The 54,676-nt window shown below is 61.2% G+C and carries 60 protein-coding genes (1 of these 60 cut by a window edge); 34 read left to right on the top strand and 26 right to left on the bottom strand.

Going from position 1 to position 54,676, the window contains the following annotated elements; all coding sequences use genetic code 11:
• Positions 1-228 precede the first annotated feature (228 nt).
• Entirely contained in the window at positions 229-531 is a 303-nt protein-coding gene (locus BLO49_RS07705) for a type II toxin-antitoxin system RelB/DinJ family antitoxin (protein WP_090646644.1), read from the top strand.
• On the top strand, positions 528-818 hold the full coding sequence (locus BLO49_RS07700; RefSeq protein ID WP_090646641.1) for a type II toxin-antitoxin system RelE/ParE family toxin: 291 nt from the start codon (positions 528-530) through the stop codon (positions 816-818). Before BLO49_RS07705 ends, BLO49_RS07700 begins: the two co-directional genes overlap by 4 nt.
• Positions 819-838: 20 nt before the next feature.
• On the opposite strand, the gene BLO49_RS07695 is transcribed toward BLO49_RS07700, so the two are convergent.
• Positions 839-1,957 carry an acyltransferase family protein gene (locus tag BLO49_RS07695; protein ID WP_090646639.1) on the bottom strand — a complete coding sequence of 373 codons (1,119 nt, stop codon included), beginning with the start codon at positions 1,955-1,957 and terminating at the stop codon, positions 839-841.
• A gap of 117 nt (positions 1,958-2,074) precedes the next feature.
• Positions 2,075-2,974: an AraC family transcriptional regulator gene (locus BLO49_RS07690; protein ID WP_090646636.1), complete on the bottom strand. Its 900-nt coding sequence runs from the start codon at positions 2,972-2,974 to the stop codon at positions 2,075-2,077.
• A gap of 168 nt (positions 2,975-3,142) precedes the next feature.
• Between BLO49_RS07690 and BLO49_RS07685 the strand changes: the two genes are divergently transcribed.
• From BLO49_RS07685 to BLO49_RS07630, 12 genes are all read left to right on the top strand, one after another.
• Positions 3,143-3,580 carry an MDR/zinc-dependent alcohol dehydrogenase-like family protein gene (locus BLO49_RS07685; RefSeq protein ID WP_090646634.1) on the top strand — a complete coding sequence of 146 codons (438 nt, stop codon included), beginning with the start codon at positions 3,143-3,145 and terminating at the stop codon, positions 3,578-3,580.
• A complete protein-coding gene (locus BLO49_RS07680; RefSeq protein ID WP_170828255.1) occupies positions 3,580-3,879 on the top strand; it encodes a hypothetical protein in 300 nt (99 codons plus the stop codon). The genes BLO49_RS07685 and BLO49_RS07680 overlap by 1 nt, the downstream gene beginning before the upstream one ends.
• A 260-nt stretch (positions 3,880-4,139) precedes the next feature.
• A complete protein-coding gene (fliF, locus tag BLO49_RS07675) occupies positions 4,140-5,813 on the top strand; it encodes a flagellar basal-body MS-ring/collar protein FliF (RefSeq protein WP_090646627.1) in 1,674 nt (557 codons plus the stop codon).
• Between the two features lie 3 nt (positions 5,814-5,816).
• A complete protein-coding gene (fliG, locus tag BLO49_RS07670; RefSeq protein WP_090646625.1) occupies positions 5,817-6,848 on the top strand; it encodes a flagellar motor switch protein FliG in 1,032 nt (343 codons plus the stop codon).
• Positions 6,849-7,046: 198 nt separating this feature from the next.
• The gene (locus tag BLO49_RS07665) at positions 7,047-7,694 is read left to right on the top strand and encodes a FliH/SctL family protein (RefSeq protein WP_090646623.1); all 648 of its coding nucleotides are present in this window, start codon (positions 7,047-7,049) and stop codon (positions 7,692-7,694) included.
• A 35-nt stretch (positions 7,695-7,729) separates the two neighbouring features.
• Positions 7,730-8,059 carry a flagellar motor switch protein FliN gene (gene fliN / locus BLO49_RS07660; protein ID WP_090646621.1) on the top strand — a complete coding sequence of 110 codons (330 nt, stop codon included), beginning with the start codon at positions 7,730-7,732 and terminating at the stop codon, positions 8,057-8,059.
• Entirely contained in the window at positions 8,056-9,426 is a 1,371-nt protein-coding gene (gene flbD, locus BLO49_RS07655; RefSeq protein WP_090646618.1) for a sigma-54-dependent transcriptional regulator FlbD, read from the top strand. The genes fliN and flbD overlap by 4 nt, the downstream gene beginning before the upstream one ends.
• Positions 9,427-9,632: 206 nt before the next feature.
• Positions 9,633-10,127 carry a methylated-DNA--[protein]-cysteine S-methyltransferase gene (locus BLO49_RS07650; RefSeq protein ID WP_090646615.1) on the top strand — a complete coding sequence of 165 codons (495 nt, stop codon included), beginning with the start codon at positions 9,633-9,635 and terminating at the stop codon, positions 10,125-10,127.
• A gap of 84 nt (positions 10,128-10,211) precedes the next feature.
• Complete coding sequence (flhA, locus tag BLO49_RS07645; protein WP_090646612.1) at positions 10,212-12,299, top strand: flagellar biosynthesis protein FlhA; 2,088 nt, start codon at positions 10,212-10,214, stop codon at positions 12,297-12,299.
• Positions 12,300-12,359: 60 nt separating this feature from the next.
• On the top strand, positions 12,360-12,683 hold the full coding sequence (locus BLO49_RS07640) for a hypothetical protein (protein ID WP_090646610.1): 324 nt from the start codon (positions 12,360-12,362) through the stop codon (positions 12,681-12,683).
• Positions 12,684-12,828: 145 nt separating this feature from the next.
• Positions 12,829-13,302, top strand: coding sequence for a DUF4262 domain-containing protein (locus BLO49_RS07635; RefSeq protein ID WP_170828254.1), 474 nt, complete (start codon positions 12,829-12,831; stop codon positions 13,300-13,302).
• An 86-nt stretch (positions 13,303-13,388) separates the two neighbouring features.
• On the top strand, positions 13,389-13,901 hold the full coding sequence (locus BLO49_RS07630; protein ID WP_090646605.1) for a DUF4282 domain-containing protein: 513 nt from the start codon (positions 13,389-13,391) through the stop codon (positions 13,899-13,901).
• Positions 13,902-14,058: 157 nt separating this feature from the next.
• Here the strand turns inward: BLO49_RS07630 and BLO49_RS07625 are convergent, their stop codons facing one another.
• From BLO49_RS07625 to fliI, 3 genes are all read right to left on the bottom strand, one after another.
• Positions 14,059-15,120 carry an endo-1,4-beta-xylanase gene (locus BLO49_RS07625; RefSeq protein WP_245678933.1) on the bottom strand — a complete coding sequence of 354 codons (1,062 nt, stop codon included), beginning with the start codon at positions 15,118-15,120 and terminating at the stop codon, positions 14,059-14,061.
• 3 nt (positions 15,121-15,123) lie between these two features.
• Entirely contained in the window at positions 15,124-15,537 is a 414-nt protein-coding gene (locus tag BLO49_RS07620; RefSeq protein ID WP_090646602.1) for a flagellar export protein FliJ, read from the bottom strand.
• Between the two features lie 61 nt (positions 15,538-15,598).
• On the bottom strand, positions 15,599-16,930 hold the full coding sequence (gene fliI, locus BLO49_RS07615) for a flagellar protein export ATPase FliI (protein WP_090646600.1): 1,332 nt from the start codon (positions 16,928-16,930) through the stop codon (positions 15,599-15,601).
• A 105-nt stretch (positions 16,931-17,035) separates the two neighbouring features.
• On the opposite strand from fliI, the gene BLO49_RS07610 reads away from it, so the two are divergent.
• Positions 17,036-17,908 carry an alpha/beta fold hydrolase gene (locus tag BLO49_RS07610; protein ID WP_090646598.1) on the top strand — a complete coding sequence of 291 codons (873 nt, stop codon included), beginning with the start codon at positions 17,036-17,038 and terminating at the stop codon, positions 17,906-17,908.
• 261 nt (positions 17,909-18,169) lie between these two features.
• Here the strand turns inward: BLO49_RS07610 and BLO49_RS07605 are convergent, their stop codons facing one another.
• Positions 18,170-19,054: a CmcJ/NvfI family oxidoreductase gene (locus BLO49_RS07605; RefSeq protein WP_090646595.1), complete on the bottom strand. Its 885-nt coding sequence runs from the start codon at positions 19,052-19,054 to the stop codon at positions 18,170-18,172.
• Between the two features lie 108 nt (positions 19,055-19,162).
• Here BLO49_RS07605 and BLO49_RS07600 point away from each other — a divergent pair, with 108 nt between their 5' ends.
• From BLO49_RS07600 to BLO49_RS07590, 3 genes are read left to right on the top strand one after another with little or no spacing between them, the layout of a single operon-like run.
• A complete protein-coding gene (locus BLO49_RS07600; protein ID WP_090646593.1) occupies positions 19,163-21,121 on the top strand; it encodes a DUF2075 domain-containing protein in 1,959 nt (652 codons plus the stop codon).
• A 45-nt stretch (positions 21,122-21,166) separates the two neighbouring features.
• Entirely contained in the window at positions 21,167-21,409 is a 243-nt protein-coding gene (locus tag BLO49_RS07595) for a type II toxin-antitoxin system ParD family antitoxin (RefSeq protein ID WP_170828253.1), read from the top strand.
• Positions 21,396-21,677 (top strand): type II toxin-antitoxin system RelE/ParE family toxin, encoded by a 282-nt coding sequence (locus tag BLO49_RS07590; protein WP_090646587.1) that lies wholly within the window; start codon positions 21,396-21,398, stop codon positions 21,675-21,677. The genes BLO49_RS07595 and BLO49_RS07590 overlap by 14 nt, the downstream gene beginning before the upstream one ends.
• A gap of 11 nt (positions 21,678-21,688) precedes the next feature.
• Here the strand turns inward: BLO49_RS07590 and BLO49_RS07585 are convergent, their stop codons facing one another.
• Complete coding sequence (locus tag BLO49_RS07585) at positions 21,689-22,138, bottom strand: hypothetical protein (RefSeq protein WP_139159644.1); 450 nt, start codon at positions 22,136-22,138, stop codon at positions 21,689-21,691.
• 173 nt (positions 22,139-22,311) lie between these two features.
• Here BLO49_RS07585 and BLO49_RS07580 point away from each other — a divergent pair, with 173 nt between their 5' ends.
• The 7 genes from BLO49_RS07580 to BLO49_RS07550 all read left to right on the top strand — a co-directional run bounded on the left by BLO49_RS07580 (position 22,312) and on the right by BLO49_RS07550 (position 26,638).
• The gene (locus BLO49_RS07580; RefSeq protein WP_090646582.1) at positions 22,312-22,620 is read left to right on the top strand and encodes a hypothetical protein; all 309 of its coding nucleotides are present in this window, start codon (positions 22,312-22,314) and stop codon (positions 22,618-22,620) included.
• 358 nt (positions 22,621-22,978) lie between these two features.
• Positions 22,979-23,680 carry a response regulator transcription factor CtrA gene (gene ctrA / locus BLO49_RS07575; protein WP_090647334.1) on the top strand — a complete coding sequence of 234 codons (702 nt, stop codon included), beginning with the start codon at positions 22,979-22,981 and terminating at the stop codon, positions 23,678-23,680.
• Between the two features lie 157 nt (positions 23,681-23,837).
• Positions 23,838-24,059, top strand: a complete 222-nt coding sequence (gene vapB, locus BLO49_RS07570) for a type II toxin-antitoxin system VapB family antitoxin (RefSeq protein ID WP_090647331.1) — start codon at positions 23,838-23,840, stop codon at positions 24,057-24,059.
• Positions 24,059-24,469, top strand: coding sequence for a type II toxin-antitoxin system tRNA(fMet)-specific endonuclease VapC (vapC, locus tag BLO49_RS07565; protein WP_090646580.1), 411 nt, complete (start codon positions 24,059-24,061; stop codon positions 24,467-24,469). The genes vapB and vapC overlap by 1 nt, the downstream gene beginning before the upstream one ends.
• Positions 24,470-24,621: 152 nt before the next feature.
• Entirely contained in the window at positions 24,622-25,071 is a 450-nt protein-coding gene (locus BLO49_RS07560) for an arsenate-mycothiol transferase ArsC (protein ID WP_170828252.1), read from the top strand.
• A 365-nt stretch (positions 25,072-25,436) separates the two neighbouring features.
• A complete protein-coding gene (locus BLO49_RS07555; protein ID WP_090646577.1) occupies positions 25,437-25,799 on the top strand; it encodes an ArsR/SmtB family transcription factor in 363 nt (120 codons plus the stop codon).
• 194 nt (positions 25,800-25,993) lie between these two features.
• A complete protein-coding gene (locus BLO49_RS07550) occupies positions 25,994-26,638 on the top strand; it encodes a DUF4142 domain-containing protein (protein WP_170828251.1) in 645 nt (214 codons plus the stop codon).
• An 87-nt stretch (positions 26,639-26,725) separates the two neighbouring features.
• On the opposite strand, the gene BLO49_RS07545 is transcribed toward BLO49_RS07550, so the two are convergent.
• From BLO49_RS07545 to BLO49_RS07520, 6 genes are all read right to left on the bottom strand, one after another.
• On the bottom strand, positions 26,726-27,709 hold the full coding sequence (locus tag BLO49_RS07545) for an aldo/keto reductase (RefSeq protein ID WP_090646573.1): 984 nt from the start codon (positions 27,707-27,709) through the stop codon (positions 26,726-26,728).
• Between the two features lie 125 nt (positions 27,710-27,834).
• A complete protein-coding gene (locus tag BLO49_RS07540; protein WP_090646571.1) occupies positions 27,835-28,677 on the bottom strand; it encodes a CheR family methyltransferase in 843 nt (280 codons plus the stop codon).
• Complete coding sequence (locus tag BLO49_RS07535; RefSeq protein WP_090646568.1) at positions 28,677-29,867, bottom strand: protein-glutamate methylesterase/protein-glutamine glutaminase; 1,191 nt, start codon at positions 29,865-29,867, stop codon at positions 28,677-28,679. The genes BLO49_RS07540 and BLO49_RS07535 overlap by 1 nt, the downstream gene beginning before the upstream one ends.
• Positions 29,868-29,969: 102 nt before the next feature.
• Entirely contained in the window at positions 29,970-30,335 is a 366-nt protein-coding gene (locus tag BLO49_RS07530) for a response regulator (protein WP_090646565.1), read from the bottom strand.
• A gap of 30 nt (positions 30,336-30,365) precedes the next feature.
• Complete coding sequence (locus BLO49_RS07525) at positions 30,366-30,809, bottom strand: chemotaxis protein CheW (protein ID WP_090646563.1); 444 nt, start codon at positions 30,807-30,809, stop codon at positions 30,366-30,368.
• A complete protein-coding gene (locus BLO49_RS07520) occupies positions 30,806-33,325 on the bottom strand; it encodes a chemotaxis protein CheA (protein WP_090646561.1) in 2,520 nt (839 codons plus the stop codon). The genes BLO49_RS07525 and BLO49_RS07520 overlap by 4 nt, the downstream gene beginning before the upstream one ends.
• A gap of 205 nt (positions 33,326-33,530) precedes the next feature.
• Between BLO49_RS07520 and BLO49_RS07515 the strand changes: the two genes are divergently transcribed.
• The 3 genes from BLO49_RS07515 to BLO49_RS07505 all read left to right on the top strand — a co-directional run bounded on the left by BLO49_RS07515 (position 33,531) and on the right by BLO49_RS07505 (position 37,249).
• Positions 33,531-34,103, top strand: a complete 573-nt coding sequence (locus BLO49_RS07515; RefSeq protein WP_090646560.1) for a TetR/AcrR family transcriptional regulator — start codon at positions 33,531-33,533, stop codon at positions 34,101-34,103.
• On the top strand, positions 34,100-35,443 hold the full coding sequence (locus BLO49_RS07510) for a hypothetical protein (RefSeq protein ID WP_090646558.1): 1,344 nt from the start codon (positions 34,100-34,102) through the stop codon (positions 35,441-35,443). The genes BLO49_RS07515 and BLO49_RS07510 overlap by 4 nt, the downstream gene beginning before the upstream one ends.
• Positions 35,444-35,644: 201 nt before the next feature.
• Positions 35,645-37,249: a peptide chain release factor 3 gene (locus BLO49_RS07505; protein ID WP_090646556.1), complete on the top strand. Its 1,605-nt coding sequence runs from the start codon at positions 35,645-35,647 to the stop codon at positions 37,247-37,249.
• 161 nt (positions 37,250-37,410) lie between these two features.
• On the opposite strand, the gene BLO49_RS07500 is transcribed toward BLO49_RS07505, so the two are convergent.
• On the bottom strand, positions 37,411-37,836 hold the full coding sequence (locus tag BLO49_RS07500) for an MAPEG family protein (RefSeq protein WP_090646553.1): 426 nt from the start codon (positions 37,834-37,836) through the stop codon (positions 37,411-37,413).
• Between the two features lie 168 nt (positions 37,837-38,004).
• Here BLO49_RS07500 and BLO49_RS07495 point away from each other — a divergent pair, with 168 nt between their 5' ends.
• The 3 genes from BLO49_RS07495 to BLO49_RS07485 all read left to right on the top strand — a co-directional run bounded on the left by BLO49_RS07495 (position 38,005) and on the right by BLO49_RS07485 (position 40,822).
• The gene (locus BLO49_RS07495; protein ID WP_090646551.1) at positions 38,005-39,345 is read left to right on the top strand and encodes a hypothetical protein; all 1,341 of its coding nucleotides are present in this window, start codon (positions 38,005-38,007) and stop codon (positions 39,343-39,345) included.
• A 65-nt stretch (positions 39,346-39,410) separates the two neighbouring features.
• Entirely contained in the window at positions 39,411-39,707 is a 297-nt protein-coding gene (locus BLO49_RS07490) for a hypothetical protein (RefSeq protein WP_139159643.1), read from the top strand.
• Complete coding sequence (locus BLO49_RS07485; RefSeq protein WP_090646545.1) at positions 39,704-40,822, top strand: glycoside hydrolase family 130 protein; 1,119 nt, start codon at positions 39,704-39,706, stop codon at positions 40,820-40,822. The genes BLO49_RS07490 and BLO49_RS07485 overlap by 4 nt, the downstream gene beginning before the upstream one ends.
• Before the next feature lie 175 nt (positions 40,823-40,997).
• On the opposite strand, the gene BLO49_RS07480 is transcribed toward BLO49_RS07485, so the two are convergent.
• Positions 40,998-42,017, bottom strand: coding sequence for an SAM-dependent methyltransferase (locus tag BLO49_RS07480; protein ID WP_090646543.1), 1,020 nt, complete (start codon positions 42,015-42,017; stop codon positions 40,998-41,000).
• Positions 42,014-42,808 carry a DUF1295 domain-containing protein gene (locus BLO49_RS07475; RefSeq protein ID WP_090646540.1) on the bottom strand — a complete coding sequence of 265 codons (795 nt, stop codon included), beginning with the start codon at positions 42,806-42,808 and terminating at the stop codon, positions 42,014-42,016. The genes BLO49_RS07480 and BLO49_RS07475 overlap by 4 nt, the downstream gene beginning before the upstream one ends.
• 135 nt (positions 42,809-42,943) lie before the next feature.
• On the opposite strand from BLO49_RS07475, the gene BLO49_RS07470 reads away from it, so the two are divergent.
• Positions 42,944-43,318, top strand: coding sequence for a DUF2147 domain-containing protein (locus BLO49_RS07470; RefSeq protein WP_090646537.1), 375 nt, complete (start codon positions 42,944-42,946; stop codon positions 43,316-43,318).
• On the opposite strand, the gene BLO49_RS07465 is transcribed toward BLO49_RS07470, so the two are convergent.
• The 7 genes from BLO49_RS07465 to BLO49_RS07435 form a co-directional block, all read right to left on the bottom strand.
• Positions 43,315-43,971 carry a glutathione S-transferase family protein gene (locus BLO49_RS07465; protein WP_090646535.1) on the bottom strand — a complete coding sequence of 219 codons (657 nt, stop codon included), beginning with the start codon at positions 43,969-43,971 and terminating at the stop codon, positions 43,315-43,317. The two genes, BLO49_RS07470 and BLO49_RS07465, sit on opposite strands and share 4 nt — an antisense overlap.
• A 50-nt stretch (positions 43,972-44,021) precedes the next feature.
• Positions 44,022-44,204 carry a type II toxin-antitoxin system antitoxin gene (locus BLO49_RS07460; RefSeq protein WP_090646532.1) on the bottom strand — a complete coding sequence of 61 codons (183 nt, stop codon included), beginning with the start codon at positions 44,202-44,204 and terminating at the stop codon, positions 44,022-44,024.
• A 97-nt stretch (positions 44,205-44,301) separates the two neighbouring features.
• Positions 44,302-45,171 (bottom strand): SPFH domain-containing protein, encoded by an 870-nt coding sequence (locus BLO49_RS07455; RefSeq protein ID WP_090646529.1) that lies wholly within the window; start codon positions 45,169-45,171, stop codon positions 44,302-44,304.
• Between the two features lie 12 nt (positions 45,172-45,183).
• Positions 45,184-45,381 carry a hypothetical protein gene (locus BLO49_RS07450; RefSeq protein WP_139159642.1) on the bottom strand — a complete coding sequence of 66 codons (198 nt, stop codon included), beginning with the start codon at positions 45,379-45,381 and terminating at the stop codon, positions 45,184-45,186.
• A gap of 71 nt (positions 45,382-45,452) precedes the next feature.
• Positions 45,453-47,459, bottom strand: a complete 2,007-nt coding sequence (locus tag BLO49_RS07445) for an alpha/beta hydrolase family protein (protein WP_090646524.1) — start codon at positions 47,457-47,459, stop codon at positions 45,453-45,455.
• A 140-nt stretch (positions 47,460-47,599) separates the two neighbouring features.
• Positions 47,600-48,748, bottom strand: a complete 1,149-nt coding sequence (locus BLO49_RS07440; protein ID WP_090647328.1) for an FAD-dependent oxidoreductase — start codon at positions 48,746-48,748, stop codon at positions 47,600-47,602.
• Positions 48,749-49,046: 298 nt separating this feature from the next.
• A complete protein-coding gene (locus BLO49_RS07435; protein WP_090646522.1) occupies positions 49,047-49,583 on the bottom strand; it encodes a hypothetical protein in 537 nt (178 codons plus the stop codon).
• Between the two features lie 343 nt (positions 49,584-49,926).
• Between BLO49_RS07435 and BLO49_RS18390 the strand changes: the two genes are divergently transcribed.
• Together BLO49_RS18390 and BLO49_RS07430 are read left to right on the top strand one after the other, a co-directional pair.
• A complete protein-coding gene (locus BLO49_RS18390; protein WP_170828250.1) occupies positions 49,927-50,097 on the top strand; it encodes a hypothetical protein in 171 nt (56 codons plus the stop codon).
• Positions 50,097-50,330 carry a hypothetical protein gene (locus BLO49_RS07430; RefSeq protein ID WP_090646519.1) on the top strand — a complete coding sequence of 78 codons (234 nt, stop codon included), beginning with the start codon at positions 50,097-50,099 and terminating at the stop codon, positions 50,328-50,330. The genes BLO49_RS18390 and BLO49_RS07430 overlap by 1 nt, the downstream gene beginning before the upstream one ends.
• 378 nt (positions 50,331-50,708) lie before the next feature.
• Here the strand turns inward: BLO49_RS07430 and BLO49_RS07425 are convergent, their stop codons facing one another.
• From BLO49_RS07425 to BLO49_RS07415, 3 genes are all read right to left on the bottom strand, one after another.
• Entirely contained in the window at positions 50,709-51,806 is a 1,098-nt protein-coding gene (locus BLO49_RS07425) for a DUF2336 domain-containing protein (protein WP_090646517.1), read from the bottom strand.
• 67 nt (positions 51,807-51,873) lie between these two features.
• Entirely contained in the window at positions 51,874-52,869 is a 996-nt protein-coding gene (locus tag BLO49_RS07420; RefSeq protein WP_139159641.1) for a hypothetical protein, read from the bottom strand.
• 233 nt (positions 52,870-53,102) lie between these two features.
• Positions 53,103-54,676: the 3' portion of an ABC-F family ATP-binding cassette domain-containing protein gene (locus tag BLO49_RS07415; RefSeq protein WP_090647325.1), read on the bottom strand. 268 nt of this gene lie beyond the right edge of the window; 1,574 of the gene's 1,842 nt are visible here — the last part of the coding sequence; its start codon lies beyond the right edge, outside the window — the gene reads right to left on this strand; its stop codon occupies positions 53,103-53,105.

The following is a 54,676-nucleotide window of genomic DNA, read 5'->3' as shown; positions in this document are numbered from 1 at the left end:
GCGTTTTCGCGGGGCTTTGTCCGGTGTCTGCTGTTAAACCGCCAGCACGACAGGACCGCCCCGCATACGGGTCGGTGTCATTGTCGGTTTTGTGGTGGTCATCATGGACATGGCGGGGCTTATAGAGGGAAAGATCGGGCGCGTAAAGGTGACTTTTGCCTCATAAGAATGACTGGCTATTGTAATGCGATTGCAATACAATAGAAGCCGTTGCAAAGGCAGGATCACATGGCTTCCGTACCCGTACAAACCCGCGTCGAGGCGTCCGTAAAAGAGCGAGCCGGCATTGTTCTCGGTAACATGGGCCTGACGGTTTCCGATGCAATCCGTATCCTGTTGACACGCATCGCCAATGAAGGTGCCTTGCCGGCCGGACTGACAGTGGATGCGGTGGCTCATGATCTGTGGTTTCGCACCAAGGTGCAGGAAGCGCTGGATGACCCCCGTCCCGCCATATCTGACGAAGACGTCAAGTCGCATTTTGCTGCTCGTCGCGCAAAAGCCCTCAGCAAAGCCGAAGGCCAGGCGTGAAGCTTGAATGGTCTGTCTTCGCCCTGGCCGACCGTAACGGTATTTTTGACTTCATAGAAGCCGATAGCCCGCGCTCCGCAATAAAGGTGGATAGCGCCATAGAAGCTCAGGCGGAGCGGCTGGTTGATTTCCCGGAAAGCGGCCGTCCGGGACGCATAACGGGAACCAGAGAAGTTGTCGTGGCACAATTGCCCTATGTGATCGCCTATCGTGTCACATCTGATCAAGTGCGCATATTGCGCGTCCTTCACGGTGCGCAGCAATGGCCGGATAGTTTGCCGCAATAGGGTTTAAGCGGGCGCCTTGTCTAACCTTTTACCCTTCGTATCAGCGGTTTCAGCCAGTTGCGGACCGGTTCATCGAAGAATTTCACCGCCAGCCAGGCGAAGGTCACAACGAGCACAAAGGCCGCCGCGCCGGCGATATGCGCGGTTTGCAGGTCCGGCTTGGTGAAGGTGACAAAGTTCATATAGATCAGCAGGAACGGGTAGTGCAGGATATAGATCGGGTAGGAGATGCGCCCGGCGAACTTGCACAGCGCCATTTCCAGCGCGGGGATCTGCGAATGGGCGCCGCAGAGGATCAGCAGCGGAAAAACCACGATCACCATCGAGACTTCGTAGAGGCCGTTGGCGTGTTGGCCTAAAACGGGCAAGTCCTTCGGCATCAGCGGTGTGGCGAAGACGGCCACCAGCACGATCGTCGCGGCGATCCAGCCGAGACGGATTTTCGGGAAACGGTCGCGGACGCGATAGAGCCACAGGCCCATCATGAAGGAAAAGGCCATGCGCGCCGTGCCCTGCCACAGGGTCTCCCAGTAGGAGCCGAGATCGAGCGTATTCTTGTCCCAGGCGCACCAGGCCAGCAGCGCACCGGCCAGAACGACAAGCAGGCCCAGTGTTTTCGTGCCCAGGCGGCGCAGCACCAGGGCATAGGCCAGGTTGCCGATATATTCCTGCAAGAGCGACCAGGCGGGGCTGTTCAGGCTGTGGGTATCGGTCCAGCGGTTGGGCAGGGGCGGGTGCGGCAGCAGGAGGCAGATCAGGGCGAAATAGCTGAATACCGTGCCGAGCGGAATGGCCTTCTGGTTGGTGGCGAAGGGATCGAAAATAAAGCTCAACAGGCCGAGCACCGCCCCCAGCAGAACCAGCGGATGCAGGCGCACCAGCCGGATCAGGATGAACTGACGCGTTGTCATGGTCTTCCAGCGGTCATCATAGGCGAAGGCAATGACGAAGCCGGACAACACAAAGAAGAAATCAACGGCGAGGGCGGCATGGTGGAGCAACTGACCGGTATCGGCCCAGGAAACGGTCATGCCCATGATATGAAACAGCACGACCAGAACGGCGGCGCTGCCGCGCAGACCATCGAGTACCTCAAAGTGCGCTTTACCGGTGACGGTGGTATCGGGCGTGGTGGTCATCTGTCCTCACTGTATAGGCGCCTTTTGTGGTCTGGATTTGCAAATCCGCCGCAGGCTTTCCCTCTCGATAACGGGTTTTGGGAGCGCTATCAACAGGCAGGAACTTGGAAAGGCTGGTTAGGCCCGCACGCGCAGGGTTTCGATATCGCGCGCCGGCGGGCAGCCATATAGCCGGCTGTATTCGCGGCTGAACTGCGACGGGCTCAGGTAACCGACGCGGTGGCCCGCTGTGCCGGCATCGCAGGCCTCCACCAGCATCAGCCGCCGGGCCTCATGCAGGCGCAACTGCTTCTGGTATTGCACCGGCGTTAGGGCGGTCACCGCCTTGAAATGGTGGTGCAGCGAGGAAACGCTCATGCCGCAGTCGCCGGCCAGGTCTTCGATGCGCAGGGGCCGGGCATAGTGTTCGCGCAGCCAGGCCACCGCGCGGGCGATCCGGTTGCCCGGCGTATCGGCGCGGGCGATATTGAGCAGGCGCGGGCCATCCGGGCCGGTCAGCAGGCGGTAGAGGATTTCCTGCTCGATCAGCGGCGCCATGGCGGGGATATCGGCCGGCGTATCGAGCAGGCGCAGCAGGCGCAAAACGGCATCGAGCAGTTCCGGGGGCGCCTGATTGACCCCGACACCGCGCACCGGGGCGGTGGTGAAGGCCGGATGCGGAACCGGAAGCCGGGCGATAACCTCGCGCAGTCGATCGCCATTGATCAGCATTCCCATGCCGAGTTGCGGCACCTCCGGGCTGGCTTCAGTGACGCAGGAAATCACCGGCAGGTCGAGCGAGATCACAATGCACGAACCCACGCCGTAATGGTGGGTCTCCGACCCGACCGTGACGCTCTTGGCCCCCTGCGCCACTAGGGCGAAACAGGCGTGCTGCCCCTTGTGGAAGGGTTCGGTGGGGGCGGAACGGCGGCCGATGAACAGACCATCGATCGGTGTGCCGATATCGCCATCTTCCGTGGCGTAACGGGCAATGAGCGCGGCAAGCTCACGATAGGGCGTAAAGGGCAGGCTCATAAGGAAACCGTATATTATGTGGGAAGCCGATCATAGCAGAGCCGCGTCCGCAGGAAATGGCTGATCCACGTCTTTTGCAGGATTGTGCATAAGGCTTGCAGGATCGCTATACCGCCGGATGCGCTGACCAGTGCATGTTGGGTTATCAGCAAACATCGGAAATACGACATGGCTTCCATAACCGCCTGCGGCGCGGCCACCCGCCCTCACGTCTTCCATTCCCTCCTGCGCCATCGCCAGGCCGGCGTCGGCAAGTGCGTCGCCATATATGGCACCGATGGCCTGGCCCATATGGCCATCCGAATTGCCCGCGCTACCGGCGCCGAGGTCAGTGCGCTGGCGCCGGTCATATCCGCCACCGACCGGTTGTGGATGGGCGCCGATCATAACTTCGCCACCAATGATCCGATGACGCACCGCGCGCTCGAAGGCGCGTTCGACCTGATCGTCTGCACGGAAGCCGACGCCGATATCAAGGCCTGCCTAGGCCTGCTCAAATTCGACGGCGCTCTCCTGATGCTGGAGGCGCAGGCATCGCCCGACCTGATCCGGAACGCATTGACCTTCTGCGGCCTGTCGGACGTGATGCATGTGGAACGCCTGTGATGAGCGAAGCGGTCGAGATCACCAGTTTCCGGCTGGCCCGCGGCACCTGCGCCGAATTCATCGCCGCCAATGCCGATGTCGATGCCTGGCTCAGGCGGCAGCCCGGCTTCCATTCGCGGCGCATCTGCGAACGCAGCGACGGCCTGATCGTCGACATGCTGATCTGGGCGTCCGTGGCGGATGGCGAGGCGGCCGCCGGCGGCGTGATGATGGAACTGGCCGACTCACCCGTCCATGCCCTGATCGACCAGGCGACGGTTTTGTGGAGTGTTTCGCCAGTCCGGCATACGGTGGCTTAAGACCGCTTCGCCAATAACGTGAATTTGAACGGCTGCCACTCGCCCCCTGCCTGTGCCCGTGTTAAAAAGTTAATTCCGTTTTGAAAAGCAAAGCGCCTTGCGGAATAAGCCTTTTCGCGCATAGGGCTGATTAAATTCATAAAATTCCCATCAAAAATTAATGCCTAATTAACCCCGCACTGGGAAATTATTGCCTGGTTCGGTGGTCGGTGCGTCGGGAACGCGTTTGTCCGCCTGTTTGGTAATGGGGCGTCTGGCGCGTGGACTCATTTTTCGCTGGTTTACAGAAGTTCGGTATCGGCCGGCTGACGGCCATTCTGGGCGCCGCCGCCGGCGTGGCCGCGGTGCTCGCCGCCATCGTCCTGCATGTCAGCGCCCAGCCGCAGTCCCTGCTCTATTCCAATCTCGACCTCAAGGAAGCCGGCGAAATCACCCAGAATCTCGACCAGGCCGGGATCAAATACACCGCCAAGGGTGACGGTTCGGCCATCATGGTCGACCGCGACAAGGTGGCCACGGCGCGCATGATGCTGGCCTCGAAGGGCCTGCCCACCGCCGCGTCGGTCGGTTATGAAATCTTCGACAATGCCCCCACGCTCGGCCAGACCGAGTTTGTGCAGAACCTCGATAACCAGCGCGCCCTCGAAGGCGAGCTGTCGCGCACCATCAATACGCTGAAGGGCGTTTCCTCGACGCGCGTTCACCTGGTCATGCCCAAGCGCGAACTGTTCAGCGAGACGCAGGAACAGGCCAAGGCGACGGTCGTGCTGGGCCTCTCCGGCGGCAATCCCAATGCCGAACAGGTCGGCGCCATCCGCAATCTTGTCGCTTCCGCCGTGCCCAACCTGAAGCCGTCCGACGTCACCATTGTCGATGACCGCAACCACCTGCTGGCGGCGGGCGGCGACGACTCGGCCAACGGCCTGGGCGCCGCGCACCGTGACGAGGTGGAAGACAAGCTGCGCAAGCGCATCACCGATATCGTCGAAGGCGTGGTCGGTCCGGGCGCGGCGCGCGTCACCGTCACCGCCGATCTCGACCAGACCGCCACCACTCAGGAAAAGGTCGATTACAACCCCGATGGCCAGGTCGTCCGCTCGACCGCCACGACCGAGTCGAAGGACAGCACGACTGACCCGAACAGCAACGGCGCGGTGACGGCCTCGGCCAATATCCCCGGCGGTGCGCAGCAGCCCGGCGCCTCCACCGCCACCCAACAGAGCGGCAGCACGACCGAAACCACCAATTACGAAATCTCGACCACCAAGACGACGTCCGTTACCGCCCCAGGAGAAATCAAGAAGCTGGCCGTCGCCGTCGTGGTGGATGGCATTCTGACTCCTTCCAAGGATGGCAAGGCGCCGCCGGCCTATGCTGCGCGCTCGCCGGAAGACATGCAGAAGATCGATACCCTGGTGAAGGCCGCCATCGGCTATGACCAGACACGCGGCGATCAGGTTCAGGTGGCCAATATCCGCTTCAGCCACGGCGATGTCGACGTCAATGGCGGCACCGGCGGCAAGGCGTCGATGTTCGATTTCGACAAGAACGACATCATGCGCGCCCTGGAAGTGGCCGTGCTGTTTGTTGTCGCCCTCTTGACCCTGTTCCTGGTGGCGCGCCCGCTGCTCAAATACATCACTACGGCGCCGACCAACTATCTGGTGGCGGGCCCGGATGGGCAACTGCCGGCCGGCATGGCGTTGGCCGGCGGCGGCGGTGCCGTGCCGGGCGTATCGGGGCCGGCCGACAGCGGCTTCCCGCAGATCGGTGGCGGTGGCATGGTGCCTTCGGTGAATGAGGCATCGGGCATCGATATCGCGCGTATCGAAGGCCAGGTGCGGGCCTCCTCGGTCAAGAAGGTGTCGGAATTCGTCGATCGTCATCCGGAAGAATCGGTGTCGATCCTGCGTTCCTGGCTGCACGAGGGATAAGGGATGGCTCTCGGCGCACGCAAGAATATCATTGACGACCCCAGGAAGCTTTCCGGCGTGGAAAAGGCGGCCGTGGTGCTGCTGGCGCTCGGCGAAGAGCATGTCTCGCTGTGGCAGTCGCTCGATGAGGAAGAGATCAAGGAAATCTCGCAGGCCATGTCGTCGCTCGGCACTGTGACGTCGAATGTGGTCGAGGATCTGCTGGTCGAATTCGTCTCCGGCATGAGCAATTCGGGCACCATTATGGGCTCGTATGAGCAGACCCAGCGCCTGCTGACCAACTTCCTGCCGCCCGACAAGGTCGAGGCGCTGATGGAGGAAATTCGCGGCCCCGCCGGCCGGACCATGTGGGACAAGCTCGGCAACGTCAATGAGGCGGTGCTGGCCAATTACCTGAAGAACGAATATCCGCAGACCGTGGCCGTCGTCCTCTCCAAAATCAAGGCCGATCATGCCGCGCGCGTGCTGTCTTCCCTGCCGGAAGATTTCGCGCTCGAATGCGTGCAGCGGATGCTGCGCATGGAGCCGGTGCAGCGCGAAATCCTCGACAAGATCGAGCAGACCCTGCGCATCGAATTCATGTCCAACCTGGCGCGCACGTCAAAGCGCGACTCGCACGAACTGATGGCCGAAATCTTCAACAATTTCGACCGCCAGACCGAAAGCCGTTTCGTGGCCGCCTTGGAAGAACGCAACCGCGAATCCGCCGAGCGCATCCGCGCCCTGATGTTCGTCTTCGAAGACCTGTCGAAGCTCGATCCGGGCGGTGTGCAGACCCTGCTGCGCGCGGTGGAAAAGGACCAACTGGCCCTGGCGCTCAAGGGATCGTCGGACAGTTTGCGCGACATGTTCATGTCCAACATGTCCGAACGCGCCGCCAAGATCATGCGCGACGACATGGAATCGATGGGGCCGGTGCGGCTCAAGGATGTCGACGCCGCGCAGATGGCCATGGTGCAGGTCGCCAAGGATCTCGCCGCCAAGGGCGAAATCATGCTGGCCGGTCAGGGAGGCGATGATGAGCTTATTTATTAAGTTTGTTGCTTCAAGATTTAAGCAAGAAACCCCACCACCATTCGCTTCGCTCACGGTCCCCCTCCCCAGCAAGCTGGGGAGGTATAAGAAGGGCGTAAACGCTTATACCTCCCCGACTTGTCGGGGAGGGGGACCGCGCCATTCTTCATGGCGTGGTGGTGGGGTGTCTTACTTCTTCTTACTGACGGGAGCCGTCGCATGACCCAGCCCGTTCACAAGCGTTTCGAGTTTGGCACCGTCTTCGGCGATGGCGGCCGCATCGTTTCCGCGCCGCCACCGCGCGAGAAGAAATTCTATACGCCCGAAGAGGTCGAGGACATCCGCAAATCGGCCCAGGCCGCCGGTGAAAACTCGGCCCTGGCCCGCGCGCAGATGGCGCAGTCCGCTGCCCTGCAATCGCTCGCTGACGCTGCGCAGCAAGGGCTTGGCGGCCTGACCGACGCTATCCACGCTCACAAGGAAGCCGCCGTCCGGCTGGCGCTCGTCTGCGCGCAGAAGATCGCCGCCGAGGCGCTGGAGCGTTTCCCCGAAGCGCCCCTGACCGCCGCACTCGATGCGCTGAGCCAGGAGATTGAGCCGGCGACGCGCCTGGTACTCTTCGCCAGCAATCCGAGCGACGAACTGAAATCCGCCGCCGAGGAAGCCGCCATGCTGGCCGGCTTTACCGGCACCGTGCAGTTCCGCGACAACCCGAGCCTGCCGAAAGGCGGCTTCGAGGTAGTGTGGAGCGACGGCCGTGCCGAATATAACCCGCAATCCGTGTTCGAGGCGCTCGAACATGCCCTGAACGAAGCCCTCGAAGCCGAGGTCTATCATAATTCACGCGGTCATCACGATGACCGCTAGGCACCAAAACCGCACCCATGAGTAAGGAGTAAGTCATGGCCGATCTGGGTCTGGAAGATTTTGAAGATACCGGCATCCCCGGACCGGGGCCGGAGGACGAGGGCGACAAGTCGGCCGCCGACCTGGCGCCGGTCTTCGATGTGCCGGTCAATATCTCGGCCGTGCTGGGCAAGAGCTATATGTCCGTCTCCCAGCTTCTGCGGCTGGGGCAGGGCAGCGTGCTGGAACTCGATCGCAAGGTCGGGGAAGCCATTGATATTTATGTAAATAACCGCCTGGTCGCCCGTGGCGAAGTGGTGGTGGTCGATGATCGTCTGGGCGTGACCATGACGGAAATCATCAAGAGCGAGGATTCGGGTCAATGAGACTGTTAGTTGTAGGCAAGCTGAGCGGCCAGCTCTCCGTCGCGGTCAAGATGGCCATGGAAACCGGCGCCAAGGTGGCCCATGTCGAAACCCCGACGCAAGCCACCGCCGCCCTGCTGAAAGGCCAGGGCGCGGACCTTTTGATGGTCGATTACGAACTCGACATCAAGTCGCTGATCGAGGCGAACGAGCGCGAGCACATCTTCGTCACGGTCGTGGCCTGCGGCGTCAATCCGGACCCGCGCAAGGCGGCCTTCGCCATCAGCCAGGGCGCGAAGGAATTCATCCCCCTGCCGCCCGATGCCGAACTGATCGCGGCGGTGCTGGCCGCCGTGTCGGACGATTCGCGCCCGCTGGTGACCGTCGATCCCTCCATGCAGGCCGTGCTGAAACTGGCCGACCAGGTGGCGGCCTCCGACGCCTCCATCCTGATCACCGGCGAAAGCGGCGTCGGCAAGGAAGTGATGGCGCGCTACCTGCACGAAAAGAGCAAGCGCGCCCAGCGGCCGTTCATCTCGGTCAACTGCGCGGCCATTCCCGATAATCTGCTGGAATCGGAACTGTTCGGTCACGAAAAGGGCGCCTTCACCGGGGCGATGGCCCGCCGTATCGGCAAGTTCGAGGAGGCCGATGGCGGCACGCTGCTGCTGGACGAAATCTCCGAAATGGACGCGCGTTTGCAGGCCAAGCTGCTGCGCGCGCTTCAGGAGCGCGTCATTGATCGCGTCGGCGGCGCCAAGCCGGTGCCGGTCAATATCCGCGTGCTGGCCACTTCCAACCGCAACCTCGCTCAGGCTGTGAAAGAGGGCACCTTCCGCGAAGACCTGCTGTATCGTCTCAATGTCATCAACCTGGCCCTGCCGCCGCTGCGTGAGCGCCCGGCCGATATCCTGGCGCTGTCGGAACACTTTGCCAAGAAGTATTCCGAAGCCAACGCCATTGCGCTGAAGCCAATCTCGCTGGAGGCCAAGCGCCGCCTTCAGGCCCATCCGTGGCCGGGCAATGTGCGTGAGCTGGAAAACGCCATGCACCGCGCCGTGCTGCTCTCCACGGGTGCGGAAATCGACGCCGAAGCGATCCGCCTGCCGGATGGCCAGCCGCTTAACCCGGTAGCCCCGATCGGCATGGACTATGTCAACCGCGCCGCCGAGGCCGCGCAAAGCGCCGCGCGTTCGTTCGTCGGCTCGACGGTGGCCGAGGTCGAGCAGAAGCTGATCCTCGATACCCTGTCGCACTGCCTGGGCAATCGGACCCATGCCGCCAACATCCTCGGCATTTCGATCCGCACCCTGCGCAACAAGCTGAACGAATATACGGCGGCGGGCCTCAGCGTCCCGGCCCCGCAGAGTGGCTCCAGCGCGGCTTAAAAACTTCTCCTCCCCTGTAGCGCAGCGTACGGGGGGAGGTGGCGGGCTAAGTCCCGCCGGAGGGGGCAATCCGCCGCCGCTAGTTTTGCCCCCTCCGTCAGCGATACCGGCTCTGCGAGCCTTGCGCTGCCACCTCCCCCGCTTCGCCAAGAGGCTCGCAAGGGAGGATAAAGAGCTTCCGCCTCAATGGCAGGAATGAATGAACCATGTCCCATGTTTTTAAATGGATGGACACGCCGGTCGGGCGGTTGAAACTGGTGGCCAGCGGCAAGGGATTGACGGCGGTCCTGTGGCCAAATGATAATCCCAGGCGCGTGCCGCTGGGCGACCTGACAGAAGACGCGTCGAACCCGCTTCTACTGCAGGCCCAAGCCGAACTGGCCGAATATTTCGCCGGCAAACGCCGCGCCTTCAATGTTCCGCTCGATTTCAACGGCACCAGTTTTCAGCAATCCGTCTGGCAGGCCCTGCTGACCATTCCCTTCGGTGAAACGCGCAGCTACGGCCAGATCGCCGCACAGCTTGGAAAGCCCTCCGCCAGTCGAGCCGTGGGTGCGGCAAACGGCAAAAATCCCATCTCGATCATCGCGCCCTGCCACCGCATGATCGGCACCAATGGCAAGCTGACCGGCTTTGCCGACGGGCTGGAAACCAAGGCGCATCTGCTGGCACTGGAAGGGCATGAAACGGGACTCTTTTAACGCAAATTAACCATTCGTTCACCACGGATCGGGTAATTTTTGCCTAGTCCGCATGCCGGGCGTTTTGTACCCCCGGAGACCCGTTTGGCCAACGCTGCGACCATTCCCTTCAAGCCTTCCGAAATCGGCGGCTGGCTGAAGCGCGGCGAGGTCATCATGGCCGTCGGCGTGATCTCGATCATCGTGATCCTGATCGTGCCCATGCCGAGCTTCGTGCTCGATATCCTGCTGTCACTCTCCATCACCTCGGCCATCCTGATCCTGATGACCGGCCTCTTCATCAAGAAGCCGCTGGAATTCAGCTCGTTCCCCACCGTGTTGCTGGTGACGACGCTGTTCCGCCTGGCGCTCAACATCACCTCCATGCGTATCATCCTGACCCACGGCCAGGATGGTTCGGAAGCGGCCGGCGCGGTCATCCATGCCTTCGGCATGTTGATGACCCAGGGCAATTTCATCATCGGGGCGATCCTCTTCGCCATCCTGGTGCTGGTCAATTTCGTCGTCATTACCAAGGGTTCCGGCCGTATCGCCGAAGTGGCGGCGCGCTTCACCCTCGATTCGATGCCCGGCAAGCAGATGGCCATCGATGCCGACCTCTCCTCCGGCCTGATCGATCAGGAAGAGGCCAAGATCCGCCGTAAGGAGGTCGAGCAGGAATCGGGCTTCTTCGGCGCCATGGACGGTGCCTCGAAGTTCGTGCGCGGCGACGCCGTGGCCGGCATTGTTATCACCGTGGTCAATATCGTCGGTGGCATCCTGATCGGCATTTTCCAGCACCAGATGGATGCCGGCGAGGCCGCGAAAACCTACATGCTGCTGACCATCGGCGACGGCCTGGTGACGCAGATTCCCGCCCTGATCATCTCGATTGCCGCCGGCTTCCTGGTGTCGAAGGCCGGCGTCGATGGCTCGGCCGACAAGGCCATCGTACTGCAACTGGCGCGCAATCCCGTGGCGCTCGGCGTCGTCTCGGCGGCCTCCGGCGTCATGGGGCTGATCCCCGGAATGCCGATCGTGTTCTTCGGCGCCATTGCACTGGCCACAGGCGCCCTGGCCTGGCGCATCGGCCGTCAGCCGCCAAAGCCGACGCAGGCGGAAATCGACGCCATCAATGCCGCCAACATGCCGCCTGAGGAAGAACCGATCTCGGCGGCACTGGCCATTGATGATGTCAAGATCGAGCTGGGCCTGGGCCTGCTCGGTCTGATCAACGATCTGGACGGCCGTAAACTGACCGACCAGATCAAGGCCCTGCGCCGGACCCTGGCGCAGGAATACGGCTTCATCATGCCGTCGGTGCGCATCCTCGATAATATGCGCCTGCCGTCTCAGGGCTATTGCGTGCGCATCAAGGAGATGGAAGCCGGTTCCGGCGAGGTCCGCATCGGTTCGCTGATGGCCATGGACCCGACCGGCCGTCAGGTCGAACTACCCGGCGAGCACATGAAGGAGCCGGCCTTTGGCCTGCCCGCCACCTGGATCGATAACGCCCTGCGCGAGGAAGCCACCTTCCTGGGCTACACCATTGTCGATCCGGCCACCGTCATCACCACCCACCTGACGGAAATCCTCAAGGACAACATGTCCGACCTGCTCAGCTATTCGGAACTCTCCAAGCTGCTGCGCGATCTGCCTTCGGATGAAAAGAAGCTGGTCGATGACCTGATCCCGCAGGTCATTTCCACCGCCACCCTGCAACGCGTGCTCCAGGCCCTGCTCAAGGAACGCGTATCGATCCGCGACCTGCCGGCCATCCTCGAAGCGCTCGGCGAGGCGGCTTCGCACACCAAGTCGATCACCCAGATGGTCGAACATGTCCGCTCTCGGTTGGCGCGGCAACTTTGCTGGGCCAATCGATCGGATGATGGTTCTTTGCCGATCGTCACCCTGTCGCCGGACTGGGAAAACGCCTTTGCCTCGTCGCTGGTGGGGCAGGGCGAGGACCGGCAACTGACCATGGCGCCCTCGCATTTGCAGGACTTCATCCGCGGCGTGCGCGATACCTTCGAGCGCGTGTCGATGAATGGCGAGGTGGCGGTACTGCTGACCTCGCCCACCATCCGGCCGTTCGTGCGCTCGATCATCGAACGCTTCCGGGCCAATACGGTGGTCATGAGCCAGAACGAAATCCATCCGAAGGTGAAGCTCAAGACGGTCGGTCAGGTGTAAGTACCTCACGCAAAAACACCTGCGCTTTGCTTGGTGTATTTTGCGTGGTAAGAAAGCGCCATGACAGAACCGGAAATTGCATCCAGCCAGATCGAAGCCGCTTACACTTATCGGCTTACCGTACGGTTTATGCATTCAGATCGTGACCTCTCGGAAGTCCCTGATGTGTTAGGTCTCTTGGCACACAAGCTCTGGAGAAAAGGCGATGAGCATTTTAATCCAAAGGGTGAGTGGAGGGGGCAACGAAAAAAATCTGCCTGCATTATCCAGTTTGTCGAGGATCACGAAAAATATTTGCCTCAAGGAATAAAAGCGGCGATTACGCTCTTACAGCCTCATCGCCAATACATTCATCAGCTTATAGATCAAGGTGTTGAAGCTTAGTTGGCTGTGGGCTGGTTTGCCAGAGAATGGAACTCTAGTGAATGGCTTGACTGGCAGTTGATGAGAGACATTGCGGATCTCAAATTGTCGCTGGATTTGGATATTTATGGTCCTGAAGCAAACGACACCGACATTGAAGCCACCGATGCCCAACGCCTTCGACCGTCACGAACCTAACCTGCCGCCTGGTGCGCGCGATGTGCTGGCCACCATCCGTCTGCACGGCTGGTCCTATGCGCCGGATAGCCACCACGCCTATACGACCGGTTTCGGCTGGAGCTTGAAGGCGCCGGAAATCGTGGTGTGCGCCCAGGCGTCCCATGTGGCGCGCGACCTGCTGGCGGAAGCCTACCGGCAACTGAAAGCGGGCGTAAAGCTGCGGCCCGGCAAGCCCTATGACGGCTTTTTCGAGGATTGCCCGGTCTTTTTCCAGCCCATAGAGCGGCGATGGTACGACCGCTATCTCGGCTGGAGCGTCTGGTTCTGGGGCGATTACACGTTCAAGGCCCTGCAGATGGTGGTGCCGGATTCCAGGGGGCTGCTGCCCTGGCAGCCGGGATTCGATCCGGCGGAAATGCAGCCCGATCTTTCGGGGCGCAAATGGGCGGCGCGCGGTTAACCAATCACAAGTCTTGACAATTTCGCCGTAAACGACGTTAACAGGACGACGGAAGGCAAATTCGTCTTTGCGGGGAATTCGGCATAATGCAGCGTACCATCAGACAGGTTTTCGGCACCACGCGCCCCAGAGATATCTGGCTCAACCTGTTCACGTTTGACCAGCTCCTGACGCGGCCGATCATCCATATCGTCTACTGGTGCGGACTGGGCCTTTTGTTTATCGGCGCGCTCGGCTGGGCGGGCATCATGGTCGGCACCGGCATCAAGGACGCCTCGATCATGGGCTGGCTGCTGTCGTTCGGCCTGCTGGTCGTGGGTTTTCTGGGCTTCATGATCGCCGTGCTGGCCTGGCGGTCGGTGTGCGAACTCTATATGGCGGTGATGAATATCGCCGAAGACCTGCGTTACCTGCGCCAGTTTCAGGAAAAGCTGACGCCCCAGAGCTTCGCGCCGGTTACGCCGCAAGCCGTGACGCCGCCACCTGTAGCGGCGCCAGATACGGCGGCTGTGGCCGAACCGGCCCCGCCAAGTGGCTCAAAGGATAATATCCTCGAAGATCCGTTCTTCCGCCCGCGCTTCGAGCGCAAGGATTTGTGATTTAATCCTCCCCTCTTGGGGGGGAGGTGTCGCCGCGTAGTCGGCGACGGAGGGGGAAATCCGGCCGTGGCGTATGGGGCTTTACCCCTCCGTCAGCGACACCGGCCCTAAAGGGCCTCGCGCTGCCACCTCCCCTCCAAGAGGGGAGGACCATTTCTTACTTCATCGCACTCACAAATGCCTGGGCCAGGGGTTTCGGCCGGCCGAGACCATCGAACAGCACCGGCTCATCGGGCAGCAATCCCTTGCCGCCCTGCGCCGTATTCAGCCAGGAATCGGAATCGCGCAGCGCCCACATCGTCAGGCCATAGCGCTGGCGGTCCGGCACATCATGATAGGCTTCCAGCAGTTCGCTCAGTACCCGCACCTGATGGATGCGCGGCGCGGCGAGATTGACCGGATGGGGCTCGCGTAAGGATATATCGACCTCGGACACATGCACCTTTAGCCCCAGAGAGGCGATGTCTTTGATCGCCGCCTTGATCAGGCCGGGCTCGATGCCGGAATCGATATGGGTTTGGGTGCCGATGCCGGAGAGGGGCGCGCCGTCTTTCAGCAGCTTTTCGCATAGCTTGAGGAAGGTTGTGCGCTTTTTCGGCGTCAGTTCGAGATTGTAATCATTGAGGAAGAGGGTAGCCGAAGGATCGGCCTGATGCGCCGCTTCCAGCGCCAGGCCGATATAGTCATCGCCCAGCACCTCACGCCACAGGCAGGGGCGTAAGGATCGACCGTCGTTCCATATGGGCTCGTTGACCACATCCCAGCCCCTGATGAAGCCGGTGAAGTGATTGATCACATCCTGAATATAACGCGTATAGGCCAGCAGAAAGGCGTCGGGTTTCGTCTTCAGTTTCTGGAAATATTCGCCATCCTGTGCGTACCAGATCAGGGCGTGGCCATGCAGCCCCATGCCATTGCGGCGGGCAAAACGCACCAGCGCGTCGGCGCGATCGAATTGCAGGCTGCCATCCGGCCGCAGCAGATATTCCATCTTCATTTCCCACTCCGGCGTCAGGCGGGAGAAATGCGTGGCGGCCAGTCGGGTCCAGGCGGTATCGGACAGCTTGCGGAAGCTGGCGGAAACGCCGAGCGGATAGGGCGTGACGGATTTGAGCGGCGGGATGGCGCCATAGGTTTGCGCCGCCGCCGGCAGGATGCGGCTGAGGGCAAGCGTGGATGCGCCGGCGGCCAGTCCACTCAGAAGGCCGCGCCGGTTCACAGATTAAGCCTGGCGGCTCATGCGCAGTGACACTTCATCAAGCATGGCGTTTTCGGCGCGCTTGTCATTCGCGACGCGCTTGAGGTGGGTGATTTCGGCGACGTGCTCGAACTTCTTCAGGTCTTCAAACGCCAGGCCCAGCGAATCGCGCACGCCGTCTTCTTCCTGGGTGATCAGGTCGAGTTCGGTCGCGGCGGCATCGCGGCGGAATTGGAAGCCGCGCTTATAGGCGGTCAGGCTGTGGGCCAGCATGGGGTCTTCGGCGGCGCGCACGCATTCCAGCTCGAACTCGGCATCGAGCGTGGCCAGCTTCATTTCGGCGTGTGTGCGGCGGGTGACCACCTCGGCCAGTCGTTTTTGCAGGGTTTCGACCTCAAAGGTGGACAAACGAATTAATGATTTGGCCCATTTGGTCATGATATTCCCCTTGTACTGACTGGCTTTACCGGCAGCGTGGCTTCCGGTGTCGGGTCAAAACTTAACCCTTGCTAAGAATGTCGGCCAAAAGGGTAAAGGACTCGTCAAGAGGGGTGTAATCATCCTTATCCTGACGCAGAAATTGTTCGATGTCCGGATTAAGGACAATGGCGCGGTCGACATCGGGATCAGCACCGGACCGATAGGCGCCGATGCGAATCAATTCTTCCATGTTTGAATAGGCCGACATCACCTTGCGTGCCTGCCGCACCACCTCGCGTTCGGGGATCGACTGGCATTCCGGCATGGTCCGGCTGATCGATTTCAGCACGTCAATGGCGGGGAAACGGCCGCGCTCGGCAATGGTCCGGCTCATGACGATGTGGCCATCGAGAATACCGCGCACGGCGTCGGCGATCGGCTCGTTATGGTCGTCGCCATCGACCAGCACGGTGAAAAGCCCGGTGATCGGACCGGTCTGGGTGCCATCGTCGAGCATCGGGCCGGGGCCGGCGCGTTCCAGCAGCTTGGGCAGCTCGGCGAAGCAGGTGGGCGTGTAGCCCTTGGTTGTCGGCGGCTCGCCGGTGGCCAGGCCGATCTCGCGCTGGGCCATGGCAAAGCGCGTGACCGAATCCATCAGGCACAGCACTTCCAGTCCCTGATCGCGCAGGAACTCAGACAGAGCGAGCGTCATATAGGCGGCCTGGCGGCGTTTCAGCGCCGGCTCGTCCGAGGTGGCGACCACGACGATGGCGCGCTTCAGGCCTTCTGGCCCCAGGGTTTCTTCAATGAATTCGCGCACTTCCCGGCCGCGTTCGCCGATGAGGCCGACCACGACGGCATCGCAGGTGGCCTCGCGCGCCAGCATGGAGAGCAGGACCGATTTGCCCACGCCGGAGCCGGCAAACACACCGAGGCGCTGGCCACGGCAGCAGGTGGTGAAGACATCCATGGCGCGGACGCCGAGGTTGAGCCGTTCGCCGACCCGCGCGCGTTTGTGCGCCGCCGGTGGGGCGGCCTTGAGCAGATAACCTTCCGGGCCCTGTGGCAGGGGGCCGTGCTCATCGATGGCATTGCCGAAACTGTCGACGATGCGGCCGAGCCAGGCGGTGGTCGGGTAGACCTTGGCGCCTTCGGAGGAGATGCGGATTTCGGCGCCGGGGGTGACGCCTTCGACCGGTCCGAACGGCATCATCAGAGCACGGTCCTCGCGGAAACCGACGACCTCGACCGGCAAGGGGGGGGCGTGGCGGCGGATGATCTCGCAGCGGGCACCGACCTGCATGTAGGAAAGGCCGCCGCGTGCCTCGATCAGCAGGCCGTTGACCACCGCCACACGCCCGTAAACGCGCAGGGGATCGATATTCTTCACCACTTCGACCAGATCTTGCATGGCGGCGATTATGGTAAATCAGAGCTTAAGAAAGGTTAACGGGTGGGAGAGAAAGCAAGAAGCCCCATCACCATCTTCACTGCGTTCGATGGTCCCCCTCCCCAAATGCTGCGCGTTCAGGGAGGTATAATTCCTCCTATATATCTCCCCATCTCTGATGGGGAGGGGGACCGCACGACGCGCGAAGCGCTAGATGCGGTGGTGGGGTATCTTGCTTTCTTGCCCGGCGCTCCGCATGATCAGTGGATGACACCCATCCTGCTTGTTCCCGGCCTGTTATGTACGGCGGAAATCTTTGCGCCGCAGATCGCCGCGCTCGAACCCTATGGCCCGGTCACCGTCGCTGATACGCTTGAGGGCGAGACCATCCCTGAAATTGCCGCCAATATCCTGGCCCATGCGTCACCGCGCTTTGCCCTGGCCGGCATTTCGATGGGCGGCTATATCTGTTTCGAAATCCTGCGGCAGGCGCCTGAACGGGTGATCAAACTGGCCCTCATCGATACCACGGCGCGCCCCGATACGCCGGAGCAAACCACCCAGCGCCGGGCGCTCATCGCCCTCAGCCGCAAGGCCAGTTTCAGGACCATTCTGACCCAGATGTTCACCAGCCTGGTGCATCCGTCGCATCGACGCAATGCGCATTTGCGCGACATCCAGACCCGCATGGGGCTGGCGGTCGGGATTGATGGCATGGCGCGCCAGCAGGCGGCCATCATCGCGCGCCCGGACTCCCGCCCTGACCTGCCGAATATCGCCGTCCCGACTCTCGTTCTGGTCGGTGACAAAGACCCGCTGACACCCCCCGATCGCGCCGAAGAAATGGCCGCCGCCATACCGGAGGCGCGACTGGTGATCGTGCCGGACTGTGGTCACATATCGACGCTCGAACAGTCGGAAGTGGTCAATCGCGCCCTGATCGAGTGGCTTAGGGAGGATCGACATTCAGTTGTCAATTCTACACCTATTTTAAGGTAGTAAGGCAAATGGTCAGTTTATCCGCAGATTACGCAGATTACGCAGATTTTTTCAGGGCCTAACCTGTGCCGTCCCGTGCCTGAAAATCGATTGTTTTCGGCGCAAAGCGCTAAGCTTTTACAGGTCACAACCTGTGCTCGAAAGCTAGGGGTTTGCGCACTGAAAAAATCTACGTAATCGGCGTAATCTGTGGTTCCCCTTTTCTTAACTATGGCCGCCCGGTTAGATGCACTGATACCAAATCCTGAATGTCGATCCATCCTAGTCCCGCAGGATAAACACACCCACACGGTGTTCGCAGCTTTGCCGTTCCGGGGCATCGGCTGGCGTATCCGGATGAGTAAAAGCGGTGTGGAAGACGGTCTTAAATCCGGCCTCCGGCGCGTCTTTCATATATTCGAAAATCTTGAACACCAGAACTTCGCCGGTCGTCATTTCCGGATAGTAATGCCAGCGGTGTTCGGGATTATAGCGCAGCGAAAGCTGGTTGGTATTCTTGCCGCTCGGTGCGAAATCAACCAGGGCGGCGGGCACCAGATCGGCCGGCGCCACCGACGCCGGATGGCAGATGGCCAGCGGCATGTGTTGCAAGGGCTGGTCCATATAGACGGTGCGCCAGAAATTGAGCACCATGTAGCCGGCGACATCCGGCTGATCGTAGCGTGCCCGCCAGCTTTCCGCATATTCCGGGGTCGAGAAGGCTTCGAGGCTTTCCATATAATCATCCGGCGTCAGGCCGTGATCCTGATGCACGCCTTGCGCATATGGATTGCTGCCAGGGCCGCGCCGCACCAGATAAGGCCCCTGGCGGATTTCCAGTTTGCAGCCGGGCAGCAGACGATCACGGATCAGGACTTCGATCTCCGGCATGTAGATGCGCAGGATATCGTTCTTGTCGCGGTCCTGTAAGGCGCCGGATTCCCAGTCCGCCACCTGTGAAACATGATCAACCAGCACGAAGCCATTGGCGGCGAGGTATTCATGCGCTTCGCCGGTTTGCATGGCGCGGGCGTCGCTGATGGATATGGGCGGCGCGGCCTCCCACGGGATGGGGCCATCGGCCGGTCCATTGACGTGGATCAGCAGCGGGCCATCCGTCACCAGATCGCGGCGGATAAAGCCATTGAGTGTCGCTGTTGTTTCCATCGCCTGCCCCTGTTGTTGTTAGAATAAGAATATGGCCCGCGCGCTGCCCTTGGCAAGAGCGCTTGACCGCACAGGTTGCACCTGGTCTAACCGAGGCGAGGGGAAACAATGCGCGCCTATTATACCGCAGACCGGGCGAAATTCTTCAGCGACAGCGAAGAACATATTGTTGGGGCACTGGCGCTTCGACACAGTTTCGACCTGGAAGAGAACCAGAAGCGCGCCTGGCAGCAACAGATACTGATCATGCGCAACGCGCTGAACGCAATCGCTGCCTTCACCATCTATTTTGAGTTCGCCATTCCGCGCATGGGCAAGCGCGCCGATGTCGTCGTGGTCATTGGTGACTGTGTCTTCGTCATTGAATTCAAGGTCGGCAGCGACGTGTTTTCGCCTCAGGCGATTGAGCAGGTGGAAGACTACGCGCTCGATCTCAAGAACTTCCACGCCGGGAGTCATGACCTGTCGATCGTGCCTGTTCTGGTGCCGACAAAGGCCAGTACGGCGCAGCCTGTGCAACTGGAACTGTCAATCGGTCAGGTAGCTCGTCCGGTTCTGGCCAGTGTTATCGATCTGGCCGACATTATCCGGATGGCCAGCGCGCAGCATCTTCATAACGATCTGAATGTCGATGAATGGGCCGCCAGCGGTTATCGGCCGACACCAACGATTATTCAGGCGGCGCAGGCGCTTTATGCCAGCCATAATGTCGAGGACATCACGCGGCGGGATGCCGATGCCGTCAACCTGGGCCGGACAGAAGCCGCGATATCTCAAGTGATTGCGGAAACCAGGGCCAATCAGCGCAAGGCCATTTGCTTTATCACCGGTGTGCCCGGCGCCGGCAAGACCCTGGCCGGCCTCGATATCGCCACCCGGCGCAGTGAGGACAGGACTGAGCACACGACCTACCTGACCGGCAACGGGCCGCTTATCGCCGTCTTGCAGACGGCTCTGGCGCGGGATCAGGCGGCACGCGAAAAAGTGTCCGTCAAGTTTGCTGAAAGCAAGGTGAGGGCCTTCATCCAGAATATCCATGAATTTCGGGATGAGTATGCGACGCGAAGCGCATTGCCACCGTCTGATCATGTGGTGGTGTTTGACGAAGCTCAGCGCGCCTGGACGAAGGCGCAGGCGTCGAAATTCATGCAGATCAAGCGCGGCATTGCTGATTTCGACATGTCGGAACCGGAGTTCCTGCTGAGCGTGATGGACCGCCATCCCGATTGGTGCGTGGTGGTTTGCCTGATCGGCGGCGGTCAGGAGATCAATATCGGCGAGGCGGGCCTGTCCGAATGGATGGCGGCCATTCGTGATCATTTTTCGCACTGGCAGGTCCACGCCTCGGCGCAGATTGTCCAGCCGGATTACGATCTGAAGCATGACGCGCGGGCCTTTATCGCCAGCGAGCAGGTGCATCTGCATGATGATCTGCATCTAGGCGTTTCGATGCGCTCCTTCCGCGCCGAGACCCTGTCTGACTTTATCTCCCATCTGTTGAATGGCGATGCAGCGGCGGCGCGGGCGGCGCATGACCGGCTGGGCAACTACCCCATCCTCCTGACGCGTGACCTGAATGCCGCCAGGGCCTGGCTGCGCGAAACGGCGCGCGGTTCGGAACGTTATGGCCTGGTGGCATCATCCGGCGCGATGCGTCTGCGGCCGGAAGGCATCCATATCAAGGCGGCGATCGATCCTGCCAACTGGTTCCTCAATGAGCGCAGCGATGTGCGCTCGTCCTTCTATCTCGAAGAGGTAGCCAGCGAGTTTGATGTGCAGGGCCTGGAACTGGACTTCACCGGCGTCTGCTGGGATGCCGACTGGCGCTATGTCGATGGGCAGTGGCAGGCATGGAATTTCAAGGGCACGAAATGGCAGAAGGTCAATGACGGTTTCCGCCGGCTGTATCTGAAAAATGCCTACCGCGTGCTGTTGACCCGTGCGCGCCAGGGCATGGTGATCTTCGTGCCGCAGGGCGATGATGCCGATCCGACGCGTCCCAAATGTTTCTACGACGAAACCTTTGCGTTTCTGGAAAGCTGCGGGTTGAAGCCGTCAATGATATGATCTAATATTATTTAATCGTATCCAGATGAGGCCGCTATGCCTGCCATGAGTATTTCTCTGTCCGACAAGATGCGCGGGTTTATCAAGTCCCGTGTTGAGGGGGGCGACTACCATAATGAAAGCGAATATATCCGCGATCTGGTGCGCCGTGATCAGGAACGCCTGAAAAATGAAGAGGGTTTGATCGCCGAGCTGGATGCGGCCATGGCCAGCGGCATAAGTGATCAAAAAATTCCGGATATTATGCGAGAGGTAAAAGCGCGCCTGAAGGCCGATGGCCGCCTATAAGCTTTCTGTAGACGCCAGAAACAGACTGGCGGAAATCTACGAATACACCTTGCTGAATTTTGGCGAGCGTCAGGCTGATGCCTATTATCTGGCGCTGCATGAGACTTTTGAGCGTCTCGCCCATTCGCCTCTAATGGGGCGGACGTTTCGCGCCTATCGCCGTCATGATCACGGGCAATATGCGATCTTCTATACGCCTGCGGATGGTGAAATTGTTATCGCGCAAATTTTTCATCACAGTGAAAACATCGACGCCAGGCTCCGCTGATTTTTCTAGGCTCAGTACTGCGTATCGCAGCCGATCACGGGTGGATGGATCTGCGCGTCCTTAATGGTGCCGGCATAGTTGTGGCAGTAGAGCAGTTCATCCGGAAAGCCCGCCTTGGTCGCCGTGCGGATCGTGATGAGCACATAGGGGGCGCCGTCCATGATCTGCGGAAATGCCGACGTATCGATGCCGTCGCCCGTCATGTGAATGCGGCGGGCCCGGGCGTCAAAGGCGCCTTTGTCGTAGCCGACGTCCAGCCGGTTCAGCTTGTCGGCCTTATCCCGGTATTCCGGTTTCGCCATGCCGTAATAATAGGCATCGACCGTGAAATGCCGGTCTGACGCCTTCAGTTTGGCTTCGGCCGCGGGCGTCAGTTGCAGGGTGAGGTCATAGGCATAGGGGCCAGGTTTCGCGGGTTTGGTCGGTTGGCACTGGCACAGGCTGAAAAGTAGCGGCAGCAAGACTGCCTTCTGAAATGTCTTTGAAAATCCTTCTGACATGGCATCCCCCCCTGCGCTGCATTTTCCTTTTCATAGCATATGCTACCGCCGCCGGCTCCCGAATAGTTGATCGGACGGCGTAACGCGGTTGTGTTACATTATGGGGAAGGGCGGGGACCAACAGGAGTGCTCCTATGTTCTTTATGAAAGATGCGGCGCAGCAGGCGCTCGATATCAATATCGGTCGCGTGCTTGAAATGTTTCGGTCCGGCGTTTTGGACCGCAATCAGGCGTGCGAGGCCCTGACGCGCTTTTTCGAAGGCGCCTCCCACCATGACGCCGCCGATCTCAATGCTCACCTGATGCGCATTGTCGAGCGGGTGGATATCGGCACCCTGGAGCCCAAGGAAGCCCGCCACAAACTGGTGAAGGCGGCGCTGGCCTCGGAAAAGAACGACCTGCGCTATGTCGATATCCTCCACCATATGGTCGAGGAAGCGTAATCAGGTTTTCATAAGGGGCGGATTTTATCGCGCGCTTGAAGTGTGGGCGCGGATGTCTTTTTGCGTCATTCAGGGCCTTCGTCTGTTTCGGCTTCATGTCGAAACAGACGAAGGCCTGTGTGATTCAAATGACTCACCCGGAGAAAATGCCGGTAAAAATCCTGTGCATAAAGAGAATCGTTGACTCCCGACTCTTGCCCCCGATTCGCAAATCACCTTACCCCTTGAATCTGAGTTTTCTAACCCGAGTTGTTAAGCTTAACGAATCTTAAGGGATTTCCTGTTTAGCATGAAGGTTAACGGGTATTCGCATGTCGCGGATGCCGCTTTCGTTACCCACGAGCCGGGAGGGGCTTATATGCGCGTACTACTTATTGAAGACGACAGCGCGACCGCTCAGAGCATCGAACTGATGCTCAAGTCGGAAGGCTTTAACGTCTATACCACCGACCTCGGCGAAGAGGGCATCGACCTCGGCAAGATCTATGATTACGATCTGATCCTGCTCGATCTCAGCCTGCCGGACATGTCCGGCCTAGAAGTGCTGCGCCAGTTGCGCGTCGGCAAGATCAACACGCCGATCATGATCCTTTCCGGCACTTCGGAAATCGACACCAAGGTTAAGACCCTGGGTTCCGGCGCCGACGACTACATGACCAAGCCGTTCCACAAGGACGAACTGATCGCCCGCATTCACGCCGTTGTCCGTCGTTCCAAGGGCCACGCCCAGTCGGTCATCCGCACCGGTGACATCGTGGTCAACCTGGATGCCAAGACCGTTGAAGTGTCCGGCAACCGCGTCCACCTGACCGGCAAGGAATACGAAATGCTTGAGCTGCTGTCGCTCCGTAAGGGCACGACGCTCACCAAGGAAATGTTCCTCAACCACCTTTATGGCGGCATGGACGAGCCCGAACTGAAGATCATCGACGTGTTCATCTGCAAGCTGCGCAAGAAGCTGGCCGTGGCCGCCGATGGCAACCACTATATCGAAACCGTCTGGGGCCGTGGCTATGTGCTGCGCGATCCGCACGAGCAAGGCTCGATCGTCGCCGCCTAAGCGACTTAGCCTTACGATTATCGAAAAGCCTGCCGACCTCTCTCGGCAGGCTTTTTTGTTGCCGTTAAAGTCGCTGCAGACGACATCAACGGCAAGCGTATATCCCATTGACATATCCCAACGGAGCGTTATTATGTGGGGCTATATGGAGGCGTGTATGTCCAGGACGACCTTGTTCCAATCAAACCGCTCACAAGCTGTTCGTTTGTCTAAGGACGTGGCTTTTCCCGAAGGCGTGAAGGAAGTGATCATTGTCAGGGAAGGGAAGCAACGTATTATTGTGCCGTCCAATAGTGTCTGGGACGATTTTTTCGCAGCGCCTGGCATTGACCTTGGAAAGCGCAGCCAACCGGATGCTCAGGTCCGTGAGGACTTTTAATGCTCCGCTATATGCTGGATACAAATCTCTGTATCCGCGTCCTGAGGGACCGGCCGCAGAGTCTTCGTGAGCGTTTCAATGCCGAAGCGGATGGGTTGTGTATTTCAACCGTCATACTGACTGAATTGCTGTACGGTGCTGAAAAATCTGACCGTCCCGCCTTGAACCGGACGAACGTCGAGCAGTTTGCAGCCCGGCTGGAGGTCTTGCCATTCGGACCTGAAGCGGCTGCTCACGCGGCGGATATCCGGGCAGACCTGGAGCGTAAGGGGACGCCGATCGGCGGTTACGATGTGCTTATCGCCGGCCATGCGCGCAGCCGGGGTCTCATCGTGGTCACTGGAAATCTGAGAGAATTTTCACGGGTCGGGGGCCTTCGTTGTGAGGATTGGCTCTCTCCAGTTCCATAAACCTGTTGTTCAATTATCCGAAGTGGCCGGTCCGTCCTTATTGTCAATTCATTCACCCATTTCGTAAATTCCGGAATAAACAATTGGTGATAACGTTGTTCTTATAAGGGGAGCCGCCGGCACTGGCCGCTCCGATACAGGAGAACAGGCGGATGACGACAGGTTTGCGTACCTTCAATGTGCTGTTTCTGTGTGCCGATAATTCGGTGCGGTCCATACTGGCTGAGGCGCTGCTAAACCGATTGGGCGCCGGCCGTTTCCAGGCGTTTTCCGCCGGATATGGTGTGGCCGAGGCCGTCAGTCCCCACGCCCTGGCGCTGCTGGAAAAGATCAATTACAATTCCGACCGTGTCCATGCCAAGCAGATGGCTGCGGTCATGGACGCTGCCGATCCGGGTTTCGATTTCATCATCCGTCTGTCACCGGATCGTCGCGGCAGCGCGCTCGAATGCCGCAATTTTCAGGAAATCCGGTCATTGTCGATTGGCATATGCCTGATCCCGCCGATATTTCCGGCGCGGCCGCCACGGCCTGTGCGGATATCTTCAATCTCCTGGCGGCGCGCATTGATGTCCTGGCCAATCTGTCCGAAGCCTGCCTGACCGGTCCACAAATCCAGGCACGGCTTGATCGCATGGGCGAGGACGGTGTGCGGCTGGCGGCTTAATGCCGCGAGGTGCCTCGCAAAGGCTTGGGCGGGCCTTCCCTAGCCAGGGCAAGATGTCTGGGAGATATCCCTTTTCTGCCCAACTTCCGGCGCGCCATCTGCCCGGCGGACGGTGCGTCGTCTTTAGCCCGTTCACACATGCGCACGAAAGCGTGTGAAGACAGCCGGGATATTGTGAGGGAAGAATGGGAAACTCGCCTTTAAGTTTCCATAGTTTTATAATAGCAGAAAACTTCGCTCATAATTTACCCGCGCAAATGCAGCTTTTGCTGCGCGCGATCCGTTTCCAAAGGCCTCCCCATGATCAGCGAAGACGCGGTGGTAAATCTCTTTGCTCTGGCGCATCCCGGCCGTCTGAACGTCTTCCGCACCATTGTGAAAGCGGGGCCGGAGGGCATGGCGGCGGGCAAGATCGCGGCCGCCAACACCATACCGGCCAATACTGCCTCGACCCACCTCAGCATCCTGACCGGCGCCGGGCTGCTCACCGCCTATCGGGACGGCCGTTCAATTATTTACCGCGCCAACTTCACCCATTATGCCGAGCTGATGAGCTTTCTTCTGGATGAAGTGACGGAAAACAATGCCGAGGCCGGCACGGCGCTGCGGGCCTGGTTCAAGGATCATCCCGCCGCCGAACTCTCCGCGCGCACCGAGGCGTAGCGGCTTTTTGCCACGATCTGGCCCTGATTGCCGTGCGCTTGCCGCCTGCGCCTATGGCTTTTTTATTTTCTGGGCGGCGATGGGGTACGGCCTCTTATTTAAACAGCCCCATTTCCACCAAGGCGTGTCTTTACTTTCACAGTTCTCAGCCGGCACCCGCTCAACAGGTGCAGATCGTTAAAATGAGGACTGTTATGAAAAACATATTTAAGGTTTCCGGTATTCTGGCCGCGTTTATGGCGGCCACCGCCCTCGGGGCCTCGGCCCAGACTACGGGTCAGGCCACGACCCCGGATGCACAGCCCACCGTGCCGCCAGTGACGGCACCCGTCACGACGCCGGCCATTGATCCGGCTGCCCCTGCTGCTGTGCCCGCCACGGCGCCGGCTGTTGCCGCCGATGCCAATGCGGCCAAGGATTTCATGAAGGAAGCCTTCATGGCCAATGAGTTCAGCATTGCCGCCAGCCAATTGGCTGCCACGCAGGGCGAAAGCGCCGATGTCAAGGCCGCCGCTCAGGCCGTGCTCGATAACAGTTTGAAGACCCGCACCGCGATGGTCACCGCCATCCAGGGTTCGACCTCGGACATGCACTTCGACCAGAACTTTACCGACGACTACAATATGAAGCTCGGTGAACTGAAGGCCGCCAAGGGCGCCGATTTCGACACCAAATATGTCGCCGCCATGGGAGACGTAACGGACAAGGCAGAGGGTGTGTTCAAGTCCTACGCCGCCGCCGGCACCGATGAATCGGTGAAGACCTTCGCCGCCAATACCCTGCCGACCCTCGCCGCCAATGGCGACAAGCTGGATTCGGTAGGCCAGGGCGGTAACTAACGTTTCTGCGTCAGCGGGTCAGGTCTTTGACCTGATCGCGGGCGAAAAAATCCCCCAGGACCGTCCTGGGGGATTTTTTATTTGTCTTTACCTGTTCAGCATCGCCATGCCGGCATCGGTATAGCGGGCGCCGGCAAAGCCGGTTTCGGCGATGACGGATTCGATATCGCTGAGGTCGTTGGCGCTTAAGGTAATCTCCGCCGCGGCGATATTTTCCTTCAGGCGGTCGAGATGACGCGTGCCGGGAATAGGCACGATCCACGGCTTCTGCGCCAGCAGCCAGGCCAGAGCCAGTTGCGCCGGCGTGACGCCCTTTGCCTTGGCGAGATCAGTGAGGGCGTCGACGGCGCGGGTGTTCTGCGCCTTGGCGTCGCCTGTAAAGCGCGGGCTGGTGTTGCGGTAGTCGGTGGGGTCAAGCGCGGCGTCTTTCAGAGCGCCGGTCAGGAAGCCGCGGCCGAGCGGCGAATAGGGCACGAAGCCGATGCCGAGTTCCTCTAGCGTCGGCAAGACCTGGGTTTCCGGATCGCGGGTCCACAGCGAATATTCGCTTTGCAGGGCGGTGACCGGCTGCACGGCATGGGCCTTGCGGATGGTATCGGCCGAGGCTTCGGACAGGCCGAAATGCTTCACCTTGCCGGCGCGGATCAGGTCGCCCACCGTGCCGGCCACGTCCTCGATCGGCACGTCCGGATCGACGCGGTGCTGATAGAGCAGATCGATTTCATCCACCTGCAGGCGCTTCAGCGAGGCATCGACGACCTCGCGGATATGATCCGGCCGCGAATTGACGCCGGTCAGGCTGCCGGGTTGCTGGCCCATGGCGAAGCCAAACTTGGTGGCGATGACCACCTTATCGCGCACGGGTTTCAGCGCTTCGCCGACCAATTCTTCATTGACGAAGGGGCCATAGACTTCCGCGGTATCGAAAAAGGTGACGCCGAGATCGACGGCATCGCGCAACAGTTTCAGGCAGGCGTCGCGGTCGGACGGGCCATAGGCCCAGCTGATGCCCATGCAGCCGAGGCCAAGGGCGGACACTTCCAGACCCTGGCCGAGTTTACGTAATTTCATTGGGGAGGCTCCTCTCACAGAAAGCCTCGCATATGTGGGTATTAGACTTAGTGGCGCAAAGGGCTCACGCAGAATGTTACCATATGATATGAAAACCCTTACGGGTGCAGGGACGCGTCTCTGCCTTAAGCGATCTTGCGCAGAGGTGCGCTTTGCGCGGCGGCGTTCTTCACATAAAGCCCGCGCATACCCGGCATCGGCTTGAAGGCATCGGTGATGCCCAGCACGGTTTCGGCGGCGCCGAGGAACAGGCAGCCGTCATCGGCCAGCAGGGTTGCCATCTGTTCGAGCACGCGCTTCTTGGTCTCCAGGTCGAAATAGATCAGCACGTTGCGGCAGTAGATGACGTCCTGGCGGCCGACCATGCGCAGGTCATCGAGCAGGTTCATTTTCTTGAAGCGGATCGACGAACGCAGCTTCGGCGAGATGCGCCACATCTCGTCGACCTTCTCGAAATGCTTGACCATCATGGTGATCGGCAGGCCGCGCTGGACCTCGAACTGGGTGTAAAGCCCGGCCTGGGCCTTTTCGAGGCAGCGCTCGGAGATATCGGTGGCCAGGATATCAAGGTTGAGGCGCGGATACTGCGCGCGGGCCTCGTCCATCAGCATGGCCAGCGAATACGGCTCTTGGCCGGTAGAGCAGGCGGCGCACCACACCTTGATGTCGCCGCTGAGGCGCGTCTTGGCCAGGGCCGGCAGGATATCGCTCTTGAACTGGTCGAACGGCAGCTTGTCGCGGAAGAAGAAGGTCTCGTTGGTCGTCATCGCATCTGTGACGGCGGCCATCAGCTTCTCGTCACGCTTGGTACGCAGGGCGGTGAGCAGGGCCGAGACATTGGCGAAGCCTTCGCGGCGCGCCACAGGCGACAGGCGGCTTTCGATCAGGTAGGTCTTGTCCGATCCCAGGATCAGGCCGGAGCGGGTTTTAAGCGTGGCGGCGAGATGTTCGATATCTTCAGGTGTCATTAGTTTGGACGCTCCCCGCGCGCAAAAGCTTTACAGGCCGCACTGAGCCCTTCGATCGGTTTGATGATTTCAGCGAGGCCGGCTTCGGCCACGGCGCCGGGCATCCCCCAGACGACGCTGGTGGCTTCATCCTGCACCATGACGGAGCCGTTAACATCGACCAGCGCCTTTGCGCCATCGCGGCCATCGTGGCCCATGCCGGTCAGCACCACGCCGAGCGCATGATTGCCATAGACATCGGCAGCGGTCTTGAACAGGGGATCAACCGCCGGGCGGCACCAGTTGACCTGCGGCCCCTGGTCCAGCTTGATCTGCTTGACGATCGGGTCGTTCTTGATGGTCATGTGCCAGTCGCCGGGGGCGATATAGATATTGCGGCTCTCGATCAGCATCCCGTCCTTCGCCTCCTGCACCTTTTGCGGCAGGGCCTTGTCGAGGTGTTCGGCGAGAATGGCGGTGAAGGTGGCCGGCATGTGCTGCACGATCAGCACGGGAATCTTCCAGTCAGGGCCGAGGCCGAGCAGGAAGGCGCGCAGGGCCGGCGGGCCGCCGGTCGAGGCGCCGACCACGAGGCAGTCTATGCGCTTGGGGCCTGTGCTGCGCGGCCGCACGATCGGTGCTACCGGGGTGATGACCGGCTTCGGCGCGGCCAGAGGCGCCGGGCGCGGCGCCTGAGACGATATCAGAGCCGAGGAACGCTCCAGCGTGGCAGGCTTTTCCGGCGCGGGCGCCGGCGCTGGCGCCGGCCAGGAGCGCGTGCGGCCACACAGGGCGCGAATCTTGGTCAGCAATTCGGTGCGGAAGCCGTCGGCGCCACCGATGCGGGTCGAGTCGGGCTTCGGAATATAGTCGGCGGCACCCAGTTCGAGCGCGCGCAAGGTGACATTGGCGCCGCGTGTCGTCAGGGTCGAGGCCATCAGCACCTTGAGGCCCGGCTTGGCGGCCAGCAGCTTGGGCAGGGCTTCGAGACCGCCCATGTTCGGCATTTCGATATCGAGGATCAGCACGTCCGGCTGGATTTCCTTGACCTTTTCCACGCCCTTGGCGCCATCAATGGCCAGGCCCGCCAGGACCATGTCCGGCTCATGTTCCAGCCAGCGCGAGATGAGCCCCCGCACGACCGCCGAGTCATCGACGATCATGATTTTCAGGGGCCGCAAGGACGCAGCGGTATGGGGATTTAAAGACATGAATGGAGCCGGAAAAAATGAATACGCGAATACTTTTTTATTGGGCGTTTACTCCCTGAAAGCGCCCGCCTTGGGGCGCTTCCAGAGCCGTCAAAAGAGATATTACAGCAGGCCGACTTCCGAGAACTTGGCTTCGAGAATCTCACCGTCGAACGGCTTCATAATGTATTCAGAAGCGCCTTCGGTCAGGGCCTCGGTAATGTGAGCCAGGTCGTTCTCGGTGGTGCAGAAGACCACGACAGGGGCCTTGCCGCCGTCTTCCTTGCGCAACTGGCGCAGGAAGGTGATCCCGTCCATGACCGGCATGTTCCAGTCGAGCAGGATGGCGGAGGGCATCTTTTCCTTGCAGGATTTAAGCGCTTCGAGGCCGTCATTGGCCTCGGAGACCTCGAATTGCAGGTTTTCCAGGATGCGTCTGGCGACCTTGCGTATCACGCGGCTATCATCGACAACGAGACAGGTTTTCATCCTGTTTTCCCCTAATATTCTAAAAGGCGTTTATGCGGCCTTCAGATGTGCGGCATCCAAAAGCGTGTGTGGGTCCAACACTATCAGAAGTTCCTTTTCCAATTGATAAACGCCGACGATTATTTCTGCCCAGCGCGGGGGAAGGTTGCCGGGAGGGGCGTGGAACTTTTCATCATCGAGCTTCAGCACTTCATCGACCGAGTCGATAACGAGGCCGTAACTGTCGCCATGCACTTCCAGGCCAATGGCCAGCGGCTCAGGCGCGCCCTCTTCGCGGGGCGGCAAGCCTAAGCGACGGCGGGCGCAGACCGCGGTGACGATGCGGCCGCGCAGGTTGAGCACGCCGGCGATTTCCGAGCGCGACAAAGGCACAGGCGTCAGGCCGCGCGGATGGAAGACATCGTGGACGCGGGCGGCATCGACACCGAAAAGCTGGCCGCCGACGCGGAGGGTTACATAATCACGCAGGCTCATGCGACGGCCTTTTCACTGGAATGGGCGGGCTGGCGCTGGTGTTCGGCCAGACCGCGCAGGTGGTAATAATCGACATCGAGGATTTCGCAGGCGCGACCGGCCACAATGGCGGTGCCGCGAACGCCCGGACGATCGGCCGACAGCTCGATGGTCATGTGGTCTTCGACGACATCGACGATCTCATCGACCGCCAGCCCCATGGCATAGCCTTCGCCGGTGAAGACCAGCAGGGGCTGGATGTGGGTTTCGTCGCTGTGGGCCGAGATCAGGCCGGAGAAATCGCTGTTGACGGTCAGGATCGGCATCAGCTTGCCGCGATATTGCAGGGCGGCGCGGCCTTCCATGATCTCGATCTGCGACGATTCGACATGTTCGAGGCGCGTGATATGCTCCAGTTCGACGGCCTTCGGCGCGCCGTTGCCGGCCTTGAAGAGCAGCATGGCGACCTTCTGGCTGCCGGCGTCGGTGATGGTCTCTTCCGTCTCCTCGGCGGCCTTTTCTTCCAGCATGTTGCCGGCGCGCTCAGACATGGCATTCGGATCGAGGATCAGCACGACCGAGCCATCGCCCAGGATGGTGGCGCCGGAGAAGACATCGACATCGCGCAGGATGGTGGCCAGCGGCTTGACGACGATTTCTTCCGTATCCAGCACGTCATTGACGACCAGGCCATAGCGGCGCTCACCGACCTGGATGACCATGACGAAGGTGGCGTCTTCGTCCTTCGCCGCCTCAAGCTGGAGCGTCGGGCCAAGCTGGACCAGCGGCAGCAGTTTGTTGCGCAGGCGCAGGACGAGTGCGTCATTGATCTTTTCGATCCGGTGCTCGGCGTTTTGTCCGGTACGGACCAGTTCCATGACCGAGGTCTGCGGCACGGCGAATTTTTGGGCGCCGGCGCCGACGATCAGGGCCGAGACGATGGCCAGGGTCAGCGGAATCTTGATGGTGAAGGTGGTGCCCTGGCCGGCCACCGAATTCAGGTCGATCTGGCCGCCGATCTGCTCGATATTGGTGCGCACCACGTCCATGCCGACGCCGCGGCCGGAGAGGTTGGTGACCGCCGCCGCCGTCGAGAAGCCGGGCGCGAAGATGAAGCGGTGAATCTGCTGATCATTCATGCCCTCGACTTCGCCGCGCGAGGCCAGGCCCTTTTCGATGATCTTTTCGCGGATACGGGCGGTATTCAGGCCGCGGCCGTTATCGGCGATGCGGATGACGATGTAGCCGCCTTCGTGGAAGGCCGCCAGCTTGATGGTGCCGTTGGCCGGCTTGCCAAGGTCGATACGCTCCTGTGTGCCTTCCAGGCCGTGGTCGGCCGAATTGCGCACCATGTGGGTCAGCGGGTCGCGGATGAGTTCCAGCACCTGGCGATCGAGTTCGGTGCCTTCGCCTTCCATGACGAGGTCGATCTTCTTGCCGAGTTCGTAGGAAAGATCGCGCACAAGGCGGGGCAGTTTTTTCCACGCCGCGCCGATCGGCTGCATCCGGGTCTTCATGACGCTGTCCTGCAACTCGCCGGTAAGCGTCGAGAGGCGTTGCAGCGGGGTGGCGAAGGCGGAATCTTCACGATTTCTGGAAATCTGGAGGAGCTGGTTACGGGTCAGCACCATTTCCGAAACGAGGGTCATCAGTCCTTCGAGCACATCGACCGAGACGCGGATCGATTGCGTGGTGGCGATGCCTTGCGCATCTTCGCCGCCAAGCGAAGGGGCCGGTTCGGGCGCGGCGGGTGTCTTCGGGGCGACGGGTGCTGCGGCCTTGACCGGCTCAGGTGCCTTGACCGGCTCCGCTTTCACTTCGGCGACCGGTTCCGGCGCCGAATCGTTCATCCAGTCCGGCGCCTCGGCGGCGGCGAAAGCGGCTTCGAGATCGGCTTCGGAGACTTCGCCGGGGCGCAACTGGCGGCCGGTGGCGGGATCGATGTCGCCCGGCTTGAGGCCATCTTCGGGGCCATCTGCGGCGGCAAAGGCGGCTTCCAGTTCGGCTTCGGAGACTTCGCCGGGGCGCAGGGCGCGGCCGGTGGCGGGATCGATATCGCCGACACCGAGCGCCGGCGCGGTGATTTCAGCGGCGTCGATTTCGGCGCCGATCGGGCGATCCGGCACTTCGACGGTCTTGACGGTGGACAGATCGACTTCCTGGCCCTCGGCCATGGCTTCCAGTTGGCTGATCAGATCGTGGTCGTCGCCATCGGGCTCGTTGCCGGTGGCTTCCAGGCCGGCCAGGATCACCTTGATGCGGTCGATGGAGTGCAGAACCAGGGTCACGGCCAGTGGCGTGACTTCCAGCTTGCCGTCACGGAAGCGGCCGAGCAGGGTTTCGCCGGCATGGGCCACGGCTTCGAGGCGCGACAGCCCCAGGAAGCCGCAGGTGCCCTTGACCGTGTGGACCAGGCGGAAAATGTTGTCGAGCGTCTTGCGCTCGGTGGGGTTGGCTTCGAACTTGACCAGTTCGCTATCGACGACCTCAAGGCTTTCAGCGGTTTCGGTCAGGAATTCAGCAATTAAGTCGTCCACAACATACCCCGTGTTTACTGCTCGCCCCGCCGGAAATGAGACTCCGGGCAGGGCTTTTCACGAGCCATAGTGAACAGCTTTGGTTAAGGGACCGTTGCCACAATCTTACCAAAGTCTGAATTTTATCCGATTATCGCGGCTGCGTTGTTTTTAGGGACGAAATTGAACGCTTGCCATGTGAGGCGTTAAAGTATACGCCGTATACATGACGACACGAGACCGCATCCTGACCATTGCCATCGCCGAACTCGAAGCCAAAGGGTTGGAGTCCTTGAGCCTGCGCGCTGTCGGCCAGAAGGCGGGGATCACCCCGATGGCGGTCTATCGTCACTTCGCTGACAAGGCCGCCCTGTTGCAGGCCCTCGGTGAATATGCTCTGGGCCGGTGGCAAAGCCGCATTCAGGCGATGGCGGATTTGCCATTGCTTGCGGGCTTCGAGGCGATGGCGACGGCCTTTGTCGACTACGCACTTGATGAGCCGGCCCTGTTTGATGCCGCCTTCGTGCTGAAGACGCGCGCCGAACGCATCTATCCGGAAGATTTCGAAGCCGGTCGCTCGCCGGTGATCGGCGGCTTCGCGCAGCGTATTGCTGAAGGCCAGGCGGCGGGGCTGGTGCGCACAGGGCCGCCGCTGGAACTGGCCATGGCGGTCTGGGGCGTATTGCAGGGGCTGGTGGGGCTACATCGCTCCGGCCGGTTTAACCTGTCGCGGCCGGAATTCACCGCGCTGTGTTTGCGCTCGGCGGAACGAATATATCTCAAGGGAGACGGGCAATGAAATGGGGCATAGGCGCGGCTTTACTATCGGGGGCTTTACTGGCGGTGAGCCGTGATACCGGACAATTCGGCTGGCTGGTGCTGGTGGCGCCGGTGCCGTTGCTCGTCTTTGCCCTGCGCGCGCCGAAAGCTTTTCTGGTCTTTGGTCTGGCCTTCATTGCCGGTCTGATAGGCGAGGCGGGACCGATTTGGTTCTATGGCCGCGTCCTGCCGCTGATCTATGGTTTGGCGGTGTATCAGGCCCTGGTATTCGCCCTGGTGGTGGTGTTTATGCGCGGGCTGTATCACCGCCTATCACCGGCCGCTGCCGTCATTGGTTTCGCGGCCATGACCGCCGCTATCGAATATCTTTATGGCCTGGTGTCGCCCAATGGCAGTTTTGGTGCGCTGGGCTACACATTGGTCGATGTCCTGCCCTTGCTGCAAACGGCGTCCCTGGCCGGGATCGCGGGGCTGAGCTTTCTGGCGGCGGTCATTCCGGCCGGATTGGCCGTCCTATGCCTCAAGCCGCGAGATATGGCCACATTGGCCGCCTGGGGCGTGCCGGTCGTGCTGGCGCTGGTCTATGGTTTCTGGCAACTGGCTCAGCCGCCCGGACCCTCGGTGAAGATCGCCCTGCTAAGCGATGACCGCTATGCCGGGCGGATATATGATCATCCCGAAGCCAATGGCGAAATCGCGGCAGCTTTCAATGCGCAGATTATGCAAGCTGCCGCGCAAAAGCCCGCTGCCATTGTCCTGCCGGAAAAGATGTTGGCGGCGGGCACGCAACTGACTTCAAATAGCGTCATTGTCGCGGGGCTCCATGGTCCGGTGAAGGGAGGACGGCTGAATATCGCGGCGCTTTATGAAGGCGCGAACACGCGTTTCTATCTCAAGAAGCGCATGGTGCCGGGTCTGGAAGCGGAATACCGGCCGGGTCATGCCGAGCTGGCGACTGATATCGGCGGGCAACCGGGTGGGATCGCCATCTGCAAGGACATGGATTTTGCTTCCGACCTGCGTCTCTACGGTAAGCGGGATGTGGCACTTATGCTGGTGCCGGCGTGGGATTTCGACCGCGACCGTTATCTGCATGGCCGCATGGCGGTGGTGCGCGGGGTTGAGAACGGTTTCTCGCTGGCGCGGTCGGCCTCGCAGGGTTTGATGACGCTGAGTGATTCCAAGGGCCGCATCATTGCAGAGAAGCGCACGATAAAAGGACCATCCATGCTGGTTGGTGATCTGCCGACAGGGAAGGGCCATACGCTCTATAGCCGCATCAGTGACGTCTTTGCGCAGATTATGGTGGTGATGTGGCTTGGATTGCTTGGGCTGCTGATGTGGCGACGGAAAACGTAAAAGCAAGAAACCCCACCACCACTTCGCTTCGCTTGCGGTCCCCCTCCCCAGTAAAACTGGGGAGGTATAATTTAGGAATGAGCTTTCTTATACCTCCCCGGCTATGCCGGGGAGGGGGACCGCACAAAGCCGAAGGCTGAGATGCGGTGGTGGGGTTTCTTACTTTGACATTTATCCCCCAAACGGCTAACGCCTCCGGCCATGTCAAACACCCCCGAAACCGAAGCCCCACGCCGGCGCACCTTCGCCATCATCTCGCACCCGGACGCCGGTAAGACCACCCTGACCGAGCACCTACTGTTAGCCGGTGGATCGATCCGCGCCGCCGGCCAGGTGCGCGCCCGTGGCGAAAACCGCCGCACGCGCTCCGACTGGATGAAGATCGAAAAGGAACGCGGCATCTCGGTGTCTTCGTCGGTGATGACCTTCGAGCACGACGGAAAGATGTTCAACCTGCTCGATACGCCGGGCCACGAAGACTTTTCGGAAGACACCTACCGGACGCTGACCGCCGCCGATGCCGCCGTCATGGTGCTCGACGCCGCCAAGGGCATCGAGCCGCAGACGCTCAAGCTGTTCGAGGTGTGCCGTCTGCGCGACATCCCCATCATTACCTTCATCAACAAGATGGACCGCGAGGCCGAGGACGCCCTGGCCCTGCTCGATGAAGTGGCCTCAAAGCTGCAACTCGACCCGTCGCCGCTCTACTGGCCGGCCGGTTCGGGCAACCGGTTCCGCGGGATGCTGGAGTTGAAGACCGGCCTTTTTTATCCCTTCACCAAGCGGGACAGCGGCGCCGAATACGATCAGGGCCACGAAGGGCCGGCCCCGCTCGATGAGGCGGTCGCCAAGGGCTGGCTTTCCGCCGACGAACGCGACGAACTGACCGAGACGGCCGAACTGATCCAGGGCGGCTTCAAGAGTTTTGATGAGGAAAGCTTCCTCGAAGGCCATATGACGCCGGTGATCTTTGGCTCGGCCTTGCGGCACTACGGCGTCAACCAGCTTCTGGAAGCGATTGGTGGATTCGCGCCGCCGCCGAAGGTGGTCAAGGCCACCAAGGCCGGCGTCGATACGGTGGTCAGCCCGACCGAGAAGGAAGTCACCGGCTTCGTCTTCAAGGTCCAGGCCAATATGGACCCGAACCACCGCGACCGCATCGCCATGCTGAAATTGACCTCCGGCAAGTTCCAGCGCGGCATGAAGCTGAAGGTTCAGAACACCGGCAAACAACTCAGCGTCAATGCGCCGATCATGTTCTTCGCCTCCGACCGCGAACTGGCCGAGGATGCCTTTGGCGGCGACGTCATCGGCATTCCGAACCATGGCGTTCTGCGCGTCGGTGACTCACTCTCCGAAAGCGGCACGGTGCGCTTTGCCGGCCTGCCGAACTTCGCGCCGGAAATCCTCCAGCGCGTGCGCGTGAAAGATCCGCTCAAGGCCAAACACCTGAAAAAGGCGCTGGAATCCCTGGCCGAAGAGGGCGTGACGCAGTTATTCCGCCCGTCGATCGGGTCTGACTTTATCGTCGGCGCCGTGGGTCAGCTTCAGTTCGAGGTCATGGCCGACCGCCTGGCCAACGAATATGGCCTGGAATGCGTGTTCGAGCCGTCGCCTTACGCCGAAGCGCGCTGGCTGGGCGGCGATGCGGCCAAGATCGAGGACTTCGCCTCCAAATACCGCTCGCAGATGGGCGCCGATATCGACGAGGCGCCGGTTTTCCTCGGCAAGTCGGGCTGGGAGATTAATTACGTCGCCGAACGCTTCCCGGATGTGTCGTTCCAGCGGACGAAAGAGCGGGGGTAGGTTTTCTCCTCCCCTGTAGCGCAGCGTACGGGGTAGGTGTCGAGCAAGCGAAGCGCGTCGAGACGGAGGGGGCGTTGCGAATGATGGGGTGCCCCCTCCGTCAGCGACACCAGCCCTGCGGGCTTAGCGCTGACACCTCCCCCGCTTCGCAGGGGAGGAGATTAGGTCAACACCTGCCAGCCGCTGCGCACAATCATCGCCGCAAGCACAAACCAAGAGGCGGCGAACAGCATCATCCGGATGCTGATCCGGTTGACCAGTGACTGCCACAGCGAATGGGCCACGCGGATGGCGACATAGAGCCAGGCCAGCGTCACATTGACCATATCCGCCTGGCCGAGCAGTACGATGACGATGACAACGGCATAGAAGAGCGGCGGGGCCTCGGTCAGGTTGTTGTAATTGGCGGCGGGATTGAGCGCCCAGTCTGGCAGCTTGCGCATGGTGGCAAAGGTGGCGGTATCCGGCGTTACGCCGGCCAGTTTGAAGGCCCGCATTCGGGACATATAAAGCCACATCATCATGGTGAAATGCAGAACCCCCATGGCCAGTATGGCGGCCAGCATCTCTTTTCCCGCATCGGTCATTTCTAATCTCCTTTCGCTCTATTGTGCCGGCATTTGCTCCGCTTGGCCATGCCGGCCGTAATCGTGGATAACCGTCCCTTTCGGCACTGCCTTTGCAATTGTCCAGAAAACGCCGAACGGAGCGTATCGTCCTGATACGCTTTTCGCTTCGGAAGCGATGGACAAGCGATGTTTGAATTTGGCCGTGAACTGAGGCGCATCTTTCGTAACCACGGCCGGATCGATTCCGATCCCAGCCTCTACGAACTGATGAACCTGCAACTGCTGATCACCCAAGGGCGCCAGCTCGATATCGAAGGCGGGCGTGTCTCGACCAAGAACCGCTTCGCTCCTTATCTCGAAGCCGCCCAGGTCTGGCGCGAATATGGCCGCCGCACCGGTGATCCGGTGGCGTTGCGCCGCGCCGCCTCCGCCGCCGAAAACGCTGGCAAGGAAGCCAAAACCGCCGCTGAGGCCGCCATCGCCGCCCTGGAACAGGCCCAGACCTGCATCCTCTCTTCCGATCTCTATGAGACCCACGATTTGCTGAATTCGGCCGAGGAACTGCTGGCCGGGGGCCGCGCCGCCATCCAGGACGACGAAGCCATTCGCGCCCGTTTCAATCGTGTCGAGGCGCAACTGGCCGCCCGCCTGGCGGTGAAACAGGGCGTCGGTGAAGACCTCGAACTGGCGCTTCTGGCCATGTCCCATATCGATCGCGCCGTCGAGCGCGCCGATAAGCGCGTGCAGCAGACCCATGCGGCTGCCGACAAGATCGAGGCGGCGCAGGCCCGCTATGAACGCGCTGATCTGCTGACCCTGGTGGGGCTGGATCGTTGCGATCCGGCGCTGATGGCGGCGGTGATCAAGGATTTCGAGGCGCTTCAGGCGCGTTTCGATCCGGCCTATGAACCGGTCACCTGGTCGCGCGTCAATCTGCGCCTGGGCCTCGCCATGGTATGGAAGGGCGAGATCGAGGGCAATCCGGGCATCATCTCCGAAGGTATTTCGCTGCTCAGCGCCGAGGAAGAACCGGTCGATTTCGAGCATTCGCCGCTCGACTGGGTGGCGCACAAGCAGGCCCTGGCCATGGGCTTGCAGGCCCTGGCCGAACTGACGCTCAACCAGCAGATCTATGAAAAGGCCATGCAGGTCTATAACCTGGCGCTGAAGCGGCCGCTGCAAAAGGGCCTGTCCCTGCGCGGGCAACTGATCAACAACCGCGCCGCCTGCCTGGCGAAACATGCCGAGCTGAAGGGCGATCTCCAGTCGCTCGACCAGGCCGAGGCCGATTTCAAGGCCGAACTGCGGGCCTGCAAGCCGGAGCACGATCCGGTGGGCTGGGCCATCCTGCAAACCAATCTGGCGCGGCTCTATGTGGCGCGCGGCGACATCACCGGCTTCATGATGGAACGCGCCGAGGCGGCCTATGCGCTGGAAGCGGCGCTGGAAATCTTCGACGAGCAGCATCTGAAGAGCCTGTCGAAAGGCGCGCAGGCCCAGCTCGATCGCGTGCGCGAACAGGCGTAAAACATATTGTCCCTTGATGCGTTTTTGCCGGAAGATTCCGGAGGGGCGCAATGGAGGACATGACCATGACCGTAACCACATCAAAGGGCCTGGCGCGCGACAGCGTGCTGAAGCCGGGTGAAACCACGCTGACCGATGCCGCCGGCCTGCCGTTTACGCCGGAAAACCGCGAACGGCACGGTTCGGAATATGTGCCGACCGGCATTGACGATGCCCATCATCTGCACAGCGGCGCCGCGTTCGATATCGATGCCGCCGACATGCCGGAAGAGGGCGTGGTGGCTGTGCATGACACCGACGAAGACCTGCTTGCCTTTGAGCGTGAAACCCCAATTGCCGATGACACAGGACCGGTGAGGTGAGCCGATATGCGACCGACCGGCTGATCATTGTGCCGGATGATATCGACCTGTCGCGCTCACCCCTGGCTGGTCACCTTGATGCCGAGACTTATGTGCTGGGCGCCTTCAATCCCGGCCTGACGCGGCTGGCCAATGGCAATCTGCTGATGATGGTGCGTGTGGCCGAAGCGCTGCGGACGCCGATCTTCGATAATCATGTTCATTCCATCCGCTGGGACGAGGGGCGGTACGGGCTCGATCCGTGGCCGCTGGACCTGGTTGATACGGCCGACCCGCGGGTATTCAAACTGCGCGGCGGCGGCTGGCGGATCATCGCCCTGACCTCGCTGTCGTGGCTCCTGCCGGTCGAACTGTCGCCGGATGGGCTTGAGGTCATAGCCATGCATTATGACAAGGCGGTGGCGCCGGAAAACAGCCTGCAATGTTACGGCATAGAAGATCCGCGCATATCGCGGGTGGAAGACCGTTTCCTGATGACCACCTGTTCGATCAGCCCGGAGCGGCAGTCGACCACGCTTTACAGTTCGCAGAATGGTCTCGACTGGGTTTTCGAGGATATTGTGCTCGATCACCAGAACAAGGACATGCTGATCTTCGAGGGCGAGGTTGGCGGCGAATACTGGGCGCAGACGCGGCCGCTTGGCGACCTCTATTTCGCCTATCCGCCGGGCAGCGAGTGGCGTGCCGGGCCTTCGATCAACCTGGCCACATCGAAGGACGGATTGTACTGGAAGCCGCACCGTAAGCCGGGCATCCGGCCGCATTCAGGGACAGTGGCGACGGCGCGCATGGGCGGCGGCACCCCGCCGATCCTGACGCCTGAGGGGTGGATCAGCCTGTGGCATGGTGTCGAGCCGAAGGAGATTATCGGCATTTACCGCACCTACTGGTCGCTGCTCGACAGGGACGATCCGAGCCGGATCCTCCGCACCAGTCATGTGCCGCTGATCGAGGCCGATCCGGAACTCACTCGTCCCATCGAGGATCAGGTCTATATCCGCGACGTGGTGTTTACCACGGGGATAGTTGACGGCGGTGATCATTATATCGTGGCGTCGGGTGAGGGCGATCTGGCCTGTCGGATTACCCATGTTCCGAAGTCGGTCTTTGCCTAGGCGAAAGTGGAAGCGCTGAGCGAGCAGGGTGTGAGCTAAAAACAAGAAACCCCACCACCATCCGGCTTCGCTGAAGACGCTTCGCCGGACGGTCCCCCTCCCCACCTGAGGTGGGGAGGTATGAGTGAGCTGATCTTGTACCATCCTCCGCCTTGCAGGGGAGAAGACGGAAAGTTTAAGTTACCGGCCGCAGCCGATAATGGCCGACGCCCCATTCCGAACCGCCGGCATGGCCCCACAGCCCGGCCGTGGCCAGGAAGAACAGCCGCCAGCGCCGGCGCCAGATATGAGCGTCCTTGCCATAGACGGATTTCAGTATCGGTTCGATCTGCGCCTGGTTGTCATCGAAATTCGCCAGCCAGTCCATGGCGGTGCGGCGATAATTTTCGCCCGACCAGCGCCATTCGACCTCGACCGTGAACAGGTCGGGGAAGCGATGCGGCAGATCCTGCGCCGGCATGATCCCGCCGGTGAAGAAGTATTTGCCGATCCAGTCATCGCTGTCCGTCTCATGATTGAAGCGGTAGGAATGCGCCTTCGAGGTGAAGACGTGCAGGAACAGGGCGCCGTTCGCTTTCAGCCAGGTACGGGCGCGGGCCAGCAGTTCGCGCCAGTTCGACATGTGCTCGAACATCTCGACGCTGACGATCCGGTCGAACATCAGGTGCGTGGTGAAATCGTTCATGTCGGCGGTGAGGACCGTCAGGTTGGTCAGTTTGCGCAGGATCGCCTGGCGTTCGATATAGTCGCGCTGGGAATGCGAATTGGATACCGAAATGATGCGGGCGTTCGGATAGGTTTCGGCCATGTAAAGCGACAGGGAGCCCCAGCCGCAGCCGAGTTCGAGGATGGTCTGGCCGTCCTTCAGGTCGGCGTGGCGGCAGGTCTCTTCCAGGGCCAGAACCTCGGCCTCGTCGAGCGTGGTGCCTTCCGACGGGTAGAGGCAGCAGGAATATTTGCGCCGCGCCCCCAGGATATAGCCGAAGAAACGGTCGGGGATTTCATAGTGCTGGGCATTGGCTGTCGCGGTATGGAGAGCGATCGGGTAATCGCTCATGGCGGCCACGAACGCCTCTTCCGGCAGGGCGGATTGTGCGATCTTTCGTTTGCTGCGCCCAACCAGGAAATCGATGGCGGCCAGGGTCACGGCGTTCGGCAGGGGGGCGCGTTCGGCAAGCGTGGTGGCGAGGTTCATGATCGGCTCTTTGGGGGTAAGGGAAAGAAGGCGGAGGTGCGGGCGGCGTAGTCATCGAATGCCTGGCCGCGGGTTTCGCGCATGTGCTTTTCGAGCGGCGGAATGCCGGAGACGTAAACGAGCAGGATATACATCTGGACCGGCGCCAGCAGGGCCAGCCAGCCGAACGGGCCGGAAAGCGCGATCACTGCCCAGCCGCACCAGCCCAGCCATTCGAAGAAATAGTTCGGATGACGCGACCAGCGCCACAGGCCGGTATCGGCCACCGCCTTTTTGTGCGTCTTGCCGAAGGCGCGGAGCTGAGCATCGGCCACGCCTTCGCCAATAAAGGCGACCAGCAATATGGCCATGCCGATCAGGTCGGTGACGGCCGGGAAAGGCGCCGGGTTGATGGCGGCGAAACGCACGGCCAGGACGAGGACAAAGGCGGCGATGGCTTGCGCCTGCAACATGCCGAAAAGATAGACCGGCCAGTCCTTTGGGTGATCAGCCTTTATGGCGGCGTAGCGCGGATCGTCCTCGCCTCCATGTGTCCGCGCGGCGATATGCAGACCCAGCCGCAGGGCCCAGACGGCAACCAGCAGGCCGACACAGAGGCGGCGCAGGTCATTGGCGCCTTCGGTCGGCAACAGGGCCGCCGCGACCCCGCCGGCGCCCACGGCGAAGGTCCACAGCGTGTCGATCCAGCCGCTCTTGCCGGTGACAAGCTGCACCACTGTGGCCGCCATCATGACGAGGCTGACACCGGCGGCGAGGCCGATCAGGACGATAATATTTGAAGACAGGAGCATAGGTATTTCCGTGTGACCTGTCAAAATTTACGGAGGGCGCGCGTCGCCGGTTCACCGGAGGCTGAAAAATCTCCGCCTGATCCGGTGCGCGGTTGCCGGCGTATGTATCTGTGGCTGGCTAAACCGGAGCGACACATGCGACTGATACTGATGATGGCCGGGCTCGCCCTGGCGGGCATAACCTCCTCGGCACAGGCGATGTCGCCACAGGGCGACTGGGCGCGCGGCGACGGCAAGGCGCGGGTGCGTATCGCGCCCTGCGGCGAGGATATCTGCGCCGTCAATACCTGGATCCGGCCGGGCACGAGGGATGAGAAAACAGGCGACCGGCTGGTCATGACGATCACCGATCAGGGCGACGGCAAATGGACGGGCAGGGCTTACGATCCGCAGCGAAAGCTGCACTACCGCCTGAAAATGCAGGTGGCGGAAAATACCATGACCACGACCGGCTGTGTGCTGGGCGGCCTGATCTGCAAGGGCGTCGACTGGAAACGGATCGAGGGTTAGACGGATTTTCCGGATGCGGCCTCGAAGTCCGCCTTTTGCGCCGCGTACGCCCGCTGGTAGGCGGGCCGGGCCTCGCCGCGCGCCACGTAGGCGGCGAGGCTGGGGAACTCATCCAGCAGGCCCGATGGCCGCAGCCTGAGCAGGACGGACACCATCATCAGGTCGCCCGCGCTGAAGGCGCCATCAAGCCACTCACCGTCGCCCAGACGAACGGACAGGGGCTTCAGTCGGTCGCGGATGCGATCCTGGACCAGGGGCAGACGTGCCTCGGCCCAGGGTTTGTCGCGTTCGATAATCCGGGCGGTCACCAGGTCAAGGATCGGCGGTTCCACCGTATTGGTTGCGGCGAACATCCAGGTGATGGCCCGTGCGCGGGCATTGGTATCCTGTGGCAGCAGGACGGAATGCTGTTCGGCGATATGGAGAACGATTGATCCGGTCTCGAACAGGACAAGGTCGCCGTCTTCATAGGTGGGTATCTGGCCGAAAGGGTGCCGCGCCAGATGCGTGGGCTGCTTCATGGCCTCGAAGGAGAGATGACGCACCTCATAGGGCTGGCCGGTTTCCTCCAGCGCCCAACGCACGCGCGTATCGCGGGCGAGACCTCGGCCACCATCGGGGGAGCGTTCAAAAGCGGTAATGACGGGCGGCATCGGCAGGCTCCGGATTGGTTTGTCGATTAAGGCGCGGCACGAGGATCAAGTCAATGACCGTCGTCGGCGCCGGGCGGTGTCAGACGGATGCCACGTGTCTTCAGGGCTTCGCGCAGCAACATTTCAAGCTGAGCATTTGTCGAGCGCAGTTCGGACGCGGCCAGGCGTTCGACTGCCGCCAGCACTTCCGGCGGCAGTCGCAAGGGGTAGGCTTTCTTGCCGGGCGAGGCCATTAGAGCACTTTCCGAAAAGTGTGACGCACTTTTCGGATTAAAAAGTGCGTCAAAGTAGAGGGCTAGAGGATAGATCCGATTAAATCGGATCTATCCTCTAGCCGTAAAGTGTGCCGGTATTGACCACCGGCTGGACTTCACGATCGGCGCACAGCACGACCAGCAGGTTTGACACCATCGACGCCTTGCGCTCCTCGTCGAGTTGGACGACGCCGCGCTGCGACAATTGCTCCAGGGCCATTTCGACCATGCCGACGGCGCCGGCGACGATCTTCTGGCGGGCGGCGATGACCGCCTCGGCCTGCTGGCGCTTGAGCATGGCGCCGGCGATTTCCGGCGCATAGGCCAGGTGCATCAGGTGGGCTTCATCGACCGCCACGCCGGCCACCGCCACGCGTGCCTGCAAATCCTCCTTCAGCCGGGCGCCAACGATATCGGCGTCATCGCGCAGGGTCGGCTGGCCGTCATCGGCGTGATCATAGGCATACTGGCGGGCGGTTTCGCGCAGGGCCGTCTCGATCTGGATATTGACGAAGGCGGCATAGTCATCGACATCGAACAAAGCCTGGGCGGAATCGGCGACATGCCAGACAATATTGGCGGCGATCTCGATCGGATTGCCGCGCTGGTCATTGACCTTCAGGGCCTCGCTGGTGACATTGCGGACCCGTAAGGACACCTTACGGCGTCCATACCAGAAGGGCACCCAGCGCAGGCCGGTATTGCGGTCGCTGCCCTTGTAATTGCCAAAGACGGTCAGCGCCACGGTCTGGTTGGGCTGGACGGTATAGAAGCCCATCAGCAGGAAGAGCGCCGTCAGGGCCGGCGGTATGGCCCACAGCGGCATCCGCATGACGGGGGCGATGATGGTCGCCGCCACTAGCGCCAGGAAGACCAGCAGCATGACGCCGCCATTGCCGCTTTCGCCGGCGCGTTCGCGGGTACTGTTTATCGGTTGTTCGTTCATGTTCGCTCTCCCCTAAATATCAATTTCTTTAGTGACAAATCCCTTGCCGAGCACCTTCGGCCGGACGCTGAGGATCCGGTGCATCTTCTGTTTGCGCAGAAGGAAGTTTTCGACAATCGCGCCGTTGGTGGCGTCGTGCGAAGAACTGTAGTTCAGAATTTCCCAACCCTGTGCCACCAGTTCGCTCAGGGGCCTGCTGTCATCGGTCATCTTGCCCTCCATAGTTATATCAAAGTGATATCACTTTTGGAGTGAAAGGTCCATCCCTTTCGCTTAGGGGCTTATGCCGGCGGATTATGCTTCAGCAGGAAGCCCATCATGGCTTCGAGGGTCTGGACGCGTGATGGCTCGCGTGACAGCCAGTGGTCTTCGTGGTCGGCCGCCACCAGTTCCACATCCTTGCCGGCGCGCTTCAGGGCGTCGTAAATCTGCTGGCTCTGATCGAACGGCACGACCACATCGTCCTTGCCGTGGATCAGCATCACCGGCGCCGTGATATCGGCCACATGGTTGATTGGCGAAATTTCCGCCAGCCGGCTGTCATCGCCCATGAACCGCTTCCAGTACAACATGCTGTAGCTGTCACCATCGAAACCTACGCGCTCACGGCGATAATCCAGGAAGGTCTTGAGGTTCGAAAGGCCGGAGATCGACACGGCGCAGTTATAGATGCCCTTTTGCAGGGACACCCCGGCCAGGGCCGCATAGCCGCCATAGGAACCGCCGGCAATGGCGACCCGCTTCGGATCGATCATGCCTTCCTTTGCCAGATGTGCCACGCCATCGGACAGGTCGGTCTGCATCTTGCGGCCGAATTCGCCGTAGCCCTTCGCGGTGTAATCCTTGCCATAGCCGGATGAGCCGCGATAATTGGGCTGGAGCACGACATAGCCGCGCGAGGCGATGGCCTGGGATATCCAGTCGAATTCCCCGGCGTCAAAGGCTTCCGGACCGCCGTGCGGCAGGACGACGAGCGGGCAGTTTTTCGCCTCGCGGTGCGGCGGCAGGGTGACCCAGGCGGGGATATCCAGGCCGTCGGCGGCCTTGTACTGGATATAGGCTTTCTGCGCCACCCAGTCGCCCGGCAGGTCGGGATAGGCGGAGCCGATCTCCTTGTAGTCGCCGGTGGTGAAATCGAAGAAGTAATAGGTGCCGGCATCGCCCGCGCCCTCGGTAAAAACCAGCACCTTGCGCGGGTCCTCGGCAAAGGCGAGCATCTGGTTGAGCTGTCCGGGCAGGGCGTCAGTGATCAGGGCCGGCAGGCGTTTCATCACCGGGTCGTAGAAGGTCCAGGTTTCCGCCGAGCCGCTGTTGCCGAAGCCGGCCAGCAGATAGGTCTGCGGATGGTAGATCGGGTAATTGTCGCTGCGCTTAAGCTCCAGTGGCGAGCGGTTGCCGCTGAAGTCGTATTCGAAGAAGCGGCCGGTGTCTTCGCCGCTGTTGAATTTGATCAGGACCGACTGGGCATTGCGGCCCAGGCCCCATAGGCCCGGCATGTCATATTTGGCGTCGACATTGAGCAGGGTCTGCCAGCCCTTGTCCCCTTTCACGCTGACGGTCCATTTCTTGGTGTCGTCATCATAAACGCTCTTGGCGGCGACCGTGCCGTCGGCGCGAACGATCCAGTCCTGCACCGGGCGTGAATCGACATCGAGCTTGAAGCCGCGGCCGGTGGTGGTGCCGAAGGCGTAGAGGCAGCGATCAATGGTCTCCGTGGCCGTGCTGCCGCCATCCGCCGTACCTATGCCCTCCGGGCGCTTGAAACCGGAGGCGGTGATGCGATAGCCGTCTTCCGCCTTGATCCGGTAAAAGTCCCCGGTGACAATGGAGGTGGGAACGCCGGTTACGTTGGCATAGAGCTGGATGCGTTTGCCGGCGGGCACGTCCAGCACCAGGCCATAGGACTGCTCATACTTGCTACCGTAATAGATCTCTGTATTCGAGGTGACGATCAGGACGTGGCTGTTATCCGCCCACATGACTTCCCGCAGCTTGTCGCCGGCGATCGCGGCGGCGGCGGCCTTGCCGGTGCTCAGATCGTAATCGAAAACAATACGTTCGCCGTTCTTTTCCATGATCATGGCGATGCGTTTGGCGTCGGGTGACAGGGCCACCTTTTCGACCGCGGGCAGCTTGCCATAGACGTTAAGCGGCGGTGGTGCGGCGGTAGTGGCGGCCGTTTGGGTGCCGGTTTTTTGGGCCAGGGCCCGGTTCCACAGGCTGAGCGTGGAAACGCCGCCCAGGGCCGCAACAAAAAAACGACGCGAAATCTGGCTGTGTGACGCCATGTGGATCCCCCCGGAAGATGTCCTGCTCGATCTGTGCGGCAGCTTATGCACACAAAGGTATGTTATTCCGTACCCCGATGCAATCCATGAGGGTGCTCATTGACCGGATTATATTGCCATGTGGCAGTGGAAATAGCCCGCTACGCCCGGTAAACCGTCTTCAGTTTTTCGAGTGTCGCTTGTGCCGCCACAGGATCGGCGGTCTCATTGGCGTCGTTCCAGCCGAAGGCTTCGTCGGGGCCGAAGTCCTGCACCACTATGCCGTCGCGGCGGGCCAGAACGCCGATGCCGTGAGAATAGAAGCCGTAATGGACGCCTTCCTGCGGCGTCAGCCAGACAATCTGGCCGCGCACGGGGATGACGCTTTCATCGCGCCACAGGGCGCGGGCGCCATAGCCGGTGCAGTTGATGACGACCTTTTCCTTCAGTCTGGAGAGGTCGGACGGTTCATGAAATTCCATATGTTCAAACCGGCCGCCGGCCAGCAGGAAGTCGGCCTCAAGCTGGCGACCGTAGTCGGCGATATTGAAGGACAGATTGGCGGCGCGGCGCACTTGAGCGGCGGCAAAGGGTGTGGTTTCGGGCGCTACCGGACCTGAATGCGGCATAAGGCCCTGAAGGCGATCGTTCAGAGAGGCAAAACCAGGGTCAAAAGCTTCCGGGGCTTCAGGGGCGGTTGGCAGGGACTCAGGTTCCGGATCGCGCAGGATGTAATAATCGATCCATTCCACCGGATTGCCGGCGCTGCCGACATAGCTTTCGTGCAGGGCGACCGAGGTGCGCGCCATGCGTTCCCAGCGGACGGGGAAATCAGCCGGCATGGCCGTGGTTTGCGCGACGCGCGAATCCGGCGACCAGATACCGGTGGCGCGCGCCGAGCGGACAAACGGAAAGCGTTCCTTTGCATAGATGGTGACCTCGGCGCCGGCGCGCTGGGCGGTGATGGCGGCGGTCAGGCCAAGCGCCCCGGCGCCGATCACCGCCAGTTTTCGCGGCGATGACTGCATGGCCAGCCAGACGGCTTCTGCGGCCGAGCCCCAGGAGAGCGACCAGCCGCTGCCGCCATGACCGTAATTATGGATGACCTGTTTGCGCCCGACGCTTTCGCTTTCGATGCGCGGACCTTTGGCGCGGAAAGGGCGCAGGCAGACCGTGGTGCGGAACACCTGGGCCGGATCGGTGCGGATGGGGATAAGCGGCGGCTCGGCGGCCAGGGCCATTCGAGGTGTGGTTAAAGGGGCCAGCAGAGCGGTGGCCAGGCCGGTGCGAATAAGCGTGCGTCTGTCCATGGCGTCCCCCATCTGTAAGTGCCGGCACCCTATATGACGGTATCATGCGCGGACAAGCCAAATGACTATAGGACAGGGAGCGGTCACAAAAAAATGACAGGCTACATGGTTATGGTGTGGGTCGAAGCAAGAAACCCCACCACCACGCCGTGAAGAATGGCGCGGTCCCCCTCCCCGACAAGCGGGGAGGAACTAATAAGGAGGGACCGCACGAAGGCGTGTAGCGCCTGAGATGTGGTGGTGGGGCTTCTTATGCGCACTCGATGCAAAGCTTCAGTTTAAAAGTATCTGACTCTTGTTAGTGGCGGTTGCCGACGAAGCGGCCGTTGTCGTCGCGTTCGCGGCTGGTGGCACCACGACCGCGCATATCATCATCGTCGTCATAATCGCGGCCACGGCTTTGCGAGCCACCGTGGCTCATACTGCCGGCGCGGGCATGGCCTTCCGGATCGCCGTGCCAGCCGCGGCCTTGTCCCGATGTAGCCCCGTAAGAGCGGTCATCGTCACGATTTTGCGAGCCGCGCCCACCACGGGTGAAGCGGCCTTCTTCATCACGGTTGCGGTTGGCCTGACCATGGCGGCCTTGCTGGTGAGCGTGCCAGCCGCGGGCATGGCCATAGGCGTGCCAGTCCTCAAAGTCGCGGTCCTCGTCCTGGGAGCGGTCGCGGCCACTGGTGAAGCGGCCGTTTTCATCGCGGTCGCGGCCCTGGGTGCGGTAATCGTCGTCGTCATCGTCATAGCGCGAGGATGAGCGACCAGGATTGCTGGTGAAGCGACCCTCTTCGTCGCGTTCGCGGGATTGGGAATTGCGTTGGTCATCATTGTTTCTGGGCATGGTATCTCCTTTTCCCGCAGGGGCTGCGGGATGGCATTAGGGTGTGTGTGATTGATGCCGTGCCCAGTATCGCCGGGCACGGCGCAGACCCTACGCTCCGGTCCGTAAGATTGTCATCCATATGGCCGGTAACCGTGGTAAAGAGATTGTAAGCCTTATCGCTATGGCAAATAGACAGGAAGTATTCGCTTTTCGGATGTCTGGTGAAAAGCGGATATGTTTTACGGACAAGGGATTTTTCCTGTATTTATGAAATTTTGATTTAGCTGCCGGTTTGTGGTCTGCGGATTTTACGGTGTGAGTGCTAGGTTGCGCTGTCCGATATCTATCCGGGAGCATCACCATGACCCTGACTGCAACCCATATTCAGGACGATCCGCCGCCGCCCGTGTCCGATCCGGCCCCCGATGTGCCCGACATATCGCCAGTCCCCAAAGGCGAGGAGCCTATACCCGTGCCGGAACCCCTGCCGCCGCCGGACGCCTGGGGGCCGCGTGGTCTGGAGGCGGTATGATGGAAAAGGCATCTGACGGCGGCAAGCCATATCTGGCCTGGAACCTTTCGGCCGGCCACGACCTGCGCGAAGATGAACGCGAACTGGTCCAGGCCCTGGGCACGGCAGTGGTCATGCGCTGGTTCGACCTGCCGCGTGATATCCAGAAACGCCTGTTCGAGGCGGCGGTTTCCGGGCCGCAGATCTTGCGTGAACCGCTGGCGAAGTTCCTGCACGCAAATGCAGAGGGGTGAGCGAAAAAAATGACAGCGCTGTCATTTTTTTCTTGCGGTAGCGCTAACAGCCTGCTATAAGAAGGGCCTAGACCTTGTTCGAGGTCTTTGCCCTTCCTGGGCGTTTCCTCCCTGTAAACTGGCCGCGCTGTTTAGCGCGGCTTTTTTTTGCCTGGAGGCGGGGGGAAGGAAGCAAGCAAGAAGCCCCACCACCGCATCTAGCGCTTCGCGCGTCGTGCGGTCCCCCTCCCCAGTAAACTGGGGAGGTATAAGGATGGATTTCCAAAAGGCGATGACTAATCGCATTTTTGGCAAGCGCGACTGCGCGCCGAGGGGGGCGCCTAGCCCTGATGCGAGGTATCTTCTTAAGAAAAAAGCTTAATCGGGACAAAGGCCCGATTAAGCGGCGTGGCCTTCGGCGCGCCTGAGGCGCCAGAAGCGGATGGTGCGAAGCGCCGTGTCGCGCGGCAGGTCGGTATAGAGCCGGCCGTATTCGCTGGCCTTGCCCATGGCGTTTTCCTGGTCGGACAGCATGATCATGGCGTAGGTCAGGAAGAGCGCCTTGTCGAGATCGGCGGCCTTGCAGGCGATGGCGAGCGCGTCGATTTCCTTTTTCTCGACCAGGTGGCGGGCGGTCAGGAAATCGATATCGGCCATCTGCGCCAGGGCGCAGAGGAAATAGGTCGGGTTCGGATCGCGCATGTACTTGGCGAGCAGGGTTGGGGTCAGGCGCGAATTGCGGCGTAAGGATTCGACCTCGGCGAAGATCTTCTCATAGTCGTCCGGGAAGCTGCCATAGGCCACGGCCACCTTGTCGCGGCCCTTTGACAGGGCCTGTTCGAGCACGGCGGGGTCGAGCTTTTCGTTTTCGCGCATGATGCGTTCGCGCAGGCGGGCCTCGACGACAAAATACATGTCGTTCATCAGGTCGACCGGCATGTCGGCGCGGTTGACCACGACTTCGTGCAGGGCCGGATTGGCCTGGGCGCGCTGAATGACCTGCTCGTTGGTGGCGCGAGACAGGCGGGCGCCGTCATTGCTGAGGAGGGTGTGCAGGGTGGTGTCGTCGCCGCGGTTGACGATGACGCCGGAGACGCTTTCCGGCACCGTGTCGCGCCTGGAAACGGCGCGCAGGTGATCCTGCCCCTGCGTCGAGACGATGTGCATCAGATCGGTTTCGCTGAGCGCCTGCGAGCGGGTCAGGATCGGTTCGGCGACGGCGATGTCATCGGAGGCCAGACGGCGCAGCAGGCCGAGCGGGGCGTTGCGGGTTTGGGAAATGGTGGTGGAGATTTCGGCGCGGACCAGGGTTTCCATATCGGCGGTGAGCTGGCTCATCACCGAGTCATAGAGTTCCATTTCCGGTCCGCTGATCTCTTCCGGATTGGTCATGAAGATACCGGTCACCTGGCGCAGCAGTTCGCGGCGCTTGGTGCTCGAGGGCTCCTGGGCCAGTTCGATCAGGTCGGTCAGGGCTGAGGTCGGGACGCGGGACATTCTGTTTCCTTGAGGGCCATTCTGGCTGAGAAGGTTTTGGCTGGCGGGAAGGTTTAGAGAGTATCGATCAGTTCTTATCGGTGTCGGATTTTTTGCCGGTATCGCTGCCAGTACGATCATTGGCCTTATCGTCATCGTTCGGATCGCCGCCTTCTTCCGGCGAAACGGTCAGCAGCGCGCCGGTGGCGTCGGGTGTGACGGTGATCGGATCGGGGCGCATCCCGTACTGGCGATGCAGGCTGTAAAGGCGTGGTTCGTCGGCCGGTGTGGTGTAGTGCTCGCCGGGAATGAAGACGTGGTCGGTTTCCTGCGAGGCCAGGGAGACATCGGGTTCCGGTGCGGTGGCGGTCTGTTTGGCCTCTGGCTTGCCGGTTTTGGGCGCTTCGGCAGTTGGCAGTTGGGCGGCGCGGGCTGCGGCGATGCGGGCGGCGTATTTGCTTGTCGCGGGCACTTCGTAGGCGCCGTCGGTGCTGAGGGCTGAGGCGACGGCGGCCGAGGGCGGCGCGGTTTCGGTGCGCGCAGGCGTTGGCGCTGACGCCACAGCGGGCGCGGACTTGCGGGCAGCTTGAGGCGGTGAGGGCTGTGCGGCGACCGGCGCTTCGGGCGTCAGGTCGGGATCGTCGGCCAGGCCGGGGTCTTCGCGTTCGGGCCCAGGGGCGGGTAAGGGCACCACAGCCACCGGCTTCGGCGCGGTCATTGGCACGGGCTGGGACACCGAAACTGGCGCCGGATTGCGTATGGAGGCGGTCGGCACCGGGGCGAAATCCGGCTGCGGCGGCGGGGAGACCGAAGCCACGGCCGGCGCCTGTTTGGCGGGCCAGCGTAAGGATTTGGCACAAGGATCGCCGACCTGGCCATAGGGCGAGGGCGGAACGGGATAGGCGCCGGTGGCGGTCTGGACCTGCTCGGTCTGCGGTGGCGCCTGCGTAACCGGCTGAGCCTTGGCGTTCCAGTTGAGATAGGGGCCGGACGAACTGGCGAGCGCCGTGCAAGGCACCGCAATCACCGTCAGAAGAGCGGCGGCGGGCAGCAGAGAACAGGCGCGGCGGGCAGGCTTGGTCATGGCTTGCTTGATGACTTTCACGCGGTACGTCAGGTTGTAACCCTGAAAGCTTAAGCCAGTGAGTTTAATTAAGACCTAATAGGCGGGGATTTTTGGTTGTGACTGCGGGAAGTGGATAAGACGGGAGGAGTAAGAAACCCCACCACCCCTTCGCTTCGCTCGCGGTCCCATAGCTGGCGAAAGCTACACTTTCGCTTGCGCTAAACCCCGACAAGTCGGGGAGGTACAAAAGATCAGCCGGCGAGGGCGGCGCGTTTCTCTTCCAGTTCCAGCCACTCCATTTCACCGTTTTCCAGTGAGGTGCGGGTGTGGGTCAGTTGCCGGGTGGTCTGCTCGAACGCCTTGGGCGCCCTGGTATAGAGGTTCGGATCGCTGAGAATTTCTTCCAGCTTTTCGATCTCGGCTTGCCATTCAGGCATCAGGCGTTCCAGGTCTTCCAGGCGCTTCTGGTCCTTGTAGGAGAGCTTGGCGGCCGGCTTCTTGCTGAGCGTGGCCACTTCCACCGGCTTTTCAAAGAGCACGGATGGCGCTTCGCCCTTGATCTTGATCGATTCCATGCGCGAAATCGCCGAGAAGAAGTCCGGGTTCTGGCGGATGAAGTCCTGCCAGCCACCGGGCGTTTCGGCGGCCGCGCCCTTGCCGTTCAGGGCCAGGGTGGAAGTGGCCAGGCGGTCGATAAAGTCACGGTCGTGCGAGACCAGGATCAGCGTGCCGTCGTAATCGGCCAGCATGTCTTCGAGCAGGTCGAGCGTGTCCATGTCGAGGTCGTTGGTCGGCTCATCCAGCACCAGCAGGTTGGTGGCCTTGGCCAGGGCGCGGGCCAGTTGCAGGCGGTTGCGCTCGCCGCCGGAGAGCGACTTCACCGGCTGGCGCAACTGGTTTTCGCGGAAGAGGAAATCCTTGGCATAGGCGGCGACATGGCGCGGCGTGCCCTGGACCATGATCTGGTCGGAGCCGGAATTGGCCAGCACGTCCCACAGGGTTTCCTCGCCCTTCAGCGCGTCGCGGCCCTGGTCGAGATAGGCGACTTCGAGATTGGTGCCGAGCTTGATCTCGCCCGAATCCGCCGGGATCTGGCCGAGCAGCAGCTTGACCAGGGTCGACTTGCCGGCGCCATTGGGACCGACGATCGCCAGGCGATCGCCGCGCATGATGCGGGTCGAGAAGTTCTTCAGCAGGGTGCGTTCGCCGAACGCCTTGCTGACGCCCTTCAGTTCGGCTACAAGCTTGCCGGAAGTGCCGCCGGAATCGATGCTCATTTCGAGCGTTTTCGAGCGCTGCATCAGGCGGGCGGTGGCGTCGGCGCGCATGGCGGCCAGGCGGGCGGCGCGGCCTTCGTTGCGCGTGCGGCGGGCAGTGATCGAGGAGTAGAAGGTTTTCGTTTCGCGCTCGATCGCCTTTTGCAGGCGCGACAGCGATTCCTCGGCGTCTTTCATCACCTGTTCCGACCACGGCTCGAAGCCGGCATAGCCCTGATCCAGCTTCATGACTTTTCTATCGTAGAGCCAGAAACAGCGCTGGGTGGTGCGCTCCAGGAAGGTCCGGTCGTGGGAGACGATCAGGGCGGCGCCGCGGAAAGACCGCAGACGGTCTTCGAGGGTTTCGATAGCGAAGATATCGAGGTGGTTGGTCGGTTCGTCGAGGAACAGCAGATCGGGCTCTTCGGCAAACGCCTTGGCGAGCGCGGCGCGGCGCTTTTCCCCGCCGGACATGGAGGTGGTCGGTGCATTCGGATCGATCTCGAAGGCATAGAGTTCGGCCTCGGCAGTATAATGCTCGGCGCCGCCGGAACAGGCCCAGTCGAGGA

The sequence above is a fragment of the Asticcacaulis taihuensis genome (assembly GCF_900100255.1).
Taxonomy (GTDB): domain Bacteria; phylum Pseudomonadota; class Alphaproteobacteria; order Caulobacterales; family Caulobacteraceae; genus Asticcacaulis; species Asticcacaulis taihuensis.
This window is presented reverse-complemented; position numbering and strand designations above follow the sequence as displayed.

Excerpts from the sequence above, each read along its gene's own strand:
- BLO49_RS07705 (WP_090646644.1), top strand. The coding sequence starts at position 229 with ATGGCTTCCGTACCCGTACAAACCCGCGTCGAGGCGTCCGTAAAAGAG.
- BLO49_RS07695 (WP_090646639.1), bottom strand. The coding sequence starts at position 1,957 with ATGACCACCACGCCCGATACCACCGTCACCGGTAAAGCGCACTTTGAG.
- BLO49_RS07690 (WP_090646636.1), bottom strand. The coding sequence starts at position 2,974 with ATGAGCCTGCCCTTTACGCCCTATCGTGAGCTTGCCGCGCTCATTGCC.
- BLO49_RS07685 (WP_090646634.1), top strand. The coding sequence starts at position 3,143 with ATGGCTTCCATAACCGCCTGCGGCGCGGCCACCCGCCCTCACGTCTTC.
- BLO49_RS07680 (WP_170828255.1), top strand. The coding sequence starts at position 3,580 with ATGAGCGAAGCGGTCGAGATCACCAGTTTCCGGCTGGCCCGCGGCACC.
- fliG (WP_090646625.1), top strand. The coding sequence starts at position 5,817 with ATGGCTCTCGGCGCACGCAAGAATATCATTGACGACCCCAGGAAGCTT.
- BLO49_RS07665 (WP_090646623.1), top strand. The coding sequence starts at position 7,047 with ATGACCCAGCCCGTTCACAAGCGTTTCGAGTTTGGCACCGTCTTCGGC.
- fliN (WP_090646621.1), top strand. The coding sequence starts at position 7,730 with ATGGCCGATCTGGGTCTGGAAGATTTTGAAGATACCGGCATCCCCGGA.
- flbD (WP_090646618.1), top strand. The coding sequence starts at position 8,056 with ATGAGACTGTTAGTTGTAGGCAAGCTGAGCGGCCAGCTCTCCGTCGCG.
- BLO49_RS07650 (WP_090646615.1), top strand. The coding sequence starts at position 9,633 with ATGTCCCATGTTTTTAAATGGATGGACACGCCGGTCGGGCGGTTGAAA.
- BLO49_RS07640 (WP_090646610.1), top strand. The coding sequence starts at position 12,360 with ATGACAGAACCGGAAATTGCATCCAGCCAGATCGAAGCCGCTTACACT.
- BLO49_RS07635 (WP_170828254.1), top strand. The coding sequence starts at position 12,829 with ATGCCCAACGCCTTCGACCGTCACGAACCTAACCTGCCGCCTGGTGCG.
- BLO49_RS07630 (WP_090646605.1), top strand. The coding sequence starts at position 13,389 with ATGCAGCGTACCATCAGACAGGTTTTCGGCACCACGCGCCCCAGAGAT.
- BLO49_RS07620 (WP_090646602.1), bottom strand. The coding sequence starts at position 15,537 with ATGACCAAATGGGCCAAATCATTAATTCGTTTGTCCACCTTTGAGGTC.
- fliI (WP_090646600.1), bottom strand. The coding sequence starts at position 16,930 with ATGCAAGATCTGGTCGAAGTGGTGAAGAATATCGATCCCCTGCGCGTT.
- BLO49_RS07610 (WP_090646598.1), top strand. The coding sequence starts at position 17,036 with ATGCTGCGCGTTCAGGGAGGTATAATTCCTCCTATATATCTCCCCATC.
- BLO49_RS07605 (WP_090646595.1), bottom strand. The coding sequence starts at position 19,054 with ATGGAAACAACAGCGACACTCAATGGCTTTATCCGCCGCGATCTGGTG.
- BLO49_RS07600 (WP_090646593.1), top strand. The coding sequence starts at position 19,163 with ATGCGCGCCTATTATACCGCAGACCGGGCGAAATTCTTCAGCGACAGC.
- BLO49_RS07595 (WP_170828253.1), top strand. The coding sequence starts at position 21,167 with ATGAGTATTTCTCTGTCCGACAAGATGCGCGGGTTTATCAAGTCCCGT.
- BLO49_RS07590 (WP_090646587.1), top strand. The coding sequence starts at position 21,396 with ATGGCCGCCTATAAGCTTTCTGTAGACGCCAGAAACAGACTGGCGGAA.
- BLO49_RS07580 (WP_090646582.1), top strand. The coding sequence starts at position 22,312 with ATGTTCTTTATGAAAGATGCGGCGCAGCAGGCGCTCGATATCAATATC.
- ctrA (WP_090647334.1), top strand. The coding sequence starts at position 22,979 with ATGCGCGTACTACTTATTGAAGACGACAGCGCGACCGCTCAGAGCATC.
- vapB (WP_090647331.1), top strand. The coding sequence starts at position 23,838 with ATGTCCAGGACGACCTTGTTCCAATCAAACCGCTCACAAGCTGTTCGT.
- vapC (WP_090646580.1), top strand. The coding sequence starts at position 24,059 with ATGCTCCGCTATATGCTGGATACAAATCTCTGTATCCGCGTCCTGAGG.
- BLO49_RS07560 (WP_170828252.1), top strand. The coding sequence starts at position 24,622 with ATGACGACAGGTTTGCGTACCTTCAATGTGCTGTTTCTGTGTGCCGAT.
- BLO49_RS07555 (WP_090646577.1), top strand. The coding sequence starts at position 25,437 with ATGATCAGCGAAGACGCGGTGGTAAATCTCTTTGCTCTGGCGCATCCC.
- BLO49_RS07550 (WP_170828251.1), top strand. The coding sequence starts at position 25,994 with ATGAAAAACATATTTAAGGTTTCCGGTATTCTGGCCGCGTTTATGGCG.
- BLO49_RS07545 (WP_090646573.1), bottom strand. The coding sequence starts at position 27,709 with ATGAAATTACGTAAACTCGGCCAGGGTCTGGAAGTGTCCGCCCTTGGC.
- BLO49_RS07540 (WP_090646571.1), bottom strand. The coding sequence starts at position 28,677 with ATGACACCTGAAGATATCGAACATCTCGCCGCCACGCTTAAAACCCGC.
- BLO49_RS07535 (WP_090646568.1), bottom strand. The coding sequence starts at position 29,867 with ATGTCTTTAAATCCCCATACCGCTGCGTCCTTGCGGCCCCTGAAAATC.
- BLO49_RS07530 (WP_090646565.1), bottom strand. The coding sequence starts at position 30,335 with ATGAAAACCTGTCTCGTTGTCGATGATAGCCGCGTGATACGCAAGGTC.
- BLO49_RS07525 (WP_090646563.1), bottom strand. The coding sequence starts at position 30,809 with ATGAGCCTGCGTGATTATGTAACCCTCCGCGTCGGCGGCCAGCTTTTC.
- BLO49_RS07515 (WP_090646560.1), top strand. The coding sequence starts at position 33,531 with ATGACGACACGAGACCGCATCCTGACCATTGCCATCGCCGAACTCGAA.
- BLO49_RS07510 (WP_090646558.1), top strand. The coding sequence starts at position 34,100 with ATGAAATGGGGCATAGGCGCGGCTTTACTATCGGGGGCTTTACTGGCG.
- BLO49_RS07505 (WP_090646556.1), top strand. The coding sequence starts at position 35,645 with ATGTCAAACACCCCCGAAACCGAAGCCCCACGCCGGCGCACCTTCGCC.
- BLO49_RS07500 (WP_090646553.1), bottom strand. The coding sequence starts at position 37,836 with ATGACCGATGCGGGAAAAGAGATGCTGGCCGCCATACTGGCCATGGGG.
- BLO49_RS07495 (WP_090646551.1), top strand. The coding sequence starts at position 38,005 with ATGTTTGAATTTGGCCGTGAACTGAGGCGCATCTTTCGTAACCACGGC.
- BLO49_RS07490 (WP_139159643.1), top strand. The coding sequence starts at position 39,411 with ATGACCGTAACCACATCAAAGGGCCTGGCGCGCGACAGCGTGCTGAAG.
- BLO49_RS07480 (WP_090646543.1), bottom strand. The coding sequence starts at position 42,017 with ATGAACCTCGCCACCACGCTTGCCGAACGCGCCCCCCTGCCGAACGCC.
- BLO49_RS07475 (WP_090646540.1), bottom strand. The coding sequence starts at position 42,808 with ATGCTCCTGTCTTCAAATATTATCGTCCTGATCGGCCTCGCCGCCGGT.
- BLO49_RS07470 (WP_090646537.1), top strand. The coding sequence starts at position 42,944 with ATGCGACTGATACTGATGATGGCCGGGCTCGCCCTGGCGGGCATAACC.
- BLO49_RS07465 (WP_090646535.1), bottom strand. The coding sequence starts at position 43,971 with ATGCCGCCCGTCATTACCGCTTTTGAACGCTCCCCCGATGGTGGCCGA.
- BLO49_RS07460 (WP_090646532.1), bottom strand. The coding sequence starts at position 44,204 with ATGGCCTCGCCCGGCAAGAAAGCCTACCCCTTGCGACTGCCGCCGGAA.
- BLO49_RS07455 (WP_090646529.1), bottom strand. The coding sequence starts at position 45,171 with ATGAACGAACAACCGATAAACAGTACCCGCGAACGCGCCGGCGAAAGC.
- BLO49_RS07450 (WP_139159642.1), bottom strand. The coding sequence starts at position 45,381 with ATGACCGATGACAGCAGGCCCCTGAGCGAACTGGTGGCACAGGGTTGG.
- BLO49_RS07445 (WP_090646524.1), bottom strand. The coding sequence starts at position 47,459 with ATGGCGTCACACAGCCAGATTTCGCGTCGTTTTTTTGTTGCGGCCCTG.
- BLO49_RS07440 (WP_090647328.1), bottom strand. The coding sequence starts at position 48,748 with ATGGACAGACGCACGCTTATTCGCACCGGCCTGGCCACCGCTCTGCTG.
- BLO49_RS07435 (WP_090646522.1), bottom strand. The coding sequence starts at position 49,583 with ATGCCCAGAAACAATGATGACCAACGCAATTCCCAATCCCGCGAACGC.
- BLO49_RS18390 (WP_170828250.1), top strand. The coding sequence starts at position 49,927 with ATGACCCTGACTGCAACCCATATTCAGGACGATCCGCCGCCGCCCGTG.
- BLO49_RS07430 (WP_090646519.1), top strand. The coding sequence starts at position 50,097 with ATGGAAAAGGCATCTGACGGCGGCAAGCCATATCTGGCCTGGAACCTT.
- BLO49_RS07425 (WP_090646517.1), bottom strand. The coding sequence starts at position 51,806 with ATGTCCCGCGTCCCGACCTCAGCCCTGACCGACCTGATCGAACTGGCC.
- BLO49_RS07420 (WP_139159641.1), bottom strand. The coding sequence starts at position 52,869 with ATGACCAAGCCTGCCCGCCGCGCCTGTTCTCTGCTGCCCGCCGCCGCT.